Genomic DNA, 57,671 nt, shown 5'->3' on the forward strand with positions numbered 1-57,671 from the left:
TGCACCGCCGTCTGCTGGTCCCACCAGGTACCGATCCCCTCCGGTTCGGACAGCGCGGCATACACCTGCGCGATGGGCGTCCGGATCGCCAGTTGATGATGGATGCTCGCCATGGCCGTCTCCTTTTTGGTCGCAATCCAGAAGAGAGGCGAGGTTAGCGCCGGGTCTGCATGCGTGGGGTTAAAACGGAGACTCGGACTTCGTCTATCGCGCCGATTCGGGAAGATGCGGAGGGGCCGCCTAGAGTCTCGCGCTATGGGCCTTGCCCGGTTGGTTCTCAATCTAAGAACGTTAGGTTCGCGTAAATCGTCATTACGTCGAAGCGGAATTTCTTACTGTGAGGACATGGACAGCAATGACGGCTTCGATGCCGCGACAAAAATGGAAACCCCGCTCAAGGAGTATTTCGACGCTTCGACATGGGCGAGGATCCACGCGTCGCTACAGGGCTCGCTTACCAAGCGCGGGGCAGGGAATGAAGGTACCCGGCAGTTCCTGGATCTGGTGCTGCTGAAAGCCGAATCCGGAATCCCATGGTCGGACCTGCCGCTGAGCCACTCCAAAATCCACAACGTCTATGTCCGGTTCTGCCGCTGGACCGATGATGGCGTGTGGCCGCCGGTCCTGGAGGCGATGTCCGAAGCGCCGGAAGCGCAGCGTCTTCTGGAGCAATTGGTTCGCAACCATATGATCTTCAGGCGCAGCCGGAAATTTCGGTCTGAGATTCTGAAGGCGAGCTAGAAGTTCGAAGTTCTCAAACATGTCGCTGGCGGTGGGCTGAAGCCCACCGTAGGGGCGTCGCTCATCACGCTTCCGCGGTCAGCGTCCGGAAATGCCGTAGGACACCGGTGCGCCGTCCTCGAAGACGATGGGCGGCGCGGCGATCTCGAGCGTTTCGCCTTCGATGCGGAACAGGTGCAGCGAGCGGTCGCCCATGCTCTGCGCGAACAGGGTGCGGGAATCGTCGAGAAAACCGACGCCCTGCGCCCAGGCGCCGAACGGCGCTTCGGCGATGCGGTGCAGGCGCTTGCCGTCGATCTTCAACAGCACCACGCGGCTGGAGGGCGAATAGAACGGGTTTGTCCTGGGCAGCGTGCTCATGTTCTGCAGCGAGGCGGCGGCATAACGTCCATCCGGAGAGCACGCCACGCCCTCGGGCGCGGGTCCTACGCTGACCGTATCGATCACACGCGGCGTAGCGGCGCCCACGTCGAGCAGACTGATCGTGTCGATATCGCCGGTGACTTTGCCGTAGTTGCCGACCACGGCCAGCCCGCTGCGACCGCAATACGACAACGCGGTCGGGTAGATGCCGGCGCTCAACTCCCGGATCGCCGGTACGTTCAGGCGTCCGTTCTCCACCGCGAACACGCCGATCCGTCCTCGATCGGGAAAAGAGATGAGCAGTCGTTTGCCATCGGGCGCGAACGCTGCCGCGAGGGGGCCGGCGCCTTTGCCCAGCGGCAGTTTCTCCACGATCCTGGCGTGGCCGTCCGCCAGCGCCAGCACCGTTACGCTGTCATCGGCGTTGTGCACCGCGAGCGCCAGGGTGCCGGTGGAATCGATCGCGACCGAGGAAGGCGACGCGCCCAATTCGATCGTCTGCACGACGCGTACGGGCGAAGCGGAAAGATCGATCACCGTCAGTTTGTTGTTTGGTGCCAGCTCTTTCGGATTGATGGGGTCGATGCGCAGGGACGCGGTCGCCAGCGCCAACTTGCCGTCGGCGGTGATGGCGACCGAAGACGGCGGGCCTTGGAAACTCGTCGGCGCGCGTACCTGGCCGAGCCGTTTCGCCCGGGCGCCCGAGAATTCGAAGAACACGACGGAATCGGCGGGTGGCGAGTCGACGATCTGCAATTCGCCTTCCACCAGCACGGCTTTGGGGTCGAGGGCGACGCCGACGACTTGCGCCGCGGCCATCGGCGCTAGAGCCGCGAGTATTGCGACGGCCAGGAATTTCTTGCAGCGCATACGGAAGAGACCCATGGGCGGGGAACCGAAGGGTAGCCGATTCGACGAGCCACGTAGGGTGGACGTTGGCCCATCATCGCCACGTTTCAGGTTGCGCTAGCGTCGGGACAGAAAAGCGACATGCTGAAAGCCCGCCCTGCGGAATCTAAGCAGGGTTTGACCGGCATGACAGGGTCGATGTCTACAGAACGACAACGCGGGGGTGCGATGATGGAGGCCGGAGGGGAGGACTTTGATTCCTGCTCAGGAGCTCAACCATGAAACTACGACTCATCCTCGCGGCTGCGGCGCTTTCGCTGGTGGCTTGCTCGCCGCCCTCCACGACGACTCCGGCTGAGCCTGCGACTGAACCAGCGGCCGCGCCGGCAGCCCCTGCGCCCGTCAGCACCGATGTCCATCGGTTCAAGATCGGGGCACTGGACGCCATCGCTTTGAAGGACGGCGATATCACCGTCCCCAACGACGGCAAGACCGTAGGCGTCGGACAGCCGCCTGCGGCGGTCTCGGCCCTGTTGGCCGCGGCAGGGCAACCTACCGACAAGGTCGAATTCAGCATACAGCCGCTGCTGGTCCGTACCGGAAACCGCATCGTGCTGTTCGATACCGGCGCGGGCAAGGCGGACTTCGCCGTCGCCGGCCGATTGGTCGCTTCCCTGCGCGCGGCGGAGGTCGATCCCGCGGAAGTGACCGACATCTTTATTTCGCATAGCCATCCGGATCATGTGGGCGGACTGGTCGACGCCAAGGGCGCGCTGGTCTTCCCGAATGCGACGATCCATGTCTCGGCCGTCGAATGGGCATCGATGAAGAGCAACGCCGAACAAGCCTCACTGGTGCACGCGATCGCACCCAAGGTGGCGGCTTTCCAACCCGGAGAAAGCATCGCGCCTGGGGTCACGGCCGTGGCCATCTACGGCCATACGTCCGGTCACTCCGGAGCCGAGATCGTGTCGCAAGGGGAGCGACTGCTCTATATCGGCGACACGGCCCATCATTCGATCATTTCTGTGCAACGGCCGGATTGGAAGATCGCTTTCGACGAGGATGCGCCGAAAGCCCAAGCCGCCCGTCGGGCGATGCTGCAAAAAGCCGCCGATGAGGACCTGCGGGTTTACGCCGTTCATTTCCCCTTCCCGGGTCTCGGACGCGTGCGCAAGCAAGGAGCCGATTTCGTCTGGATTCCGGAGCAGCGACGCGGCGTACCGGGCTAGGTTATTCGTAGCGCCGTAAGGCGGAATCCGCCGCGCGAGCGGGCTACGCGGGTGAACCGATCAGTGCGGTCTCTACTGCCGCTGCCGCATGCAGTGCGGTGGTGTCGAACAACGGCACCGAGGCGTCGGAGGCGTCCACCAGCAGCGAGATTTCTGTGCAGCCCAGGATGATGGCCTGCGCGCCTTGGGCTACCAGGGCGGCCATGATCCCGCGGTATTCGGCGCGGGAGGCCGGCAGCACGTCGCCTAGGCACAGTTCTTCGTAGATGACGCGGTGTATCAGCTCGCGGTCGGCGGCTTCGGGGACGATGACGCGCAGGCCATGGCGTTCGCGCAGGCGTCCGCGGTAGAAGGCCTCTTCCATGGTGAAACGGGTGCCGATCAGGCCGACGACGGTATGTCCGGCGTCTTTGATGGCAGCGGCGGTCGGGTCGGCGATATGCAGCAGCGGGATCGATACGGCCGCTTCGATATGGGCGGCGACCTTGTGCATGGTGTTGGTGCACACGACCACGAAATCCGCGCCGGCCGCCTGCAAGGCGCGCGCGGCATCGGCCAGCACCGCGCCCGCGGCATCCCAGTCGCCAGCGTGCTGCAGCCGTTCGATGTCGTGGAAGTCGACGCTGTACAGGACGATGCGCGCCGAGTGCAATCCGCCCAGGCGTTGCTTGGTCAGTTCGTTGATCTGGCGGTAGTAGGGAATAGTCGATTCCCAGCTCATGCCGCCGATCAGGCCGATGGTTTTCACGTCGATCTCCGTTGGTTTGCAAAAGTCTTCACGTGGCCCGGTAGCTCGCCAAGAACGGAGAACAGCATAGGGTGGGCCATGGCCCACCGCCATGTGCAAGTCAGACGTTCTCCAAACACATGCGGTGGGCTTGAGCCCACCCTATGAAGTCTGTATCGCGCGCAAGGCTTCCCGGCGCGACAACGGCGACAGCTTGTCGGCCATGCGGTCGACGAATTCCCTGACTGCCTGCGGCTGGTGCCAGCTGTAGTCGCGCAGTGCCCAGCCTATGGCTTTGCGGATGAAGAAATCGCTTTCCGGTGCCAGGGTCGTGGCGAAGCGGAACAGGCGCGCGGCGTCGGTATCCGACTTCCATCGCAGCTGGTGCAGCATGGCGATGCGGCGTATCCACAGGTCGGGATGGATCAGCGCGGCTTCAACCAGTTCTTCCATCTCCCGCGAATGGCGCCAGCGATACAAAATGTCGCCGATCACGCCGGCCAGGCCGTCGACCGTGTCCCACCAGGATTTTTGTTGCGCCAGTTCCAGCATGGCCGGCACATGGTCCAGCTCCAGCTTGCGGGAAAATTTCGCGAGGATGTCGATGGCCGCGTACTGGAACTCGCGTTCGGGCATCGCCCACAACTGCTCGGCGGCCGTCAGCAAGACATCGGCGTCGGCCGTCTTCAGCGTCGCCAGCAGCGGTTTCAAAGCCAATCGCCGCGCTGGGGTGGCGATGCCCAAGAAGTCGTAGCGCTGCTTCATATACGCCTTCATCGCCGGCGCGCGCGCGGGATCGGCCAGCGGCAGCAAGGCCAGATTCGCCTGTCTGCAGATGTCGGGGAGGTTTTCCATCTCGAAAGTCATCGGAGAAGTAGAAGGATTGTCGCCGAATTGAGTTGTAGAGCACGTAGCCTGGGTAGAGCGTAGCGAAATCCAGGGCCTTTCAACACGATGCGGAGAGAGCCCCGGGTTTCGCCTGCGGCTCTACCCGCGCTACGTCATTTCAGAGATGCGACGAGCCGCTGCGCACAGCATCGTTCGCGCGTAGGAGCGACGTGAGTCGCGAATGTGCGGGTTCCGCCCTACGCGGGCTGGACAAGAATGTGGGGCCGCCAAAAAGCGGCCCCACATCATTTACGCCTTACTTCTTGCCACGTGCTTGTGACAATGCACTTGCGGCGGCTGACTTCGATGCCGCGGAAGTACGGCCGTCACGCATCACCTGCGACGCTGCCGTGGCTGCACGCGGTGAGGTGGTTTCCCCGCGTGTACGACTCTGAGTCAACGCGCTGCCGGCTGCAGTCTTAGAGTTGCTACCGGTGCTCGAAGAGTTCAGTACCTTTGCTGCTGCTGCGGCCGCTTTAGGGCCAGTCATCTTGTTAGGCATAAATCCTCCAAAACATGACTAGAAAGGCGGCGAGAATTACCTCGCCGCCCAAGGTCACTTACGCCGCCCACTTTGATAGTGAGGCATCGTAGATCGGCGCACCAGCTGCGCCTGCTTTGATCACATTGATAGTGCTCAGTGCATCCTGCTTGTTGTGGTAACCCTCAGAGCTGGCGATTCGCTCATGGTTTGCACTACGGATGTTGAAGTACCACTGATTGTTGACGTCGCTTTTGAAAATATAGAAATACATAAGTAAAGCCTCGCAGTTGTCTTGCAAATTGATTGACAACACGACGCCAATACGCGCCCACGTGAGCGAGTTCACAGTTCTATTGCTTGGCTAGTAACTACGCCTTGCGAGTGCTAGAATTATGGAGGCACTTAATGGGCTACGTACCTACGTCAGCTGTCGTTTGGTGTGAAACAAGGTGAGTGACTTGCGTTCCATGCGACCCTCGACTCTAGTCCAGTCGGGGGTCGCTTCGTTTTGGCCTGCGTACACGGAAGCCCGGTCACTCGGGTCGGTGGGGGTGTATGCAGGCTCATGCTCTCCTCATTTCGGTTCCTCTTTAAGCATTGCACCGCGAAGCGATGCGAACGATTCAAACCACTTTGTCTTTATTTCTTCCGGCCACGTCGGGTCGAAGTCTGGAAACTTGCCTAGCAATTGTTCGGCAGCTGTTTTTGCTGCTGGTGGGGGTGCACCAGTGCCAGCCCCGGTATTTCCACTCTCACTACCTCCGCTTCCTTTTCCACTTCCTCTCCCATTGCGTTTCGTGCGCGCCGGTCCGCTGCGCTTAGCTGCGGGAGTTTTTATGTGTCCCGAGACGCCTATGCCTGCGTCGCCTGCGGCTGCTAGAAAGAAAGACACTGCTTTCGTGATGGTGCTGCCTTTAATGCCTTGCTCACGGAACGCACTTTCCACTTGCTGTGTTGTGGCGTTGGCTAGGTCGAGCTGCGGTGATTGTAGAAACGAATATCGCGATTCCAACAGCGCCTTTATTAGCGCCCCTCGATTCGTGTCGTCCGCGGCTACAAGCTGATGCAAAGTGTCGGATGGAGCAGCGTTGTCTTTCATCAAGCCCAAGTACTTATAGGCAGCAAGCAACGCAGCTATACCTGAATTCGACTGGCCGGAGAAAACGCTCGAGTCGATACGTGCGGGAACACCTCGCTCTTTAAGTTTTATTAGCGAGTTAATGAACGTCCGATACGTAACGTACGGAGGAGTGACCACTTTCTGTTCTGTCTGGCCAGCCATGAGTTTTGCCTCTGTGCCCCATTTGCCACGCAGCATGGGGCGCCTTTTTCGGCCTGTCAAGCCTGCGCAGAATAATTTCAAAATTGATCTAGACCAACATATTTAGTTGTGCAATTACACAAATATATTGTAAGTAATTGAAACAGAAAGAAAAAAAGCACGGAATGTATTTAATAAATAGCACAAACGAAGTTTTGTTGAAAAACGTCAGCCGCAACGATGACTGCATTACTGACCGTGTCAGGTGCCGTATTTGCGCAAAACACGCGTAGTGGATTGCCGGACTTTGTTGGACGAAGTACTTGGGCCATTCAGTACTACAACTGTCTTGGACTGCCCACCCCTGATGCGAACGTCCGCTCCGCCTGCCACCGCTGCGCGACTTGCTCCCGGCTTTACCGGAAACCTACTTTCTGCGTTACAGGCGCTGACTTCCGGCACATGGTGGCCTAAGCACCCCTCCCTATGCTCGCCACAATCCGGGCCAGCTCGGGTTCCCCATTTGCTCGACAACGCGAGACGCCAATGACCGCACGATTCCCCTACGCATTGGCCTGCGCCTTGAGCCTGGCTCTCTCACTCGTCCTCGCGGGCCACGCATCGGCCTCGCCGCGCACCGATACCGACGCCGTCGCCAAGGCCATAGAAGACAACTTCTACGACGTCACCCGCGGCAAAAGCATCGCCAACGACCTGCGCGCTTCCGCCGCCAAAGGCGATTTCGATACCTACAACGACAACCGCGAACTGGCCGCCGCGCTGACCGACCGCCTGAAACCGCTGGACACGCATTTCAATGTCCAATGGTCGCCGCCGACCGCCAAGGACGATAAGAAAGAAGGCGACCGCCGGCCGCAGCGCGGACCTCCTCCGACGCAGGGCACCCAGCACGGCATTCGCCGCGTCGAAATCCTGCCCGGCAATATCGGCTATATCGACTTGCGCCAGTTCGCCGATTTCGAATTCGGAAAACCCGATCAACCCGCGCGCCAAGCTATCGAAGCCGCACTGCAGCTCATCGCCGGCACCGACGCCGTGATCGTCGACCTACGAGCCAACGGCGGCGGCTCGCCGGCGATGGTCGGCTATCTGACCAGTGCCTTCACCCCCAAAGGCGCCGACATCTACAACACCTTCCACCGACGCCAAGGCACCGATAGCGAAGCGCCTACCGACTGGTTCGCCTCGCCCAGACTGCAAGTGCCGCTGTACGTACTGGAGAGCGCACGCACAGGCTCGGCGGCCGAGGCCTTCGCCTATACCGTGAAGAACGCCAAGCGCGCCACCATCGTCGGCGAGGCTAGCGCCGGCGCCGCCAATCCGGGCGGCGAAGTGGACGCGGGCAACGGCTTCCGCGTGTTCGTTTCCAATGGCACGCCGATCAGCCCGATCACCGGCAAGAACTGGGAAGGCGACGGCGTGATCCCCGACGTGCAAGTCGCCTCGTCGCAGGCGCTGGAGACCGCGCGCGGACTGGCATTGGAAAAGATCGTAGCCGAGCGGCCGGCGAACGAAACCACCGAAGCGCGCTGGGCGCTGGATGGCTTGCGCGCCGAAGCGCAGCCACGGCAGAGCGGCAACCCCGCCGACTACGTCGGCGGTTTCGGTTCGATGACCATTGCCGAAGACAATGGCCGACTGGTGATCAAGCGCGGCCGCAGGCCTGCCGTGGTGTTGCTGCCGCTGGGCGGCGATGTCTTCACCGTCGCCGCCGATCCCACCCTGCGCCTGACTTTCGCGCGGGACGGCAAGCGCGCGGTCGACGCACTCGAAGTCGAGGGGCTGGATGGGCGTTCCAGCCGGCTTCGCCGTAATGCGAAGCCGGCAGGGCGCTGAAACCCGTAGGAAGCGGTAGATGAAAGTTGACCGCGTCGCTCGCGTGGGGCGATTGGCTTGGCGGTCGATGCGGTTCGCTCTGTTCACTGCCTCTTTACTGACCCGAAGGTGCTCCCAGGGATAAAAAAACGGATTCGGCTATCCAGCCATTCGGAGGCCTAGCTCGCAAAGAGCGGAGCCCATCTGTGACGCTAGAAGCAATGGTGATTGATCAGGATTGCTACATGCCCTAGTGTGCGGGAATGATAAAGAATCCGTTGCGACTGATCTGGCGAGCGGCCAGGAATAGAATGCTCGCCCAAATCGAACCTGTGCTTGCTGCCAAGCTACGACTGGAGCTCAGAGCAGATATCCAGCGGGAGTTGGACACTCTGAACGTGCGTGCGGGGGATCAAGGTTGGCGTGTCCCACCCACAGGACCCAGCCTACCTTCGGATGCTCCCTTTATGGAGCATTCGACTTGCGCGGCGGTGGATTTGACGCATCCGCGTTACCTCGAAATTTGCGACATGCTGCATGAAACCCCGCGATGGCATCGCAAGCAATGGGAGTGGGTGTTCATCATCCATCATCTATTAGCATCCGGATTGGTCGTGCCGGGCAGTCGCGGGCTTGGATTCGGCGTTGGCCGCGAACAGCTTCCCGCCTTGTTCGCAAGTTTCGGCGCCGAAGTCGTCGCGACTGACGCGCCCGGCGACGAGATGGGATGGAGGGAAACCAACGAACACAGCAGTTCCAGGGACCAGTTGCGTGCGCCATGGATCGTCTCGGACGAAGACTTCGATCGGCTGGTAACCCATCGTCCCGCGGACATGAACGCCATACCGTCGGATTTGACGAGGTTCGATTTCACGTGGTCGTCGTGCTGCTTCGAACACTTGGGGTCCCTGCAGGCCGGCATGGATTTCGTTGTGAATAGCGTCGAGCGCTTACGACCGGGCGGGATAGCGGTGCATACGACTGAGTACAACGTGGCATCAAATGATGAAACGCTGACTGATGGTCCCACCGTGTTGTATCGGCGCCGGGATTTCGAAGAGTTGATCGAACGCCTGCGATCACTGGGCCACCAGCCTATGCCGTTTGTAGTCAGCCCGAACACGCACCTGGTCGACCATCATGTCGATGTGCCTCCGTATGCACTACCTCACATGAAACTACTACTGGCAGGGCATATCACGACTTCGGCCGGAATCATGGTTCGTCACAGATGAGACATCCGTAAGACGGAGTAAGCTGCAGACGCACCGTATCGTTCGCGTCGTTGGGTACTGAAGCTGGTGATAGTGGGTTGATGTGGTTCGTGTTGCTCACCACGCTCCATAGTGTTGAGGACTGCGGTATCAGCCTACGCCTACGCCAAACACCATGGTGGCCTCCACCGCCCGCTTCCATCCCGCGTACAACTTCTCCCTGCGCTCGGCGCCCATCTCCGGCACGAACGTCCGCTCCACCTGCCGCTGCTGCGCGATCTGCTCCCGGCTCTCCCAGAAACCCACCGCTAGTCCCGCCAGATACGCCGCCCCCAGCGCCGTCGATTCCTTCACCTGCGGCCGCTCCACCGCGATATCCAACAGATCGGCCTGGAACTGCGCGGTGAAATCGTTGGCGATCGCGCCGCCGTCCACCCGCAACGCCTTCAGCACCAGATCCGCATCGGCCTGCATCGCCGTCAGCACATCGCGCGTCTGATAGGCCAGCGACTCCAGCACCGCGCGGATGAAATGCTCTTTGTTCGTCCCCCGCGTCAGCCCGAACATCGCCCCGCGCACATCGCTGCGCCAGTACGGCGCGCCCAGGCCCACGAACGCCGGCACGAAATACACCCCGTCGGTCGACTGCGCCCGTTCCGCATAAGCCTGCGTATCGCTGGCCTTGCCCAGCATGCGCAAGCCATCGCGCAGCCACTGGATCGCCGAACCCGCTGCGAACACGCTGCCTTCCAGCGCATATTCCACTTTGCCGTCGATGCCCCAGGCGATCGTGGTCAGCAGACCGTTGTTCGACTGCACCGCCTGGTCGCCGGTGTTCATCAGCAGAAAGCAGCCGGTGCCATAAGTGTTCTTGGCCATACCCGGCTCGAAACACGCATGCCCGAACAGCGCCGCCTGCTGATCGCCGGCCATGCCGCTGATCGGCACCCGATGCCCGAACACCGTCTGCGCCCCGGTGTGCGCGTATACCTCGCTACTGGAACGCACCTCCGGCAGCATCGCCGCCGGCACCTCCAGCATGCGCAACAGGTCCGGGCACCATTGACGCTTGTGGATGTCGTACATCAGCGTGCGCGAGGCATTGCTGTAGTCGGTGGCGTGGGTGCGGTCTTCGGAAAGATTCCACAACAGCCAGCTGTCGATGGTGCCGAACAGCAGTTCGCCGCGTTCGGCGCGTGCGCGCGCGCCGGGAACGTGGTCGAGGATCCACTTGACCTTGGTGCCGGAGAAATACGCATCGATCAGCAGACCCGTGCGTTCGCGCACCAGTTCCGCATAGCCGTCGGCTTTCAGCTGCTCGCAGATCTCTGCCGTTTGCCGCGACTGCCAGACGATGGCGTTGTGAATGGCCTGGCCGGTCTTGCGGTCCCACACCACCGTGGTCTCGCGCTGGTTGGTGATGCCGATGCCGGCGATCTCCGACGCGCTGATGTGCGCCCGCGTCATCGCTTCCACCACCGTGCTCTGCACGTTGCCGAGGATCTCGCGCGGATCGTGCTCCACCCAGCCCGGCTGCGGGAACAACTGCTCGAATTCCCGTTGCGCCATCCCCACCACCGCGCCGCTGCGGTCGAACAGCATCGCTCGGGAGCTGGTGGTGCCTTGGTCTATGGCGAGGAGATAGGGTTTGACCATGCTGGGATCTGCCGCAGACGGACTAGAGGGCAATCTTAGCGGGTCAGTGTTATTGCGATGCAGCGAGGATTTTCACCTCTCCCAGCGGGAGAGGTCGACGCGCTTGCGCGGCGGGTGAGGGGCGAACGACGAAGGTGTGTAGGAAGCGCGGCTCAGCCACCACATTCGCTAACGCGCCTGTTGTTGGATGAGGATATTTGAAGAGTGTGTCTTCGTTTGCCCCTCATCCGCCCTTCGGGCACCTTCTCCCGCCTGGAGAAGGGTTTATTCGAATCGCACTATTACATTGGAGGCCGGCATTTCGTCGTCGCGTCGCGAAGTCTGACTAGGCGCGCGCGGGAGCCAGGGCTTTGAACCCAACTCGCCGATATCCCGATAGCTACCCAGCACTTCGAACCGTTCGAATACGAACGGCACGCCTTCCGCGCCCAACGGCGAATTCGCGTCGGCGACATGGAAATGCAGATGCGGGCCGGTGGAGTCGCCGGTGAAGCCGAGCGCGGCGATGATGTTTCCACGCTTGACGCGCTGTCCCGGTTTCACCCGCAGGCTGCCGGGCTTGAGATGTTCGTAGAAGGCGTAGCGACCATCGCCCAGGTCGAGAGCGACGTAGTTGCCGGTGGCGTCGCCGATGGCGTGCTTGGGATGGGCGGCGACCGTGGTGCTTTCCGGAATATCGTCGCGCGTGGCCGCCACCACCGCGTCGGCGACCGCCAGCACCTCGGCGCCATAGCCGTAGGCGTTGCCGACCACGTCGGCATCGCCGTTCGCCGTGCGGCCGCTGTCGTCCAGCTTCACCCAGTCGATGGCGAAGCGGCCGGGGATGCGTGCGCGTCCGTCGACGGTGTAGAGGACGCGACGGTGTCCGCGTGGCCAGTCTGGCGAATGGATCGCTGCCCAGGGGCCGCCGCGCAACGGTGCGCCCAGCACCAGGGGTGCGGCCTGGTTGATCGAGACGATTCCTCCTTCGACGACGAAGGGGCCGCTGTCGGCAGTGCGGTACTTAATTCGGTGCGACAACGCCTGTGGTGGCGCGTCAGTAGGGAGCGCCAGTTCCAGATAGATCAAGCCACGCATGCCCGGCGCGATCGTGGCGCCTGCGGCTCCGCCCCCTTGGGCAAGACGCGAAGTCAGCGCCGTGCCGCTGAAGCTGGCGAGCACGCGATCTTTTTCATCAAGCACTTCGACGCTGACGGGCGATAGCGGTTCGCTAGTGAAGTTGGTCAGGTGTAGTTCGTAGCTCAACTGCCGGCTGCCTTCGATCACGACAGGTGTGGGCAAGGTAGGGATTTGCAGGTCGAATGATTCGCGTAGGGGAGTGGCCGCCTTTGCAGGGATCAGGAACGCAAAGACGAGAGCCAGTTGCAGCAGGTGCCGTCCCATTGGATTCCTTGGTGGCGAGCGGATTCGCAGGCCCCATATGTTACGGCCGCGCCAGCCTGCGCGTAGGAGCGACGTGAGTCGCGAAGGCCAACCCCATGTGCCTCTGGAGCCGGTACGCTGAAAGCGTCGTTTCGCGACTTACGCCCCGAAGGAAGTCCCCTTGGGGGACGTCGCTCCTACGCCGCCCCCAGATCGCCCACGTCGCCTATTGGAGAAGGGTCAGTCGCGCAGCTCGGCCACGTAGCAATTGGCCTGCATCTGCTCGATCACGGCCTGCGCGGCGGCGGCGGTGGAGATGCTGCGGCCGTTGTTGGCCAGGTCGGCGGTGAAGGCGTGCGAGTTCAGCGCGCCGTCGACCGAGCGCTCGATGCAGTCGGCTTCATCGAACAGGCCCAGCGAATGGCGCAGCAGCATCGCCGCGCTGAGGATGGTCGCGTAAGGATTGGCGATGCCCTTGCCGGCGATGTCCGGGGCCGAGCCGTGGATGGGTTCGTACACGCCGGCCTTGCCGTCGCCCAGCGAAGCGGACGGCAGCAGGCCCAGCGAACCGGCCAGCATCGAGGCCTCGTCGGTGAGGATGTCGCCGAACATGTTCTCGGTGACGATCACGTCGTACTCGCGCGGATGCGCCAGCAGGTGCATGGCCATCGCGTCCACCAGCACGTGCTCCAGCTTCACGTCGGGGAACTCGTCGCGGCCGATGCGCGCGGTGACGTCGCGCCACAAGCGCGAGGTCTCCAGCACATTGGCCTTGTCCACCGACACCACGTAGCTGCGGCGCTGGCGCGCCAGCTTGAACGCGCTGCGCACCACGCGTTCGATTTCCGCCGTCGAATAGGTGCACAGGTCGCTGGCGCTATCGGCGGTGCGGGTCTTCTCGCCGAAATAGATGCCGCCGGTGAGTTCGCGCACCACCATGATGTCCACCCCGGTGAGCAGGTGCGGCTTGATCGGCGAGGCGTTCAACGCGGCCGGATGCGGGCGCACCGGGCGCAGGTTGGCGTACAGGCCCATGCCTTTGCGCAGCGCCAGCAGGCCTTGTTCGGGACGCACCTTGGAGTTGGGATCGGACCACTTCGGTCCGCCCACCGCGCCCAGCAGCACCGCGTCGGCGCTCTTGCAGGCGGCCAGGGTGGAAGCGGGCAGAGGGTCGCCGTGCTTGTCGATGGCGATGCCGCCGATGTCGTGCTCGCTGAAGGTGAACTGGTGGCCGTAGCGGCGCGCCACGGTCTTCAGCACCGACAGGGCGGCGGCGGTGACTTCGGGACCGATGCCGTCGCCGGGCAGGACTACGATTTCAGCTTGCATGGAAACGTTCCTCGTACTTTGTGATCTGCGGGTCGCGCAGTAGCAGATAGCCCAGTTCGTCCACGCCTTCCATCAGGCAGGTGCGGGCGAAGGCGTCGAGCGGGAAGGGATGTACGTCGCCGGCGGGCGTGCGCAGTTCGCGCGCGGCGATGTCGACGGTGAGTTCGTCGTCGGGGCGCTGCATCAGCGACTGCACGATCTCCTCGTCCAGCACGATGGGCAGCAGGCCGTTCTTCAGCGAGTTGTTGCGGAAGATGTCGGCGATCTCGCTGCTGACGATGGCGCGCAGGCCCAGGTCGGTCAGCGCCCATGGCGCGTGCTCGCGCGAGGAGCCGCAGCCGAAGTTGGCGCCGGCCAGCAAGATGGCGCGGCCGGCGTTCTCCGGCCGGTTGAAGGCGAAGTCCGGATTGGGCGAGCCGTCGGCCTGCCAGCGCCAGTCGTTGAAGGCGTGCTTGCCCAGGCCAGCGCGCTCGGTCGTCGACAGGAACCGCGCGGGGATAATCTGGTCGGTGTCGATGTTGCTCTGGCGCAGTACCACGCTGCGCGAGGTGAGGGCGGCGAAGGCGGACATCACGCCACCTCCCGGTGTGCGAACAGTTCGCGCGGATCGGAAACCTTGCCGTTCACCGCCGCCCACGCCGCAGTCATCGGCGAAGCCAGCAGCGTGCGCGAACCCGGGCCCTGGCGGCCTTCGAAATTGCGGTTGCTGGTGCTGACCGCCAGTTGCCCGGGCGCGACCAGGTCGCCGTTCATGGCGATGCACATCGAGCAGCCCGGCTCGCGCCATTCGGCGCCGGCGGCCCGCACGATCTTGTCGATGCCTTCGGCCTCGGCCTGGCGCTTGACCAGTTCCGAGCCCGGCACCACCAGCATGCGCACACGCGGGTCGACGCGGCGGTCGCGCAGCACGGTGGCCACTTCGCGCATATCGCTGAGACGGCCGTTGGTGCAGGAGCCGACGAAGACCACATCCACCGGCGTGCCTTCCAGAGAATGGCCGGAATCGAAGTGCATGTAGTCCAGCGACTTCTGCGCGGCGGTGTCTTTCGCAGCGGGAATAGGCCGGTCCACCGCGATCGCGGTGCCCGGATGCGTGCCCCAGGTCAGGGTGGGGCGGATGTCGCGCGCATCGATGCTCACTTCCTGGTCGAAGCGCGCGCCTTCGTCGCTGCTGAACTGCGACCAGCGCGCCTTGGCCTGCTCGAATGCAGCGCCTTTGGGCGCGCGCGGCGTGTTCGCCATCCACGCGTAGGTGACCTCGTCCGGCGCGACCATGCCGGCGCGCGCGCCGGCTTCGATGGACATGTTGCACAGGGTCATGCGCTGCTCCATGTCCATCGCGCGGATGGTGGAGCCGCGGTATTCCAGCACGTGGCCGGTGCCGCCGTTGACGCCGATCACGCCGATGATGTGCAGGATCACGTCCTTGGCGCCGACGCCCGGCGCCAACGGACCGTCGACGGTGATCGCCATGGTCTTGGCCTTGCGCTGCAGCAGGCATTGCGTGGCCAGCACGTGGCCGACCTCGCTGGTGCCGATGCCGAAGGCCAGCGAACCGAACGCGCCGTGGGTGGAGGTGTGGCTGTCGCCGCAGACGATGGTCATGCCGGGCTGGGTCAGGCCCAGTTCCGGCGCGATCACGTGGACGATGCCGCGTTCGGCCGAGCGCATGTCGAACAGTTCGATGCCGTACTCGGCGCAGTTGCTGGCGAGCGTGTCGACCTGGCTCTCGGAGGCTTGGGTGTAGTAGTGGAATTTGCCCTGCGCGTCGGCAGGCGTGGTCGGCGTGGAGTGATCCATGGTCGCCTTGGTCAGGTCCGGCCGGCGCGGTGCGATGCCGCGCGCGCGCAGTTCGGTGAAGGCCTGCGGCGAGGTGACTTCGTGGATCAGGTGCAGATCGATGTACAGCACCGCGGGCGCGGCGTCGGTTTCCGGAACGACGACATGCGCGTCCCAGAGTTTGTCGAAGAGAGTGCGGGGAGTGGAGCTCATGCTTTGTTTTTCCGTTGGAGCTGCGATCGGTTGAAGTCTTGCGACGGCATCTGAAAGTATTCGTCATCCCAGCGAAAGCTGGGATCCATTTTGACTTTGCCGTTGCTGTCCTGCCTTCCAATCGAAAGCAAGATCAAGATGGATCCCAGCTTGACCAGCTTTGCTGTTGAAAGCCGCTGGGATGACATCGAAAACGTTCGGAGCGATGAACGACATCACGCCGCCGCCATTTCCGACTTGGATTTCGCCTTCGCCTTGCCGCGCGTGCGCAGCAGGCGGTTGGCCACGTCCAGCCAGGCCAGCGCACTAGCTTCGATGATGTCCTTGCTGGTACCGGTGCCGTCGTATTCCTCGCCCTCGTAGCGCACGCTCAGGTTGGCCTCACCGCGCGCATCGCGGCCCAGGCCGACGCTGTGCACCTGGTAGCTTTCCAGCACCAGGTCGACGCCGGTGGCCATGGCCAGCGCCGCGAACAGCGCGTCGACCGGGCCGTCTCCCTCGGCGGTTTCGAACACGCGATCGCCATCGGGGTCGGACAACTCAACGGTCGCGCGCGCGCGATGGCCGGCATCGCTGACGGTCATCGACGAAAGACGGTAGCCCTCGCTGTCCGCGCCGTCCTGCATCAGCGTCTGCAGGTCGTTGTCGTGGACCACGCGCTGCTTCTCGCACAAGGCCTTGAACGAGGCGAAGACCAGATCCAGTTCCGGCTCCTCCAGCAGATAGCCCAGCGCGCGCAGGCGCTGCTCCACCGCGGCGCGGCCGCTGTGGCGGCCCAGCACCATCTGCGAGGACGGCCAGCCCACGTCTTCCGGGCGCATGATTTCGTAGGTGCCGCGATGGCGCAGCATGCCGTGCTGGTGGATGCCGGCCTCGTGCGCGAACGCGTTGGCGCCGACCACGGCCTTGTTGCGCTGGACCGGCATGCCGACCAGGCGCTGCAGCAATTGCGAGGTGGGCACGATGCGGTTGGTGTCGATGCGGGTATCCGCGCTGAAGTACGCGCCGCGCACCTTCAGGCTCATCACCACTTCTTCCAGCGCGGCGTTGCCGGCGCGCTCGCCGATGCCGTTGACGCTGCACTCCACCTGCCGCGCGCCGCCTTCGATGGCCGCCAGCGAATTGGCCACGGCCAGACCCAGGTCGTTGTGGCAGTGGGTGCTGAAAATGACCTCGCGCGCGCCCGGTACGTTGGCGATCATGCGTTCGAACAGGCCGCGGATCTCGGTCGGCGTGGTGTAGCCAACGGTATCGGGCAGGTTGATGGTGCCGGCGCCGGCGGCGATCGCCGCGGCGATCGTCTCGGCCAGGAAATCCTCTTCGGTGCGCAGAGCGTCCTCGGCGGAGAACTCGACGTCGTCGACGAAGCCACGCGCCGCCGTCACGCTGCGGGTCACCGCTTCCAGCACCTGTTCGCGGCTCATGCGCAGTTTGTGTTCGCGATGCAGCGGGCTGGTGGACAGGAACAGGTGGATGCGTGGGCGCGCGGTGCCGTCCAGCGCGCGCGCCGAGGCTTCGATGTCGCCCGGCAGGCAGCGCGACAACACGCACAGGGTGGTGTCGCGCAGTTCGCGCGAGATCAGCGCCGCCGCTTCACGGTCGGATTGCGAGCTGGCGGGGAAGCCGGTCTCGATCACGTCCACGCCCAACTCGGCCAGCGCGCGCGCCATGACCAGTTTCTGCGAAGGCGACATGCTGCAGCCGGGGGACTGCTCGCCGTCGCGCAGGGTGGTGTCGAATATTCTGACCTGAGCCGGGACCTGGGCCGGGGGGGTTACGGGAATGTCGCTCACCAGGTGTACTCCTCTTCAATGACGGTGTGACGCGCTACGGGCGCGTCGACGGTAATGGGGTTGGGTAGCTCGACAACGGGGGCGAACTCGACCTTGGAATGCCCCGGTTCGACCGGATGCAGTTCCTGCGTGCGCCGGCGCGGCTTGCGCGGCGCGCGTGGACGCACGTCGGAAAGCAGGCCGGCCAGCACGGTGGCGTCGATGTTGCCGCCGGAGACCACGGCGCATTTTCGCTTGCCGGAGACGCGACGGCCAGCGGCCAGGGCCAGCGCGCCGGCGCCCTCGGCGATGATGTTCTCTTCCAGGGCCAGGCGCACCAGGGTTTCGCGCAGTTCGGCCTCGCGCACGATGACCACGTCGTCCAGCAGGCTGGCGCATAGGCGGCGGGTCAGGAAGCCGGGGACTTTGACGCGCACGCCGTCGGCCAGACTGGCCACCGGATCGATCAGCCGGCTGTCGCCCTTCAAGGCGCGCGCCATCGAATCGACGCCCTCGACCTGCGCGCCGACCACGCGCACGCCCTGCGATTTCAACGCCAGCGCCACGCCGGAAGCCAGACCGCCGCCGCCGATGGGCACGATGACCACATCCGGCGCATGCGGCGCGATCTCGATGCCGACCGTGCCCTGGCCGGCGATCACGTCCGGATCGTCGAACGCGGACAGGAAGCGGTAATCGTTCTGCGCGGCCAGTTCGCGGGCGAAGGCATAGGCCTCGTCGTAGCTGTTGCCGTGCTGGCGCACGGTGGCGCCCCAGTGGGCGACGCCGGCGATCTTGTTCTCCGGCGCGCCATGCGGCATCACCGTGATCGCCTGCACGCCCAGTCGATAGGCGGCCCAGGCCAGTCCCTGCGCATGATTGCCGGCCGAAGCGGCGATCACCGGGCGCTGGTCGCCGCGTTCGCGCGCGGCCAGCAAGGCGTTCAACGCGCCGCGCACCTTGTAGGAGCCGGTGCGCTGCAAGTTCTCCAGTTTCAGCATCACGCCGAAACGTTCGGCGTGGTGCATCGGCGTCGGCGGCAGATAACGCCGCAAACGCGCCTGCGCCGCCAGCACGTCGGCCACGGTGACGACTACGTCGCCTACGTCCGGTTCGTTGCTGGCATTGGCGCGGTTGCTGTCAGGCATCGACGCACGCGATTGGCCGAGGTTGAAGAAGACGCCTCCGAACCTGGCGATGCACGGCATGCACGGACAGACCGTTCATGACAGCGCCTCGACAGGTACAGTCGTTTCGACGGGGGTGATCTCGACCGACACGCAGTCGTACACCTTCAGCATCTGCAGGCGCAGGGTTTCGGCCGGACGCTGTCCGTCGACCACCAGTTGCAGACGCCAGCGGCCATCTTCGCTGGCCGGTTCGCCGTTGATGGAGTACGGGGTGAAACCGCGACGCTCGGCCATGCCGATCACGCGCGTCAACGCGCCTTCGGCGGGCTTCAGCACCAGGTCAAGCCGGTAGCGCATGCGAGGACTCCGTTCGCGGCTCTGTTGCATTGGATTCGGCCGCGCTCTGATCGGCCGGGTTGCTGTCCAGCATGGTGCTGTTGGCGGTGTTGGGCGGCACCAGCGGCCATACGTTGGCCTTGACGTCGATGGCCACGTGCAGCAGCGCCGGACCGGGTTGGGCCAGCAGATCGGCCAGTGCGTCTTCCACCTGGTCGCGGCGGTCGATGCGCTTGGCGGGAATGCCGAACACTTCGGCCAATGCCGCGAAGTCCGGGTTGTCGGACAGGTCGATCTCGCTATAGCGCTTGGCGAAGAACAGTTCCTGCCACTGCCGCACCATGCCCAGCGAACTGTTGTCCAGCAGCACGATCTTCACCGGCAACTTGCAGCGGGCGATGGTCACCAGTTCCTGCACGTTCATCATGAAACTGCCGTCGCCGCTGACCAGCAGCACGGTGCGGTCGGGGCAGGCGAATTGCGCGCCCATCGCCGCCGGCAGGCCGAAACCCATGGTGCCCAATGCGCCGCTGGTCAGGTGGTTGCGCGGATGGTTGAACTTGCAGTGCTGCGCCACCCACATCTGGTGCTGGCCGACATCGCAGGCGACGATGGCATCGTCCGGCGCCAGCTCGGTCATGCGCTTCAACAATGCAGGCGCATAGATGTCGGTGCCCGGCGCGTCGTAACGGAAGCCGTGCTTTTCGCCCAGCATGCGGCAGCGCTTGCGCCACTCGTCGCAGGTGCTGCGCGCGCCGACCAATGCGCGCAGGCCGGCGGCCACATCGCCGGGCAGGGCGATGTTGGCGGTGCGCAGCTTGGAGATTTCGTAGGCGTCGGCATCCAGATGGATGACGCGCGCGAACGGTGCGAATTCCGCCAGCTTGCCGGTGGCGCGGTCGTCGAAACGCGCGCCGACCACGATCAGCAGATCCGATTCCTGCACGGCCATGTTCGCCGCGCGAGTGCCGTGCATGCCCAGCATGCCCAGGTAGCTGGGATGGCCGCCGGGCAAAGCACCCAGTCCGCGCAGGGTCAGCACGGTGGGGATCTGGGTGGCTTCGACGAATTCGCGGAACACGTCCACCGCACCGGCCAGACCGATGCCGCCGCCGCCGTAGATCACCGGCTTCTCGGCGCCGGCGATCGCGGCCAATGCTTCGGCCAGCGCCGCATCCGCCGGCGCCGGCGGCGGTTCGACTGCGGCCGGCACGTGATCGGGCAGATGCGAGGCATCGGCGACCTGCACATCCTTGGGCAGATCGATCAGCACCGGACCGGGCCGGCCTTCGCGTGCGATGCGGAAGGCTTCGCGCACGATTTCCGGCAGATCGTCCACGCGCCGGACGATGTAGCTGTGCTTGACGATGGGCAGGGTCAGGCCGAATACGTCCAGTTCCTGGAACGCATCGGTGCCCATCAGATGGGTGGCGACCTGTCCGGTCAGGCACACCATCGGCACCGAATCCAGCATCGCATCCGCAATGCCGGTGACCAGATTGGAAGCGCCGGGGCCGGAGGTCGCGACACACACGCCGACCCGGCCGCTGGCGCGCGCGTAGCCGTTCGCCGCCAGCGCCGCGCCCTGTTCGTGGCGCACCAGGATATGTTTCAGTTTCGAATCCACCAGCGCGTCGTAGAACGGCATGATGGTGCCGCCGGGATAACCGAACAGCGTCTCCACGCCTTCGGCCTCCAGCGCCTGGGTCAGCCAGCGGGCGCCATTGCGTGGGGCAGCGGCGACGGTTGCGTTCATGCGGCGGCGGCCTTCTCTGTCGAAGTGGCGTCATCGGCGTCCGGCTGCGAGGCGTTGGCCGACAGCCACACCATCTTGGCGCGCAGCTTCTTGCCCACGACTTCGATCGGGTGCTCCATGTCGGCTTTCTTGAAGCGGTTGTAGTTCGGCAGGCCCGCTTCGTACTCGGCGATCCAGTTCTTGGTGAAGGTGCCGTCCTGGATGTCGGTCAGGATGTCCTTCATGCGCGCCTTGGTGGCCGCGTCGATCACCCGCGGGCCGCTGACGTAGTCGCCGTACTGCGCGGTTTCGGAGATGAATTCCAGCATGCGGGTGATGCCGCCTTCGTAGAACAGGTCGACGATCAGCTTCAGTTCGTGCAGCACTTCGTAGTAGGCGATCTCCGGCTGGTAGCCGGCTTCCACCAGGGTCTCGAAGCCGGCCTGCACCAGCGACGATGCGCCGCCGCACAGCACGGCCTGCTCGCCGAACAGATCGGTCTCGGTCTCTTCCTTGAAGGTGGTCTTGATGATGTTGGCGCGCGCGCCGCCCAGACCGGCGGCGTAGGCCAGCGCCAGCGCTTCGGCGTTGCCGCTCTTGTCCTGGTACACGGCGTAGATGCAGGGCACGCCGCGGCCGATTTCGTATTCGCGACGGACCAGCGCGCCCGGGCCCTTCGGCGCGACCAACACCACGTCGATGTCCTCGCGCGGCTTGATCAGGTCGAAGTGCACGTTCAAACCGTGCGCGAACAGCAGGCAGGCGCCCGGCTTGATGTTGTCCTTCAGCACTTCGTCGTAGAGCTTGCGCTGGACCATGTCGGGGGTCAGCACCGCGACCAGGTCGGCATCCTTCACCGCCTCGGCGGGCGTCTTCACCACGAAGCCGTCGGCTTGGGCCTTGGCTTCGGTCGGGCCGCCCGGGCGCAGGCCGACAGTGACGTCGAAACCGGATTCGCGCAGATTCAGCGCGTGCGCGCGGCCCTGGCTGCCGTAGCCGACGATGGCGATCTTGGTGTTCGGAAGGGTCTGCGTGGTCATGTCGTTTGTATCCCGGAGGTTTAGTTGAAGTTGAAAAGCGAAAGGCCGAAAGAGAATCAGACCAGGATCAGGTCGTCGCGCGACGTGGTCGTGGTGATCGAGGGAATGGTCTTGCCGTCCAGCGGGCCGGGCGCGGTGACCGCGCCTTTCGATGCCGAGCCCACGCTACGCGCGTACTTGGCCAACGCACCGGTGGTGATGCGCGGCGCCATGCGCGCGGGTTCGCGCTGCGACAGGTCGGCAGCGACGTCTATCGTGCGTCCGGCGGCGTCGATGCTGACGATGTCGCCCTCGCGCAGCTTCGCCAGCGGACCGCCCAGCGCCGCTTCCGGCGAAATGTGGCCGACCATGAAGCCGCGGGTGGCGCCGGAGAAACGTCCGTCGGTGATCAGCGCCACGTCGTCGCCCAAGCCCTGGCCGACCAGCGCGGCGGTGACCGCCAGCATTTCGCGCATGCCGGGGCCGCCGACCGGCCCTTCGAAGCGGATCACCACCACGTCACCGGCATTGATGCGGCGCGCATCGACGGCGGCGTAGCAGGCTTCTTCGGAATCGAACACGCGGGCCGGGCCGCTGAAGTGATTGCGGCCATGACCGGCCAGTTTCAGGATGCAGCCTTCCGGCGCCAGATCGCCGTACAGGATGGAATAGCCGCCTTGCGGCTTGATCGGGTTGGACAGCGGACGCACCACATCCTGCTGCGCGGGATAGGCGGCGGCATCGACCTCCTGGAAAAAGCTGCGGCCGGTGACCGTGGGGATATCCTCGATCAAACCGGCCGCTTTCAGTTCGCGCGCCACCAATGCGGTGCCGCCTTGCTCGAACATTTCCGCCGCTGTGTAGCGGCCGCCCGGTTTCAGATCGGCGATCACCGGGGTGGAGGAGGCCGCCTGGAATTCCTCCAGGTCGAAGGCCACGCCGGCTTCGTGCGCGATCGCCAGCAAATGCATCGCGGCGTTGGTGGAACCGGCGGTCGCCGACACCGCATGCGCGGCGTTGCGCAGCGCGCGCGCGGTAATGATGTCGCGCGGCAGCGGGCCGCCTTCCTGCAGGCGCTGCATCACCATTTGGCCGCACTGGAAGGCGGCTTTGTTCTTGTCGGCGTGGGTGGCGGGGATATCGTTCAATCCCAGCGGCGACACGCCCAGGAAGGTCAGCACCATGGCCATGGTATTGGCGGTGAACTGGCCGCCGCAGGCGCCGGCGCCGGGGCAGGCGGCCTTTTCGACTTCGGCCAATTCGGCATCGTCGATCTTGCCGGCCGAATGCGCGCCGACTGCTTCGAACACATCCTGGATGGTGACCGCCTTACCCTTGCACTTGCCGGGCATGATGGTGCCGCCGTACAGGATCACGCCGGGCACGTTCAAGCGCGCCAGCGCCATGGCCGCGGCCGGAATGGTCTTGTCGCAGCCGCACAGCAACACCACGCCGTCCAGGCAATGGCCGCTGACCGCCAGTTCGATGGAATCGGCGATCACTTCGCGCGAGGCCAGGGAAGCGCGCATGCCGCTGCTGCCCATGGCGATGCCGTCGGTGATGGCGATGGTGTTGAACTCGATCGGCGTGCCGCCGGAAGCGCGGATGCCCTCACCGGCATGTTGCGCCAACTCGCGCAAGGTCAGATTGCACGGCGACACGTTGGACCACGTGTGCACCACCGCAATCATCGGTTTGGCGATGGCCGCATCGTCCAAGCCAGTGGCGCGCAGCATCGCGCGCGCCGGGGCGTGGGCGACGCCGCTCTTGATGGCATCGCTATTGCGTCGCTTCGCTGGGTTGCCGTCGTCTTGCATGCGTCGCTGGATCCTGTGGCTGGGCTTCTGACCTTCTGAAAACAAAAAACCCCGCACTTTTCAGTGCGGGGTTTCGTCGAATCTGGCTTGTTTCTAGTTACGCGCCGGTTCGTCCCGCACCTTGGTGTGAGGTAATAAGCACGAGTACGAGAATCGAGGCCGCTGCGCCTCGGGGTGCGGTCAGGTCGTGATTCATGGGTGTGTGGCGCTGCAACATGGGACGCAGGAAAACATGCCTGTCTGGGGCTGTCAAGCATCAGGCGACTGTTTCGCGTGCAACTGTTTTCCTAGGTCGCGAATCGCCAGGTTCTAGGCGGCCGATGGGTATCAGAAGGTTTCATCGGCAACGAATTAAAGCCAACTGCGATTCCCATCGGCGATGGTGAGGAACATCGTTCGGCGCCGCCTACGCCGCTCGGCGGCGTCGTTCGAGCAACAGTGGCGATGCGAGCTTGCAGTCCGGATGCATACGGTTGAGACCGTGGATTGCACCGGCCAGCCCGGTCATCAGCCCTGGAGTGAAGGCGGCGCGAGTCAGGCCACCCACCATGCCGCGGTGTTCTTCGATGGAGGAAACGATCTGGGCGGTCGGTTCGTCAGGGTCGGATGCGCAGCCCTCCGGGTCCAGCGACGCAGCGCGCGCGAACAGTTCCCGCAAGGACATGTCGCCATGGCAAAGCGTGTGGCTGGATCCCCACATGCCCCGCGCGGTAGCCACCGACCTGCGCAAGGTCAACAGATGGCGCGGATGGCGCGTATGCGCATACAGGTCGCCTGCGGCAAGACCGATGCCGACGCTGCCGTGGCACCAGGTGTGGAAGCTGGCTTCCCGGTCTTCATTGCGGGCGTCGAGCCAGTTGCCCAGCGCTTCGTCGTAGAAGCGCTCCTGGAACGCGAACGCGGCGTCGGATAGCGCCTGCCAGCGCGCGCGATCGGTTTCGGCGCCGGCGCCCGATAGCACCAGCCGGGCCAGCGACCACGCCACGCCGGTGGCGCCATGCGCGAATCCGCTTGAGGGTTCATCCGAGCCCGCCGTCGGCCAGCGCGCGCCCTTCGCGTCCACGATCGCGGCCTGTTCTAGCCGCTGCGCCGCGCGCGAAGCGAGCGCTAGCCAGCGTGCGTCCCCCGTGGCTTCGGCGAGCCCGAGCAGCGGAACGATCGCGCCGCTGGCGCCGTCGACGATGTCGAATCGATCGTCGCCCTCGAAGCCTTCGCGCTCCAACGCCTCGGCGTGCCGGATCGCACAGGCCAGCATGTCCGGTTCGTGGCGCAGATCGTGCAGCGCCAGCCAGGTCCATATTTGCGAGCCGTAGCCAGAGAATCCGCCGACGGTCGCCGGTTTCTCGGCTGCCGCCATCGTCCGCAACACCCGCAATGCTCCCGCAAGCGCTTCCTCTACGCCGTCGACCGCATCGGCACGACCGCTCTCTACTTCGCTCGAATATCCGGCAAGCACGACCGCGATGCCGCCAAGGCCGAAATAGAGGTCGGGCTGCACCGGCTGGACGAGCCAGCCGCTGCGATTGATTTCCGGCGTGATCCAGGTCGTGGTGCCGTCGTCTCCTCTGATCGCCAGCCGCAGCAAGCGCGCCACCGCATCGGCGGCGAGCTTGCGACGACGCGCCTCCAACCGGTCCGCATGCGGATTGCGTGCGGCGTACAGATGCCCGCTGCGTTCTTGTTCTCGGTCGCGCATGCGCTGGTTGAGATCGGTCGCAACCAGGGAACTGCGGATGGTGAGTTCCTCCAGATCGATGCGCATGGCCCGCCAATCGGCGAAAACCGCGTCTATCCGCGCCCGGCTCAACGGCATGGCGAAGATCGGCACATCGCCATGACGCAAGTCGTCGATCTCGGCCATGATCTCGGCGGCGGCGGAGGGCGCGCCGGCGAACGCGGCGGCGTTGCGCGACAGTAGGTCGCGGGCGCGTTCGATCGCCGCCGCCTCGTCGTGCAGCGATGCCGGGTGCCAGAGCATGCGGCCGATCTCCACATAGGCCTTGGTCGCACGGCGGATCTCGCGCACGCGGCATCCCTCGAACGCGGCGAGCGAAGACGCGAGGCGATCGTCGTCGTTCAGTGCGCGCAGCCGCGCGGTGGCGTCGAGGAACCCTTCGCTGATCTGATCCCAGTACAACGAGACATCGGGGTTGGGGCCGGGATGGTTCTGCGCCATCGCGACATCCACATTCACCACCTCAAGCCGCGCTCGCATGGTGCCCTCGTCGACGATCACCGGCGCATGCACTTGCGGTTGCTGGTCGGGCAACGCGCCTGCCGCGGAAATATCCACGCCATCCAGGCCGAGCGCAGGCGTGCGAAACGGCACGATGCCCGTGCGCAGTACGGAGTTGCGGATCAGCATCAGGGCCGAGTCGTAGGCCCGGCCATGAGGCGACGGCGCCGATTCGTACGCGGCCTCGAACAGGCTTTCCACGTCGATGATCACCGGCACCGGACCGACCGCGATCAAGTTCTCCAAATGGATGTCGGTGCCGCCAAGCAGGCGCAGCACGGCGAGCCAATGGCCGAGTCCGCGATAGAAGGTTTGGAGTTCCGCTTCTCCATCGCAGTAGCGATGAGCGACGAAGGCCGCCCAACCGTAATCGCCACGGTCGATGACCGGGGGGACCCGGACCCGGTCGGGGCCATCGCCGAACACCCTGGCGAGAAACGAATCGAGCACGGTGTCGATACGCAGCGAACGAGGTTTGTACATCACCGTGCCGCCTTCGAGCGCCAGGCGCGCCACGGTCTGACCGCCGGCGTGCAGATCGCCTTGGCCGAGAGACAGCCCGATCAGGCGCCCGGCAGGGCGGCCAAGCAGGTGCTCCAACGCTTCGCGGTCGGCGACGAAGCGGGTCAGCAGCGCTTCGATCGCGCCGCGCTGCTGGTCGAGCGCCCGTCGCAGGCGTCGCAGCAGCGGTGGGTAACGCCGATCGAGGTGTTCGACGAATTCCGGACGCAGCGAGCGTTCGATGAACTGGGCGAAGCGTCCGGCATCGTCTTCGGCGGTGAGTTCGCCCGCGCGCGCGGCCGCGTGCAGCTCCAGCAGCAATACGCGGTTCAATTTGAGACGCGCGCTATGCCGTAGCGCTTCGTCGGCTACCGCCTGGGCCAGCGCCGCTTCCTCGCGGCCAAGTCCCGACAAGGATCCGGCGAGTCGGGCGCGTGCGGGAGCGGTGAAGTGGTCGATGATGCGGATGAATGCATCCGGTGCGCCGGGTTCGCTCATTCTGGGCCGTTACTTATCCAGCTTGCAGGGGCCTTCAATGCAACGGCGCGCAGCGCATTCCGGCTGCGCGTCGTTGCCGCACCGATCAGCAACAGAGGCAACCGCCGCTGTAACTGCAGGTGGTTCCACCCACGAAGGTGGCGCAACCCAGAACGGTCGCACGCATGCCGAGATCGGTCAGCGCCGCTTCGGTGGCCGCTTGGCCTTCGATATAGAGCGGTCCGGCCGGATTATCCAGGCCATCGATGCTGTCCGAACCGTTGAGCCAACCCGAAATGACGTCGTCATTCTGCTGCATAGCTACTCTCCTTGTTGATGTTGGACCCATGACTTCAGTTATGGATTTCAATCGCGGCTTCCCTCCGCTCCGCAAAGCGCCTGCTTCGTAGACCCACAAGAGCCGCTTACACACGGGGAACCGTGTCGGTAAGCCGAAATCGGAATGCGAAGGCGAGCGATGCCGCATGGCTACGCTATGCGCTTCGCATAGCCCGTTCCGTGCGCGCTGCCGCTGTTTTGCGTGTTGCGGTGCAGCATAAAACCGCATCGATGCCGCAGCGCCGTGCGGGCCTCATCCCTAGTCGGTCAATCCTCGGCCAGCACGATGATCTTGTCGTGTTCGGAGAAACCGACCCGCTGCGATTTCGTCGGGTTCACGGTGACGCCGAAGCCGCGGCCGGGATCGTCGCTATGCGCGGCCAGGCGATAGCCGATCGCGGTTTCGCCGCGCCGCGCCGCGGCCTCGATCACGGTATAGAAATCCACGGGTCTGCCCGGCAGCACATATTCGCTGGCGGGACGGATATAGATCTCCGAGCCCTCGGCGCTGAACAGCTGGCGGAAGACGCTGTCCAGATGCTTGTTCTCCGAAAGCTGCGACAGCATCAGGCTGACCAGCGAATCGCTGACGATGAAATCGTCGGCGCGTGCGACTTGGGCCAGCGCGCGATTGCGCAGGTCCATCATCTCGCTGACGATGTTGAGCGGTTTTCCGCTGGCTTCGGCGATGTTGCGCAGATGCAGCAGGCTGATCAGGGTCTGGGCGTCGGCTTCCTGGATCGGCAGCTGGTTGTAGCTCATGACGATGATGTGGTGGTACTGGGCGACCCGCACGGCGTCCAGCATGGCGCGGCTGGCGATGTCGCCTTCGATCACCTGCAGGCGCTGGCGCTGCAGTTCCGCCGCCAGTGCCTGCCAGTCCGGCTCGCCGATATCGGAGCGGCGCACGACGGTCACTTCGGAACCGGGCGCGACGTAGTTATCCAGCTCGCGTATCACCGCGGCGGTCTTGTCGTTCCAGCCCAGGATCAGGGTGCGTTCCGGGGAAGCTTCCGCTTTCTCCTTGTCGGCGATGGCGCTCGCATCCGGTTTGGGCGGGGGCGACGTTGACTGGATCAGGGTGTCGTCGTCTTCGCTGATGGCGATGATCTTGTCGTTGCGGGCCAGGATGGTGTTCATCGGCGGATTGATCAGCACCTTGCCGTGGGTGCGCATCACCCCGATCACGGCCGAATCCTCGTAGTTCGACAGCGCTTCGCGATAGGTCCTGCCGCCCAGTCCGGCCGCCTCGGTGAAATAGATCTCGGCGCCGTCGAAATCCAGCAGTTCCGTGTACACCACGCTAAGACCCGACTGCCGGCAGGTCTGCGCGGTGACGCGCGCGATCAGGTCGGAGCCCTGTACGAAAACCGCTTCGTCGCCGCCCACCAGATGGGCCGCTTCCAGGTTATGCGGTTCGCGGATTTCGGCGACGATGTGGTAGCTGCTTTCGCGCCGGTGCGGATTGTTGGTGATGGCCAGCACCGACTTGATCACGTGGATGTCGGGATTGTCGGTGGCCGGCGCCAGCACGATGATGGAGCGCGCCGCATGCGGATCGACGACGGCCAGGTCGTCCATGTCCAGCGGGTCGCCGCTGCGGCAGATGACGCGGGTATTCTTGGTGTTGGGGAACTTGGCCCGGATATCGTCCTCCATCTCCACTTTGTCGCGGTCGGCCAGGATCACGATGCGCGGGTTCTTCTGGTTCTCGTTGGCGATGATCAGTTCGCCGATGATCGAGAACACTTTGCTGGACCAACCCAGGATCAGCGTGTGGTTGGATTCGACGACGCGCGAGCGGCCCTTGCGCAGCTCGCCCAGCCGGGATTCCAAACCGGAGGTGATGGTGCCGATCAGCATGCTGACGATGAAGATGCCGCCCAGGGTCACCAGCAGCATCATGATGCGCAGGGTCCAACCCTCGTCGCCGGACATCGTGCCCGGATCCAGGGTGCGCATCAGGCTCTGCCAGCCGCCTTCGACCAGGCCCAGCCGGCTGCCGGGATCGCCTGGATCCGCGCCGACACCCAACAGCGCCAGGACGATGGCGGCCAACAGCACGATGCTCAGAGAAATAAGCGCCAGCCAACCGATGATGGCGATGGTTCCCCGGGACAACGTGTTTTCGAAGCGATAACGCAGGCGGTCGCGCCAAGTGATGCGGGTGGGTGCGGACATAGCGGAAGGCGAGTTGCCCGAGAGAGGAAGTAAGGCCGATTGTCGCCGCAGGGCAAGGTCGTTGCCTAGGCATAGGGCGGGCTCCAGCCCGCCGCATGGCTGCCGGTTTGTGGTCTAATTCGCCTCGAAGCGGGGGTATCGCCGGCCCGACGGGTGCGGCGGTTGAGACAGACCCTTCGAACCTGATCCGGTTAAGACCGGCGTAGGGAAGCTTCGCAGGACGCCCATGATCCCCGCGATCGCCTGCCGTCCATGCGCCGCCGCTTCGTCCCGCATTCCTTTGGACGAACGCCATGAACGCAGTGCCTTCCTCGCTGTTGCAGCAGACCGACCAGCTTTCCGAATCCGTGACCCGGCCTATTCCCGGGTCGCGCAAGATCTTCGTGCAGGGTTCGCGCCCGGACCTGCAGGTCGCGATGCGCGAAATCGTGCAATCGCAGACGCCGACTCTGTTCGGCGGCGAAGACAATCCGCCGATTACCGTCTACGACCCTTCCGGTCCCTACACCGATCCGGACGCGCGCATCGATCTGTCGACCGGCCTGCCCGCTTTGCGTGCGAAGTGGATCGAAGAACGCGGCGATACCGAGCTGCTGCCGCAACTGAGTTCCGAATTCGGCCGCGGCCGCGAGACCAATGCGCGCCTGGACGCGGTGCGTTTCCCCGGCCGCACGCTGCCGCGCGTGGCCAAAGCGGGCGCCAACGTCAGCCAGATGCATTACGCGCGCAAGGGCATCGTCACCCCGGAAATGGAATACGTCGCCATCCGCGAGAACCAGCGCCTGGACGCGGTGCGCGATGCGCTGCTGCTGAAACAGCACGCGGGCGAGTCGTTCGGCGCCAGCATCCAGAAGTTCATCACTCCGGAATTCGTGCGCGACGAGATCGCCCGCGGCCGCGCCATCCTGCCCAACAACATCAACCACCCCGAAAGCGAGCCGATGATCATCGGCCGCAACTTCCTGACCAAGATCAACGCGAATATCGGCAACAGCGCGGTGAGTTCGGGAATCGCCGAGGAAGTGGAGAAGCTGGTATGGTCGATCCGCTGGGGCGGCGACACGGTCATGGATCTGTCCACCGGCAAGCACATCCACGAAACCCGCGAGTGGATCATCCGCAATTCGCCGGTGCCGATCGGCACCGTGCCGATCTACCAGGCGCTGGAAAAAGTCGACGGCCGCGCCGAAGAGCTGACCTGGGAAATCTTCCGCGACACCCTGATCGAACAGGCCGAGCAGGGCGTGGACTATTTCACCATCCACGCCGGCGTGCTGCTGCGCTACGTGCCGCTGACCGCCAAGCGCGTCACCGGTATCGTCTCGCGCGGCGGGTCGATCCTGGCCAAGTGGTGCCTGGCCCACCACAAGGAGAATTTCCTCTACACGCATTTCGAGGACATCTGCGAAATCATGAAGGCCTACGACGTGGCCTTCTCGCTGGGCGACGGTCTGCGTCCGGGCTGCATCGCCGACGCCAACGACGCGGCCCAGTTCGGCGAGCTGGAAACGCTGGGCGAGCTGACCAAGATTGCCTGGAAGCACGATGTGCAGACCATGATCGAAGGCCCCGGCCATGTGCCGATGCAGATGATCAAGGAGAACATGGACAAGCAGCTGGCCGAATGCGGCGAGGCGCCGTTCTACACGTTGGGGCCGCTGACCACCGATATCGCGCCGGGCTACGACCACATCACCTCGGCGATCGGCGCGGCGATGATCGGCTGGTTCGGCACCGCGATGCTCTGCTACGTGACGCCGAAGGAGCATTTAGGCCTGCCCAATCGCCAGGACGTGCGCGACGGCATCATGGCCTACAAGATCGCCGCGCATGCGGCGGACCTGGCCAAGGGCCATCCCGGCGCGCAGGTGCGCGACAACGCGCTGAGCAAGGCGCGTTTCGAGTTCCGCTGGGAGGACCAGTTCCATCTGGGCCTGGATCCGGAGAAGGCCAAGGAATTCCACGACGAGACCCTGCCCAAGGACGCGCACAAACTGGCCCACTTCTGCTCGATGTGCGGCCCGCACTTCTGTTCGATGAAGATCACCCAGGACGTACGCGACTATGCGGCCGAACACGGGGTCGAGGAAACGGCGGCGCTGGAGGAAGGCATGGCGGAGAAGTCGGCGGAATTCCGGGCGCAAGGCGCACAGGTCTACCGCCAGGGCTGAACGCAGGGCTTAACAGAGCGGGGGAAGGGTTGCGACTCTTCCCCGGCCTCCTGCGTACCTTCACCAAGGACGAATGAACCGGTGATAGGTTCTTGTCCATCATGAAATCCAGGAGACCGGTCATGCAGTTTTCGAGACGTTTCAGCGGTTGGGTGTTGGGGATCTGCGTATTGCTGCTGGCCGGGTGCGCCACCGGGCCGCAGATCACCAGCGAGGCCGACCCCGAAGCCGACTTCGGCGGCTACCGGACCTTCGGTTTCTACGCGCCGCTGGCGCTGGAAAAGGAAGGCTACGCCACGCCTACCACCGACCGGATCAAAGCGGCGGCTCGGGCCCAGCTCGAATCGCGCGGTTATGTCTACACGCCGGAACAGCCCGATCTGTGGGTGAACCTCAACGCGTACATGCAGAAACGCACTGACGTCACTTCGTTCCCGACCGTCGACTACAACTACTACTACAGCTATCGCGCGCGCAGTTATTTCGCGGTGCCGTTCTGGCACGACGAGACCCATGTGCGCCAGTACACTGAAGGCACGCTCAATGTCGACCTGGTCGATCGCCGCAAGAACCGGCTGGTCTGGGAGGGCATCGCCGTCGGCAGGATCGCCAAGCTCAAGCCCGAACAGCGCGCCGCACGGATCGATTCGACCGTGGCCGAAATCTTCGCCCGCTACCCGTATCGCGCAGGCAGCGCCGCTGCGGCGGTGCGGCCATGAGCGGAGGCAGCACGGTCGCCAAGGCCGGGATCGGCTTCGGCACGGCGCTGGCGATCACCATTTCATGGAGCGCGAACAAGTCGCTGTTGTGGGCGGTGATTCACGGTCTGCTGTCGTGGGTCTACGTGGTGTACTACGCGCTGGTATATCACTTCAAATGAGGCGCCACTTCAAATGAAGCGCCGCGCATGACCCTGCCGTCGGCCTGGCTACGCTGGCTGGTCACCGCGCGCAGACATCCGTCCGCCTTCCTGCTGTTGGTGCAGCTCGGCGGCGTGTTGTTGTACCCGGCAATGGAGGACACCCAGGCCGGTCGCGCCTTGTTCGGCGCTTTCGGTATCCTGGTGCTGGCGCTGGCGCTGTGGGTGGTCAACCGCAGCGCGTCCATCAACTGGATCGCCTGGTGCATCGCGGTTCCGGCAGTGGTGTTGTCGCTGCTTTCGGTATGGGCGCAGATGCCGGGACTGCTGGTCTATGCGCATTTGCTGGAAGGCGCGCTGTACTTCTACACGGCCGCAAGCCTCACCGCCTACATGCTGCAGGACCACCGGGTCACCCGCGACGAGCTGTATGCGGCGGGCGCCACCTTCACCCTGCTGGCCTGGGCGTTCGCTTTCGCTTATTCGGTATGCCAACAGTGGTATCCGGGCAGCTTCATCGCCGCGATCAATCCGCAGGATCCGCGAACCTGGATGGAACTGCTGTTCCTGAGCTTCAGCGTGCTGTCCAGCGTCGGCCTCAGCGATATCGTCCCGGTGCGGCCCGAGGCGCGCGCGCTGGTGATGTTCGAATCCTTCGCCGGCGTGATGTACATCGCACTGGTGGTGTCGCGGTTGATAGGCCTGACCACCTTGCGGACGGCAAGGCGGGACGACGGTCCGCACTAATCGCGCGAAACCGCCGCCGGGGCGGATCGCACCGTATGCGTTAAATCTCCGGCAATCGCGACAATCCGCGTCAACCACAACAACAACGCGGATCAACTGCGGCTCCCTGCCTGCGTGCCATCGTACGAACACGCACACCGTGCGATTCGATCGATCAGGTAAGGGGAAACAACATGGACCGCAAACTCCTGGCCACCGCCATCTGCGCCGCATTGGCGTGGTCGCTGGCCGCCACCGCCGTACGCGCGCAGGAGGTCGCCAGTACGGAGGCCAAGGCCGACGACGACGCCACCGAACTCGATCGCGTGCTGGTCACCGGTTCGCGCATCCCGCGCGCGCAGTTGGAGACCGCCTCGCCGGTGATCACGATCACCGCCGAGGACATTCAGCGCCAGGGTTTCCGCAACGTTTCCGATGTGCTGCGCGCGCAGCCGCTGGCGACCGGCGCGGTGCAGGACAACCAGTACGCCGGCAGCTTCACTTCCAATGCCACCACGATCAGCCTGCTCGGCCTGTCGCCCAGCTTCACCCTGATCCTGATGGACGGTCGGCCGCTGGCCGACTATCCGCTGCTCTACAACGGCCAGAGCAACTTCACCGACCTGACCAGCATTCCGACCGCGATGGTCGAGCGGATCGAGATCCTGCCAGGCAACCAGTCCTCGATCTACGGTTCGGCGGCGATCGCCGGCGTGGTCAACATCATCCTGAAGAAACGACTGGACGGCATGCAGCTGGACGCGCGCGTCGGTGGCTACTCGGACGGCGGCGGCGACAACGAGCGCCTGCAGCTGACCGGCGGCAAGGCCTGGGACAACCTGGACATCACCTATGGCCTGCAGTACAGCCATCAGGATCCCATCTACATGCGACAGCGGGATTTCACCGATACCACCGACGACAATCCCAACCCCGGCCTGCGTTACGGCAGTCGCACTTTCATCATTCTCAACGGTTTCACCGGCCAGTACGACGATCCAGGCGCCGGTTGCGACAATGTGGCCGCCAATTTCGACGGCACCACCCAGCGCGATTTCCGTCCCGGCCGCGGCTTCTTCTGCGGCAGCCGCGCCCAGCCCGGCTACGCCACCCTGCTGAACGAAGAAAAGGGAATATCGGCGTACTTCAATTCCAATTACAGGATGGGCGACAACGCCAATTTCTACGCCAGCGTGCTGTACGGAAAGAACGAGGCGAAGAACGATTCCGGCTCACGCTTCTGGATCCCCAACTACAACGACGGCACCGACGGCTATATCTGGAACCAGACCGAGCAGACCCTGGAGACCTACCAGCACATCTTCTCGCCGGAAGAGCAGGGCATCACCAACTTCACCACCGATTCGACTTCCTACAACATCGCGCTCGGGGTCAACGGCACCATCGCCGACTCGAACTGGGACTACGACGTCTACTACAGCCGTTCCGGTTATGAGGTGAAGTCCGACCAGCTGTGGCCGCTGGTGGACGAAATGGACGCCTTCTTCCAGGAACAGTTCCTGGGTCCGCAACTGGGAACCTACTACGGCTATCCGGTGTACGAACCGAACAAGCCGGCGTTCTACCAATCGATCACGCCGGAACAGTTCCGCGCGTTCTCCGGCAACCTGCGCAACACCTCGTCCACCTGGACGCACAACTTCAACGTGCAGCTGACCAATCCGGACCTGTTCCAGCTGCCCGCCGGTTCGGTCGGCGTGGCCGGCGTGTTCCAATTGGGATATCAGCACTGGGACAATCCGGTCGATCCGGGGGTCAGCGGCGACGACTACTTCGGTCTCAGCGGTACCAGCGGCAGCGGCAACCGCGCCAACCGTGCGGTCGGCGTGGAGTTCAGTATTCCGTTGCTGAAGTCCCTGACCGCCAGCGTTTCCGGTCGCTACGATTCCTACAAGAACATCCGCGCCGGTTCCGACGCCAAGGCAACCTACAAGCTGGGCCTGGAGTTCCGGCCGATCGACAGCCTGCTGTTGCGCGCCAACTACGCCACCGCGTTCCGTGCCCCGGACATGGGCTATGTGTTTACCGGCGGCAACGGCTTCTTCTCCTCGCAGACCGATTACTACAAATGCGAAACCTATGGGCCGAACCCCGATTGCCCGTTCGAAGGGCTGTCGCTGGAAGGGGTGCAGGTGGCGAACCCGGACCTGAAGTCGATCACCGCCAAATCCTACGGCTTCGGCTTCGTCTGGTCGCCCAGCGATCGCTACGAACTGCGCGCGGACTATTACAACGTGCGTATCGAAGACGAAGTGCTGCCGCAGTCGTTCTCGCGCACGCTGTTCGACGAGAACGAGTGCCGCCAGGGACGGCTGGATATCAACTCGCCTACCTGCGTGGACGCGCTGTCGCGCATCCAACGCGGGCCGCTCAACGCCAATCCTCTGCTCAGCGAATCGGTGCAGCTGGTGACGATCAAGGCGATCAACATCGCCGAAGAGCAGATCAGCGGCATCACCGCCGGCGGCAGCGCGCGCTTCGACTGGGGCCGCTGGGGCGAATTCGGTTTCGGACTGGACTACAACCTGACGCTGGACCACACCACGGTGACTTTCCCGGGCGATCCGGAGACGGATCTGCTATCCCCGCAGCAGGCGCTGAGTGCGGAATTCAAGAGTGTGCTCACCGGCGACATCAGCTGGCAGAAGGGCGACTGGTCGGCGAACGTGCATGGGATCCGCTACGGCTCCACCCCCAACTATGCCGCGCAGTTCGGCGTGGACACCACGCCAGGCACCAGCCAGGGCAGGGTCGGTCCGCACATGCTCTACAACATGAGCGTGAGCTACGACTTGACCGAAAAGAGCGCGCTCAGTCTGACCGTGAACAACGTGCTGAACACCAAACCGCCGTTCGACCCCACCTACGACGGCTCGCAGGGTTTTGCGCCGCCGTTCTACAACATCTTCGCCTACAACGGTTATGGGCGGGCGTTCTGGGTCCAGTATCGGATCGACTTCGGAACGAACAACTGAGGTCAACAGGAAGGCCGCTCATGCGGCCTTCCTTCAATCCGTCGCGGCAAGGGCGCGGCACAGGGGCTGCAGCGGTTCGGCGTAACGACGCCACTCGCCCAGCGCACGCTGGTGGATCGGTGCGCGCACCTGGGCGCTGCTGAGCGTCGCCACCGGCGCACGGTTGCCTGCGATGTCCAGACACTCGGCTTCGAACGCAAGTCCGCAGAAATCGAGCACGCGCCGCGCGGTCGAAACGGTGTCCTGCACCAGCGCATCGTAAGCGACATCCAGCACGAAACCGGGTGCGACCGCATGCCAGTGCGCCATCAGCCGCCGGTACTGGCGGTAGTGATGGGCCAGCGAGTCCAGGCCGTAGCTGTAGGCGTAGGCGTCGCCAAACAGCGCTCGGTAATTGGAGAAGCAGATCTCCATCGGTTCGCGGATCATGTGCAGGATCTTCGCCTGCGGCAGAGCCTGGCGTATGAAACCCACCAGCATGAAGTTGGGCGGCAGCTTGTCCACGTAATAACGGCGACCCGCGGCGCGCCACTGGCTCTGCTGCAGATAGCGCCTGCCCAGCAGGGCCGGATCAAGCGTTCGCGTAGCCTCGAGCAAAGGCAGGTCCATCAGCGGGTGGCCGTGGCGATCGGCGGTCCAGCGCAATTGTTTCGGCAGATCGGCCAGCTCGCCGGCCGGCATGACCTGCGAGTGGTTGCCGACGATGCGTTCGAGCAGGGTCGTGCCCGAGCGCGGCATGCCTACGATGAAGATCGGTTGCGGGCCGCCGACCGGCGCATCGGGGGCTGTGTTCAGCGACTGCGGAAAGCGTTCAATCAACGCATCGAACACCGCTTCCTCGGCGGCCGTGTCGTAGCCCAGGCGCCTGTGCATGATTCCATTTCCGCGTTGCAGCGCCTCCCAGGCCTGTTCGTAGCGGCCGATGTCGTCGAACTCCTTGTGCAACGCGAATTCGACGGCGGCGTGATCTTCGCTGCCGTGCGGCACCACCGCCAAACGCCGGTGCAGCGCATCGAGGTGGTTGCTGTCCGCTGTCTGGCGGCGGATGCGGGCCAGGGTCAGTGAAGCGCGACCGAAACTGGGGCCTTTGGCCAAACAGGATTCCAGTTCGCCTTCTGCTTCGGCGATGCGCCCGTTGAATTGCAGCTGCAGCGCATGGAAATAGAGGAAATCGGCATCATTCAGGCCCGCTTCGCGCGCGCGTTCCATCAGCGCCAACGCCTGTTCATGCTGGCCTAGGCCCTGGCGTACGTGAGCCAGGGCCAGCAAGGCCGGCCCCGAGCGGCTACGCGCGATTTCCGGATGCGCCAGGCATTGAAGCGTGGCGGCCGTCTCGCCGATTTTGGCGAGCGACTGGGACACGCGGCAGATCAAGTGCATGTCCGCAGGCAACGAGGACAGCGTGGCTATCAGTTGTTCGGCCGCACCGCGGACACCGCCTTGGGCCAGCATCACCCCGGCCAGCAGCAACCGCGCCGGGGCTGCGTCGGCATGTTTGCGCAGCAGGTCCTGCAGTTGCGCGGCGGCTTGCTCCCAACGCCGTGCGGCGACATGCCGCTGCGCTTCCGCCCATGCGGCGTTATCGGAGGCGTTCACAGGTGCGCGCCCAGTGCCGGAGCGCGCGCTTTCATGCGGTTGCGCGGGATCATTTCGTCCATGGAACATTGAACCGGGCCACACTTGCAAGCCGTATTCGATACCAACGGCACATGCAGTACGGCGGTGGTGGCAAGATGCTGCGATGCAAGCGCCATGTCCGCATGAATGGGCCGAAGCCACCGTATAAAAAAATTGCGCCGACCGGCGCAATTAGAGAAGAGAGCCATCGCAGACGAGAGAGAGGGCGCCTGCGGCTCGATACAGGGGATCTTGTAGCCACAAATTTAATGGCCCGTCAGGCAATGTGTTATTCGGCGTGCCGACGCCCGCTTTGCGAAGCTTGTCCGGCTGATTGCCTGGACGTGTTTCGACCCGATCGTTGTGCACACTATTCATCCGGAATCCAAGACACCCATGCTCAATCCCCGCTCCCAGCCGATTTACCAGGAATCCGACCGCTTGCGCGTCGGCGAATTCGTGGTCGACGTGCCGCGTCGGGAAGTGGTGGCGGCCAACGGACACGAACCGACCCGGCTGACGATCAAATCCCTGCATGTGCTGCTGGCGCTGGCCGGCCAGCACGGCAAGGTGGTGAGCCGCGAGGCGTTGCTCGAATGGGTCTGGCCCGACACCCTGCCCACCGACGATGTGCTGACCCAGGCCATCGGCCAGTTGCGCAAAGCGTTCGGCGACGATCGGGAGTCGCCGCGTTATCTCGAGACCATTTCCAAGGGCGGCTATCGCCTGCTGGCGCCGGTGGAATGGCTGGACAGCGCTCCACCGCACATACCGGTCGCGGCCATGGAGGAGAACGAACAGCCCGCTCTTTCCGTACCCGTTGCGCCGCCACCGCCGTCCCGCGGCCGCAAACCGCTCTGGATGGCCGTGGCTATCGCAGTGACTCTCGTTGCCTTCGCGGTTATTTGGCAGATCACCCATCGTGCGTCGGATGCTGCGCAAGCGGCGCCCGTCGCCGATCGCGCCGCGACCGAACCCGCACTGCCTTTCGTGACCATCACCTCCAGGCCAGGGCGCGAAGTCGACGCCAATCTGTCGCCCGACGGCTCCATGGTTGCCTATGCGCAGATCGACGAGAAGGGCCACAGCACCATCGTGCTGCAGACCACGGTGCATGTGCCGCCGCGTCCGCTGACTTCGACGCCTGCCGGATACAGCGACACCATGCCGGTGTGGTCTCCGGACGGACGCACCATCGCTTTCGCCCGCTTCGATGCGAGCAGCCGCTGCCAGATCATGCTCATCGCCGCCAGCGGCGGCAACGAACGCAAGATCGCCGATTGCTTCGCGGGCAGCGCTTCGAGTTACGACTGGACGCCCGACGGCAGCGGCCTGCTGATGGGCCTGGAAACCAAATTGCCCGGCGAACGCAGCAGCCCCTTGCGCTTGCTGGATATCGCCAGCGGGCAATGGAAAGCGCTGGATTATGCGATTTCCGAAGGCGACATCGACATCGACCCGCGTTATTCGCCGGATGGGAAATGGATCGTGTTCCGTCGGGCCATCTCGCTGTCGGATCTGTGGAAGATGCCGGCCACGGGCGGTACGCCGCAACGCCTGACCCACGTGAAGAGCGACATCCGCGGCTGGGACTGGCTACCGGATGGCAGCGGCCTAGTCTTCAGTTACATTGGCAACGAAATCGGCATGTTCCGCTACGACATGGCCAGCGGAGCAGTGACTCACCTGAAAATGGAGGGCTTCGCGGTCTTTCCGGACGTGGCCCGCAATTCCCCGGTGATGGCGTTCACCGTCGATCAATCCACTTCGGGCATCTTCCGCCTGACGCTGCCTTCGACTCCCGATGGAAAAGTAGTCAAGGAACGCGTGTTTCCGTCCAGCCGCTCCGACATGCTGCCGGCGATCTCGCCCGACGGCCGCACCCTGGCCTTCATTTCCGATCGCAGTTCGCGCCTGGAACTGTGGCTGGGCGAACTGGACAAGCCCGATAGCGCGCGGCCGGTGCAAGGCATCATGCCGATTCCACGCCATGTTCCGGTCTGGTCCGAGGATGGCAGCCGGATGCTGGTGATCGCCAAGCGGGACGACCAGCAAACGCTTCACGAAGTCGAAGCGGAAAGCGGGCGCATCCATCTGTTGCCGGTGCCGGCGCCCAGCCCGATCTACGCCGCATACACGTCGGATCCGAATTTGTTGCTGGTGGGGTCGGACAGCGGCGAGGGCCGATTGCGCGTGGTCCTGTACGACCGGTCCAAGACCCCTTGGCGCGAGATATCGAGCCTGCAGGACGTGGCGTTGGTGCGTTTCGATGCTCCCAAGGACCGCATCTACTTCACCCGCGTGACCAAGCCCGGTATCTGGAGCGCAAGCCCGATGCTGGGCGATCTGCAGGTGCTGGATGCGTACCGGCCGCGCATGGCCAAGGAATACAAGCGCTGGGCGATCGGGCCGGACGGCGTGTACTACATGGATTGGAGCGAAGACTGCGCCACCGGTTGGATCAAGATGGGCGCGCCGGAGAAGCAGCCGGCGTACTGCCTGGACCATGAGGTCGAGGCCTGGGCGCTGCCGCCCACCATGGATCGCACGGGCAAGAATATTTTCCTCACCCTTGACGTCTCCAACAACGCGGACATCGGTCTGGCCGACATTTCTTCCATGACTTCCGGCACAGCGATCGCGAAACACGCGGGCGATTGATCGCGCGACTACGCTCGCGCAAGCCGTTGAAACGCAAGGGAGTTGCGGGGATTTAGAAAGATATCGGAAAAATTTCGGCGTGATTTCCTGAGATTCGGAGCCAGCTGCATCAAACCAATGGCCAATCCCCCAACAGGAAACGGCCATGAAGATGCAAACCGCGTGGATAGACCGTAATCAACTGCTAGACGCCGGCGTCGATTTCACTTCAGCTGAACTGGTGAGCGTGTTGGCCGTCAGTCGCACCGGCAGCATCGCGGTGCAGGCGCCGCTGGTGTCGTTCTGGCTGGTAGTGCGCGGCAGCGCCGACCTCGAGGCGCGAGAGGGCCGTTTCCACCTGCGCGCGGGTGAATGGGTCGTGCTGGAATCGGACTCACGCCCCACCGTGTACGCCAGCCGGTCCAGTTTGGTGCTGGGCGTTGCCATGCCCCAGGCCATGCGCCAGCGGATCCGACAGTTCACGCACCTGGACCTGCATACCGGCCGCGGTCAGCTGGACCGCGGCGAGATTCGCCAATGTCTGCGGCTCTGGCGGCAGACGGGGCTGTTCGGAAAGAGCGGTCGACCGATGGCGAGCGATGAAGTGAACCCGCTGGTGCCGTTGCTGCGCCACGTCTGCAACGTGCAGTACGACTTCAGACGCATGATCGATCACTGCCCGGGCCGCTCGATGCGGCGCAAGAGCCAGGTATTCGACCGCATGCAGCGCGCGCGGCTGTTCCTGGAAGGCAACGTGGACCGCAACGTGCGGCTGGCCGAGTTGGCCGAACTCAGCAACGTCTCCACCTGGTACTTCACCAAGATATTCCACGCCCTGTATGGCGAAGGGCCGCAGGCCATGGCTGCGCGCCTGCGCTTGGGACAGGCCGCCAGACTGCTGGGCGACACCACGCTGTCGGTCAGCGAGATCGGCGCCGTCTGCGGGTTCGAGAACAACTGCAGCTTCTCGCGCGCTTTCCGCGAGCGTTATGGCACGCCGCCCTCGCTCTATCGGCTGAAGGCACGGAGCGTAACGACAGACTCCGCACAGTTACGCGGCAGCGAGGGCAAAGCAGCCCTCGCGTTCGGTACGTAACTTCGTCGGGCGTTAACACACTCGTAACGAAACCCGGAGAACAAGAATGATCTACAGCAAGCTACGGCGCGCGTCGTTGCCGGCGGGCATCGCCCTCATCCTGGCATCGCCATTTGCGGCACAGGCCCAGGAAGCGGCACCCGCAGAAGACGCGACCACACTGGACAAGATAGTGGTCACGGGCTCGAACATTCCCCGTACCAGCACTGAAACCGCGTCGCCCGTGCAGGTGATTACCCGCCAGGAAATCGACCGCACCGGCAAGAACACGGTCGCCGAATACCTGCAAACCATCACTGCCGATGGCGCCGGTTCCATTCCCAAGAGCTTCGGCAACGGCTTCGCCGGCGGCGGCGCGGGCGTCTCGCTCCGCGGCCTGGGCGCAGGTTCCACGCTGGTGCTGTTGAACGGTCGGCGCCTGGCGCCCTTCGGCCTGGCTGATGACGGCCAGAAGGTCTTCACCGATCTGAGCACCATCCCGTTGGAAGCCGTCGAGCGCATCGACGTGCTCAAGGACGGCGCTTCGGCCATCTATGGTTCGGATGCGATCGCCGGCGTGGTCAATGTCATCCTGCGCAAGGATTTCACCGGCGTGGTGGTGAAGGGCTCTTACGGCACCTCTGGAGACAGCGACGGCAATCAGCGCAAGGGATCGATCACCGCCGGTATCGGCGATCTGGCCGAGGATGGTTACAACTTCTTCGCTAGCCTCGAAGCATCCAAGACCGATTCCATCGGTGTTAGCGACCGCCGCAACCGCAAGTGGATCGGAACCGGCGACACGCGTCCCTGGGGATACGCCGTGGGTACCAACCTGCCCGGACGAATCACCGGCGGCGGTACCGGCGCGGGCGGCGGACCGAGCGGCGCGGTCGAAAACCCCAACACCGGTCTGTTCGAGTCGCTTCCGGGTTGCGCGGCGCTTTCCGACGTGACGCCGCAGGATGCGGCAGGCGGCTGCCTCTGGGACGTGGGCAAATTCCGCGATCTATCGCCGCAGGAGGAGTACCTCAATTTCTTCTCGCGCGGCACCTTCGCTTTCAACGACAACGCCGAGCTGTACACCGAATTCAGCTATTCGAAGAAGAAAACCGTATTCCACAACACGCCGTCGGGCGTTTCCGGCGCATGGGGCTATCCCGGCGGACCGGTCAACGCCAACGATCCGGGACCCGGGGCCACCATGCTCGGCGCCGGCCATCCCGACAATCCGTTCGGTGAAGCCGTCAGACTGCGGTATACGGCGTTCGACGTTGGCCCACGTACCGTCAACAACGAGAGCGATCTGGTGCGCTTCCTGGTCGGGGTCAAGGGAACCGCAGGCGCCTGGGATTACGATGTCGGCTTGTTGCATTCGGAAACCAGCCTGACCAATAGCCGCAAAGGGTTCTTGCAGTACAGCCATGTGCTGACCGCATTGAGCGATCCGAACAGCCCGGTCGGTTACTGGCGTATCGGTGACGACTCCGGCCTGAACAGCCAAGCTCTGTACGACTACATCTCGCCGACCATCATGGCCAAGGGCGAAACCAAGCTGGATATCTTCGACGCCAAAGCTTCGCGCTCGCTGATGGATATGGCCGGCGGCGCGATGGGCCTGGCCGTGGGTCTGGAATGGCGCAAGCAATCGGTATCGCTGACGCCGCAGACCTTCACCGATGTCGGCGACATCATCGGCTTGGGCTATTCGGCTTACGCGGGCACCGAGGAAGTCGGCAGCGCCTACGCCGAATTGGTGGCGCCGGTGCTCGAGTCGCTGGAACTCAACGCCGCCGTGCGCGTGGATAGCTACAAGGGCGGCGAAACCTCTACCACGCCGAAATTCGGCGTCAAGTGGAAGCCGGCGGATTGGATCGCGTTGCGTGGTACCTATGCAGAGGGCTTCCGCGCGCCGAACCCGGCGGAAAACGGAACCGGCGGCCTGGCCGCCTTCAGTACCGCAAACGATCCTGTCCGCTGCGCCGCCCCGGGTCACGAACCGCAGGATTGCGATGCCGGCCCGATCGCGCTCATCACTTCGCCCAATCCGGACCTCAAGCCCGAGAAGTCCAAGAGCTATACCGTCGGCCTGGTGCTGGATCCTACGCCCACCACCTCGCTCACGCTCGATGCTTTCCGGATCAAGCGCACGGACGAGATTTTCGGCGGCAGCTCGGACGCGGCGATCGCCGCAGGCGGCGCCAACGTGATCCGCGGCACCAACGATATTCCGGGTACGCCCAACAGCGGCACGATCCTGGCGGTGCTGGTCGGTTACGAGAACGCCAGCTCCACCACGGTCGAGGGCTTCGATTTCGACGCGCGCCAGCGCTTCGATCTGGGCAACGCCGGGAAGCTGTCGCTTGACCTGCAATGGACCCGCATCAATTCCTTCGAGCGCGAGGACGTGGATGGCACCCGGCACGAATTCGCCGGTACCCACGGCAACTGCGACGTCACCAACTGCATCGGCACACCGAAGAACCGGGTCAATTTCGGTGCGACCTGGGACATCGGCAGCTTCAGCGTGAGCAGCGTAGTGAACTGGCGCGACAGCATCAAGAACGTCTCGGAAGAGGCCGATACAGACTGCGCCAACCACTTCGCCGATGGAACCGATGCGCCGAACGGCTGCGAGCTGAAGTCGTTCTACACGATCGACCTGTCGGCTCGCTGGAGGCCCACCGACGCTTGGGAAATCTTCGGTTCCGTCGCCAACGTGACCGATCGGATCGCACCCCTGGATCCTTTGACCTACGGCGCCATCAACTACAACCCGCTGGATTTCAGCGGTGCCATCGGCCGCTACTACACGATAGGCGCGAAGTACTCGTTCAACTGAGGCCAGCCGCGGCAAGAAGCGTAGAAGCGAATCCCCGGCCTGGCCGGGGATTCGTCTTTCCGGGGCGGAATCTACGATTCCAGAGTTTTCCGTCCGTTCGCGAGGGTCGGACGTATGGTCTAAAATCCGCAGAATGCGGCACGGCGACTGCCTGCCACCCACTCTTGCGGTGAGACCTATGAAACTCCCTTCGCCCTTCGTGCAGCTGCCGATCAGCTTCGATGCGCAGCGGCTGGCCGATGAGATATCGGCGTTGGGCGAGGTGTCCTGGCGTCCCCATCCCCAGAATTTCGCCGGCAATTCCATGCTCCCGTTGGTGGCGGTGGATGGCGATGCGGGCAACGAAAGTTTCAACGGGCCCATGCTGCCCACTCCCGAGCTCGCGCGATGCGCCTACATGCAGCAGGTGCTGGCCTCGCTCGGCGTCACCGCGGGGCGCACCCGCCTGATGCGGCTTTCCGGCGGCGCGGAGGTCACCCGGCATGTCGACCAGGGCTATTACTGGACCGACCGCGTGCGGGTGCATGTACCCATCGTCACCCAGCCGGGGGTCCGCTTCGAGTGCGGAGACTCTGCGGTGAACATGGCGGCGGGCGAATGCTGGATATTCGATACCTGGCGCCTGCACCGGGTGCTCAACGAAGACGATCGTTCGCGCATCCATCTGGTCTGCGACACCGTGGGCGGAGAAGCGTTCTGGAATATGGTGGCGGCCGGTCGGCCCGTGGGCGGCGAGGCGGAGCCCGCCGGCTGGCAGCCGAAGCGGTTCGACTTCCAGGAAGGCGCGACGCCTGAGATTCGTTTCGAGGCGTACAACGTACCGCCGATCATGTCGCCCTGGGAATTGAAGCATCGCCTCGACTTCCTGGTGGGCGAGATGAAGCCATCGCCCGCCGTGGCGACGATCGGTCGGCAGATCGATGCGCTGTTCCGGGCATGGCGAGCGGTCTGGGCGCAGTATGCGGACGCTAGCGAGGCCAAGCCCGAGTATCAACGTCTCATGAAGAATTTCCTGATCAAGGTCCAGCCGTTGGCGAGCGTGGCGATCCTGCGCAACGACCTGCCGATGTGGGACGCGCTCACCGTGATGATCGCCAGCGCTGCGGTAGTGGACAACGACCAGGCTGCCGGGCCCGGCAACAGCCTGGCGCGCAGGCCGCAGTCCGCGCAGGGCACTGCCGGCGTATTGTTTCCGGGTTACATGGGATGATGCAGCAATCGTCGGACGGTCAGGCGGGCGCCGTGGTCCGGCGAGATCCTGTTTTCGATCGGCCTGTATTCATAATCTCCCCGCCGCGATCCGGTTCCACCCTGCTGTTCGAAACGCTGACGCGGGCTCCGGCCGTCTACACGATCGGCGGCGAGAGCCACCAGATGATCGAGCAGGTCCGCGGACTGAGTCCGCGCGATCGCGGTTTCGATTCCAACGCGCTCGACGCAACGGATGCGTCGCCCGCGTGCGTGCAGCAGTTGCGCAGCCATTTCCAGGTCGCATTGCGGGATCGCGATGGGCGGCCGCCGCGAACGATGCCGGTGCGCATGCTGGAGAAAACGCCGAAGAACGCCCTGCGCGTGAAATTCCTCAACGCGGTATTTCCCGAAGGACGTTTCGTTTTCCTCCATCGCGACGCGCGCGAAACGATCGGAAGCATGATCGATGCCTGGCAGTCGGGACGCTTCCGCACCTATCCCGGATTGCCGGAATGGCGGCAAATTCCCTGGTCGCTGCTGCTGGTCCCCGGCTGGCGGGAGCTTGCCGAAAAACCGCTGCACGAAGTGGTCGCAGCGCAGTGGCAGACCACGACGGAATGCCTGCTCGATGCGTTGGAATCGTTGCGGCCGGAACAATGGTGCGCGATGGATTACGCGGCGCTTCTGGACCAGCCGAAGCGGGAACTAGGGGCGCTTTGCGCGGCGTTGGACATCGCGGCGGACGAGCAGTTCGGCGATACGTTGCCGTTGTCGCGCTATACCCTCACCCAGCCCGCACCGGATAAATGGCGGAAGCACGCGGCGGTCATCGAGCCGATGCTGCCGCAGCTAGCGCCGACCATGGAGCGCGCGCGACGCGCGCTCGCCCAGGGCCTGCTCCAGCGCCGAACCGTGTGAATGGGGTTCTTCAGAACTTGGGCTTTTCCGCGCTCGCTTCATAGCGGGTCATCGACTCGCGCAGGATTTGCTTGGCTTCTTCCGCGCCGCCCCAGCCGTCAAGCTTGACCCACTTGCCCTTCTCCAAATCCTTGTAGTGCTCGAAGAAGTGGCCGATGCGCTCCAGCCAATGCGGCGAGACCTGGCCGATGTCTTCGATGTGGGCGTAACCGTTGAACACCTTGGTGGCGGGCACGGCCAGGATCTTCTCGTCGCTGCCGGCTTCGTCGGTCATGCGCAGCACGCCGACCGGACGGCAGCGGATCACCGACCCGGGGATCAGCGACAGCGGCAGCACCACCAGCACGTCGGCCGGATCGCCGTCGCCGCACAGGGTATGGGGCACATAGCCGTAGTTGCAGGGGTAGCGCATGGGCGTGGAGAGGATGCGGTCGACGAAGATCGCGCCGCTTTCCTTGTCCACTTCGTACTTCACCGGCTCGGAATCCTTGGGGATTTCGATGACGACGTTGATTTCGTCGGGTGGGTTCTTGCCGGTGGAAACGTGGTCCAGGCCCATGCCTTGCTCCAACTTGCGAATACGGGGGCGGGCATTCTAACCGCTTGCGTGTTGCGCCGCAGCAGGGCTTGGGGCAACGAAAAAGGCGGCCTGAGCCGCCTTTTTCGATTTCGAAGCCTGGAGTAAAGGCTTATTCGACCCGAATTTCGACCCTTCGCGCCTCGTCCGGATTGCCGTCGCCGGTAGTCAGCACCGGCTTATCCAGCACGATGCGGTCCTGCGCGATGCCATTGGCCAGCAGCAGTTCCTGTACGGTCAGGGCCCGGGCCTTGGCGATTTCCTCATTGGTAGCCGCGCCGCCGGTGGCGTCGTGGTAGCCCGAGATCCTGGCCTTGGTGCCCGGATCGGCCTGCAACGTGGCGATTACGCGCCCAAGGGTGGCTTCGGTGTTCGAGGGGCTGGTGGCGCCGACGTCGAAATACAGTTTGGCCAGATGCGCGTCGTCGGCGACGGCGCTGATCGACGCGGCGTGCGCTCCGTTCGTGTCCAAACCGCCCAGCCAGCCATTGACGGGCAACACCGGCACCAGCAGCAAGGCCACGATGTTGATGATCTTGATCAGCGGGTTGATGGCCGGGCCGGCGGTGTCCTTGTACGGATCGCCCACGGTGTCGCCGGTGACCGCGGCCTTGTGCGCCTCGGAACCCTTGCCGCCGTGATGACCGTCCTCGATGTACTTCTTGGCATTGTCCCAGGCGCCGCCGCCGGTGGTCATGGAGATGGCCACGAACAGGCCGGTGACGATGGTGCCGATCAGCAATCCGCCCAAAGCTTGCGGGCCCAGCAGCAAGCCCACCACCACCGGTACGGCGACCGGCAGCAAGGACGGCACCACCATTTCCTTGATCGCCGACTTGGTCAGCATGTCCACCGCCTTGCTGTAGTCGGGCTTGCCGGTGCCTTCCATGATTCCCGGAATCTCGCGGAATTGGCGGCGCACTTCTTCCACCACCGAACCGGCCGCGCGGCCCACCGCTTCCATCGCCATCGCGCCGAACAGGAACGGGATCAATCCACCGATCAACAAACCGATGATCACCATGTGATTGGAAAGATCGAAGGTCGTGGCGGTATAGGGCATCCCTGCGGCGGCGGCCTTGGCGGCGCCGATCGTGTCCAGGTTATGGGTGTAGTCGGCGAACAGCACCAGTGCGGCCAGCGCCGCCGAACCGATCGCGTAGCCCTTGGTCACCGCCTTGGTGGTATTGCCCACCGCGTCCAGCGGATCGGTGATGTTGCGGATCTCCGGCGGCAGTTCGGCCATTTCGGCGATGCCGCCGGCGTTGTCGGTGATCGGGCCGTAGGCGTCCAGCGCGACGATCATGCCGGCCATCGACAGCATCGCGGTGGCGGCGATGGCGATGCCGTACAGCCCGCCCAGCGCGTGCGCGCCCCAGATCGCCACGCACACCACCAGCACCGGCAGCGCGGTCGACTTCATGGAAATGCCGAGGCCCGCGATGATGTTGGTGCCGTGGCCGGTGGTCGAGGCCGCAGCGATGTGCTGCACCGGCTTGAACTGGGTGCCGGTGTAGTACTCGGTGATCCACACGATCAGGCCGGTCAACACCAGCCCGATCAGCGCGCAGCCGTACAGGCTCATCGCGCCATAGCTGTTGTCGGCCATCAGTTGCGTGGTGATGGGGTAGAACGCGATCGCCGACAACACCGCCGATACGATCACGCCCTTGTACAGCGCGCCCATGATCGAGCCGCCCAGCTTTCCATCAGTTTGTTTCACCTTGACGAAGAACGCGCCGATGATGGACGCGACGATCGAAGCTCCGCCCAGCACCAGCGGATACAGCACCGCGTTGCGGCCCACCTGATCGACCATCAGGCCGCCCAGCAACATGGTGGCGATGATGGTGACCGCATAGGTTTCGAACAGGTCGGCGGCCATGCCGGCGCAATCGCCCACGTTGTCGCCCACGTTGTCGGCGATCACCGCCGGATTGCGGGGATCGTCCTCGGGAATGCCGGCTTCCACCTTGCCCACCAGGTCGGCGCCCACGTCGGCGCCCTTGGTGAAGATGCCGCCGCCCAGACGGGCGAAGATCGAGATCAGCGACGAACCGAAGGCCAGGCCGACCAGCGCGTGCAGCGCGGGTTCACCGGTGATGCCCATGCGTCCCAGCACTACGTAATAGCCGGCCACGCCCAGCAGGCCCAGGCCCACCACCAGCATGCCGGTGATCGCGCCGCCGCGGAAGGCGACGTCCATGGCCGCGCCGATGCCTTTGCGCGCCGCTTCGGCGGTACGCACGTTGGCGCGCACCGAGACGTTCATGCCGATATAGCCGGCGGCGCCCGACAGCACCGCACCGATCAGGAAACCGATCGCCGCAGGCCAGCTAAGGAAGAATCCGATCAGCACGAACAGCACCACGCCGGCGATGGCGATAGTGGTGTACTGCCGGTTGAGATAAGCGCTGGCGCCTTCCTGGATCGCCGCGGCGATCTCCTGCATGCGTGCGTTGCCAGCAGGTTGTTTCAGGATCCAGCGTGCGGAAATGATGCCGTAGAGAATCGCAATCGCGGCGCAGACCAGCGCCAACGTCAAACCCCAAGCTTCCAGAAAACCATGTTGTTCCAGCATGACCCCTCCCAAGGTTGGTGGATGCAATCCAGCGAACCGCTTGAGGAACGTCAACGCAACAACGGGGCAAGTCACTCGAACTAGGCAGCGGACTTGGCGACTGCCGAAACGATTCAGTGTTCTGGCAGCCCGTGTCGCGGTGTGTTCAGCAATCCCTGGAGCCCCCCGAGTATGACCGGATGGCCCCGCAGCCGCCAGACGCCCGGGCCAGGTTCAGCCGCCACATGGCAGCCTGCGCTCTTTGTAGAGCGTGGAGAACCCGCATGCGATTGATTCCGACCCTGCTGGCCGCTGGCTTTGTCGTGGCCTCTTCGTCCGTCTTCGCGGCCGATCCGGCACCCGAGATCCAGCGTCCGCTCGGCACCGCGCAGGCGGTGGGCGCGGCGCATACGCTGCGCACCATTCCCGAGGCCTGCGCGCGTTTGGAAGGCATGTTCACCGCCGATGCGGCGCAGCCGTACAAATACGCGGTCGTGCGCACCAGCCCGCAATGCCAGCCGCGCGCGCGCTTCGTCGACTTCGCCAAGGCCAGGCCTTCGTCGGCGGGCGGTTGGAAATTGAACGATGTGATCCGCGTACCCAACGCCGCCTGCTCCTCGCAGCAGGCCGTGGTGCGCGTCTGGCGGCTGCCTGCCGACAACACGCCCAAGCTGGACGGGCAGGGCAGCGCGCGGGTGTACCTGCAGGAATCCAAGGAAACCGCCGCTGCTGGGAAATTGCCGCCAATAACGATGTATGCGGCGGAGATGAAGGTGGAAGGGAAGGGCTGCAACTGAGCAAGAAAAAAAGGCCGCGAATGCGGCCTTTTTTCTACCAGACGCCAGGGTTGTTTTTATTCCAGCGCTTTGGCGGGTTTGAGTTTTTCAGCCATGCCGTCGAATACGGCCTGGTCCGAAGGCGACAGATTGGGGTGGCCGGCGAACAGGCCCATGGTGACGCCACCGATCACGTAGTAGGTCTCGCCTGCTTCCACTTCCATGTTCAGGATGTCCTTGGCTTCGGAATGCACGGTGTATTCGTGCGCGCCAGGATCCGTGGCATGCACGAAGTACGTGCCGCTGCTCAACTTGCCCAGTTCCGCTTCGCCTTCGCGCACTTTGTAGCGGATTGCGGAGCCAGCGAACTTCTTCTCGCGGAAGAAAACGATCTGTCCCTTGCCTGCCGGTGGCGGCGCGATCTTGCCCTGAGTTGCGGCGACCGCTTCGCTGGCTTCCTGCGCGGGTGTCGCCGTGTCTGCGGGGGCGGTGGAATCCGCGGGAGCGGGCTCGGCAGCCGTCTGCGCCTGCGCGAAAGCCGGGCAGGCCAGTGCCAGGCACAACAGGGAACGATGCAACATTGGACGCATAGTGTTACTCCTCATCGGTTTGGTTGGATCCGTGTGTCGGCGCCGCCGCCGCTGTATTCGCGGAGACGCCTCGTTGCGTGGTGGTTATGGAGGGCTGCGGGGCTGGGGGCATGTCCTCGATAGCCGGTGGCGGCGCGGGAATCGCCTGCTCGGCGATTGCCGCAGGCGGCGTAGGCGGCTCTACGGCAGCGGGTATGAGATCCATGTCTTGAGCGATCTTGGCTTGCGCCAACGTGCCCGCTGGGATGAAGATCTCGTCGCCCTGTACGAAGAACGCGAAGACGCCCACCGCGACGCTCAGGCCGACCGCCAGTGCCGACTTGTCCTGGCCGTGTCCGCCCAGTTTCATTCCGCGCAAGCGAATCTGGATAGCTTCGTCCCGCTGCAGGTATCGTGCCGCGATAAGCAACTCGCCGGCTTTGCCGCCGCCACGCGATTTTGCGGCATGGACGATTTCTCCCTGCCCTTCGATGCCCGAGGGCAGGACGATTTTTCCTTCCACCGATACTGGTTCGGCGAGGCGGATGCGGAACTTGTCGCCCCGCTTGACCAAGCCGGAAGCCAACGGATCGAGGATCTCCAGCACTACGGCGGTGCCATCGGCGATGCGGCAGCAGGGAATCGCGGTCGAAGATTCCGGCCGCAGCGTCGCGACGGTGGTGTTGTCGGGCATGGACGGCGCAATGTCCTGCGCAACGCAGCATGGCGACGCGGCCAACACGAGCAGCAAGCCCCCCGACTTGAACATAGAACGCATCCCTGCCATTTCCCCTGGATGCGAGGCTAACCGAATCTAGACATGGTTCCAATAGGCGTGTGACGAGGGGCGCGGTTTGTGAGTTGATTGACGACGGTCGCGGGCTATGCCGAGCCCATTGCGCCGACAAGGCTGCCGGTTAGCACGGATCGCCGATCTTGTCGTAGCGTCGCTGCATTTCCTCCGGCGTGACTTCCTCGATGCTGTGCCCGATATTCCAGCGGTGCCCGAACGGATCGCGGATCACGCCCGAGCGCTCTCCGTAGAACGCGTCGGTGGCGGGACGCAGCAGGGTGGATCCGGCGGCCAATCCGCGTTCTATGACTTCATCGGCGTTGTCGACGTGTATATGCAAGCTGACGCTGGTGCCCGCCGCCGAATCGGGACGGACGATGCCGTGCTCCGGATACTCGTCGCAGAGCATCAGCGTGGTGCCGCCGAAATCCAGTTCGGCATGGCCGATGCGGCCGCCGGGCTCATCCAGGCGAAACAGTTCGGTGGCGCCGAAGACCTCACGATAGAAATCGATCGCCTTGGCGGTATCGCTTACGCAGAGATAGGGAAACAGTTCGTGCACGGCCATGATTCGCTCCTGATGGGAGCGGCCATGATCGACGGCGCAATGCGCGCCGTCTTGTAAAAAAATGCAGGCTGGTTTTTCTAAGGTCTGTCATCCCGAGTGCAGCGAGGGATCTGCTTCTGCCGCCGGCAAGCAGATCCCTCGCTGCGCTCGGGATGACAACGGTGTGAGACCGGGACCCTACTGGATTTCTGCGATCAGCCTTCCCACTTCGGCAGCTTCTTCTTCACCGCCACATTCTTCAACGACACGTACGCCGGCAGGCCATCGCGCCCGTACGGCGGGTAGGCTTCGCCGCGGATCAGCGGCTCCAGGTAAGCGCGCGCGGTGGAGGTGATGCCGTAACCGTCCTTGCGCAGGAAGTTGTTTGGCATCTTCTTCTCGTGGTTGGCCACCTTGGTCAGCGGCGCCGCTTCGATCTTCCACTTGTACGGCGAATCCGAAGTGCGCACGATCACCGGCATCACCGCGTTCTGGCCTTTCAAGGCGAACTGCACCGCCGCCTTGCCCGCGGCCTGGGCCTGATCCCAGTCGCTCTTGCTGGCGATGTGGCGCGCGGAGCGCTGCAGGTAATCGGGCAGGGTCCAGTGCACCTTCATGCCCAGTTCGTTCTTCACCCGGCCGGCGAGATACGAAGCCACCCCGCCGAGCTGCGTGTGGCCGAAGGAATCCTTGCCGCCACCCGCGTCGGCCACGAAGCGGCCGTCGGCATACTGGATGCCTTCGCTGGCCACCACCACGCACCAGCCGACCTTGGCGACCACTTTCTTGACCTGGGCCAGGAACGCGGCCTCGTCATAGGCCCGCTCCGGGAACAGGATGATCTGCGGCGCATCGTCCGGATTTTTTCCCGCCAAGCCCGCGGCTGCAGCCAGCCAGCCCGCATGCCGGCCCATGGCTTCGTAGACGAACACCTTGGTCGAGGTCTCGGCCATCGCGGCCACGTCCAGCGCCGCCTCGCGTATCGATACGGCGGTGTATTTGGCCGCCGAGCCGAAGCCGGGGCAGGTGTCGGTGACCGCCAAGTCGTTGTCGATGGTCTTGGGCACGCCGATGCAGGTCAGCGGATAGTCGTAGGCCTTGGCCAGCTGCGAAACCTTCAGGGCGGTGTCGGCCGAGTCGTTGCCGCCGTTGTAGAGGAAGTAGCGCACGTCGTGGGCCTTGAATACTTCCAGCAGTCGTTCGTACTTGGCGCTGTCGGCTTCCAGCGATTTGAGCTTGTAGCGGCAGGAACCGAACGCTCCGCCCGGGGTATGGGCCAGGGCGCGGATCGCGGCGGCGGACTCCTTGCTGGTGTCGATCAGGTCCTCGCGCAGGGCGCCCAGGATGCCGTTGCGGGCGGCCAGAACCTTGACCTTGCGGGCGCGGGCTTCGCTGATGACGGCCGAAGCGGAGGCGTTGATGACGGCGGTGACGCCGCCGGACTGAGCGTAAAGGAGGGTGCCTGCAACCATGGTCGGGTTCGTTCCGGATTGGTGGGATGCGGTAAGCTTGGCCCATAGCGCGGTGCCGCGCTGGCGCAGGCAAAGTCTAGCGCCGCCGCCCGCCATCCGGTCATTTTTGGTTTGGAGTCAGCAATGCGATTGGTTCTACTGGGCCCGCCCGGGTCGGGCAAGGGCACGCAAGCGGCGCGCCTCAAGGAATATCTGCAGGTCCCCCATATCTCCACCGGCGACCTGCTGCGGGCCGAAGTAGCCGCCGGTAGCGCACTGGGCCTTCAGGCCAAAGAAGTCATGGCCCGGGGCGATCTGGTCAGCGACGACATCCTGCTGGGCATGCTGGAATCGCGCTTCAGCCGTGCCGACACCGCCAACGGCTTCATCCTGGACGGCTATCCGCGCAACCAGGCCCAGGCAGATGCGCTGGGCATGCTGTTGCAGAAGATGGGCAAGCCCATGGACTACGCCGTGCAGCTGGAAGTGCCTACCGAACTGCTGGTGGAACGCATCGCCGGCCGCGCCGCGGCCGAGGGACGCGCCGACGACACTCCGGAATCGGTGCGTACGCGCCTCAAGGTTTACGACAACCAGACCGCGCCGGTGATCGATTACTACCGCCAGCACGGTCAGCTGACCGTGGTGAACGGCGTGGGCTCGCTGGACGACGTGTTCAGCCGCCTGATCGAGGCGTTGTCGCCGGCCAAAGAAGTCGGCTGATCATCGCGTAACCCTTCTCCCGTATGCGGGAGAAGGTGCCCGAAGAGCCTGCCCCGTACTTGATACGGGGGCGGATGAGGGGTTTTTCGCGCCGGGCCGACGAACCGACGAGCGCTCCGGACCAACTTCAAGAACGTTTCGCGCTGACGCGCGAGTCACTTTTCTTTGCTTGTGCAAAGAAAAGTAACCACTGCGCTGCGTAGCGGCGCGAACGGCGAAGCCGGCCCGAAGGGCGTAGGGCAGAATGCCCGGAGTAAAAGAAAGCACACCCCGGCGGCAGGCCCCACGCTTCGCGCGGGGTCCGCAGTCGCCATGGGAATTTTCGGAAGCAGCATCCATGCTGCTCCGAAAACGGCGCACATACCTGTGCGCCGCCCTGCGGGTTTGCCCACGGCGACTGCCCTGCCTTAGGGGCCCCATGAAGCAAACGCAAAAAGCAGCCGCAAATCAGGGACAATTGCCCTATGAGCAAACTCCATATCCTCGGCATCGCCGGCACTTTCATGGGCGGCGTGGCCGCATTGGCGCGAGAGCTGGGCCATTCGGTGGAGGGCAGCGACCAAGCCATCTATCCGCCCATGTCCACTCAGTTGGAAACGCTGGGGATTCCCTTCTCGCAAGGTTACTTGCCGCAGAACATTTCTCTGGATTGCGACGAGATCGTGGTCGGCAACGCGCTTTCGCGCGGCAATGCGGCGGTCGAAGCGGTACTCGACGAAGGTCGCAAGTACACCTCCGGCGCGCAATGGCTGGCCGAGAACGTGCTGCCGGGGCGCGACACCCTGGCGGTGGCGGGAACGCACGGCAAGACCACCACCACCACCATCCTCAGCTATCTGCTTGAAGCCGCAGGTCGTAACCCTGGCTTCTTGATCGGCGGCGTGGCCGAGGATTTCGGCGTTTCCGCGCGCGCCGGCAGCGGGCGCGAATTCGTGGTCGAAGCCGACGAATACGACACCGCCTTCTTCGATAAGCGCAGCAAGTTCGTGCACTACCGGCCGCTGGTGGCGATCCTCAACAACCTGGAATACGACCACGCCGACATCTTTCCGGACATCGCTTCGATCCAGCGCCAGTTCCACCACCTGGTGCGTACGGTGCCGGCGCGCGGACGCCTGATCGTCAACGGCGAGGACCCGCGCCTGGCCGAAGTGCTGGCGATGGGGTACTGGACGCCGGTAGAACGGTTTGGGCTTGAAGACAGCGTGGACGATGCATCGCTGGAATGGAGCGCGCGCCTGATCGACGAAGACGGCAGCGCATTCGCCGTGCTCCACAACGGTACCGAGATCGGTGTGGTGCGCTGGCCGATGCTGGGCCGGCACAATGTCTTGAACGGACTGGCGGCGCTGGCGGCGGTGAACGCGGTGGGCGTCGATATCGCAAGCGTAATCCCGGCCCTGGCGGATTTCCGCAGCGTCAAGCGTCGCCTGGAAGTCATCGGACAGGCCGACGGAATCACCATCTACGACGATTTCGCCCATCACCCCACCGCCATCCAGACCACGCTGCAGGGCTTGCGCGCGAAAGTCGGCGGCGCGCGGAGGATTATTGTTGCGATGGAACCGCGCAGCAATTCCATGCGCCTGGGCGCGCATTCCGATGCGCTGGCGCCCTCGCTGGCCGGGGCCGATGCGGTGGTCTTCCTGCACCGCCCCGAGCTGGCTTGGGATGCGGGCAAGGTAGTGGCGGCGATCCGCGGCGACGCGCGCACGGTGCCGGACGTGGAGGCGCTGATCGGCGCGCTGAGATCGGTCGCGCGCGCGGGCGACCATGTGGTGTTCATGTCCAACGGCGGCTTCGACGGCGCGCCGCGCCGTTTCCTGGCGGCACTGAACGGCTGAGTATCCCGATCGCATGCCCACTGGCGCGCCGCTCGCACTGTTTCCGCTGCATACCGTGCTCTTGCCCGGCGCGTCATTGGGCTTGCGTCTGTTCGAACGGCGTTACCTGGACATGGTGCGCGATTGCGGCCGCAACGGTCACGGCTTCGGTGTGTGCATGATCCTGGACGGCAACGAGGCGGGCCTGCCCGCCACGCCCGCCGCCTTCGGCACCGAGGCGCTGATCGAGGATTTCGGCACCGGCGACGACGGATTGCTGACCTTGCAGGTGCGCGGCGCGCGGCGTTTCCACGTGAATCGCACCCGCGTGCGCGACAACGGCCTGATCATGGGCGAAGTGGAATGGCGCGAAGCCGACCTGGACGATTCCCTGCGCCCGGAGCATGCGCTGCTGGCCACGGTGCTGCAGCACTTCCTGGAAAAGATCGGCGGCGAACACAGCAAGGTCAGCAACGCGCGTTTCGACGATGCGGCGTGGGTGGGGTGGCGGCTGGCCGAATTCCTGCCGCTCGACGATGCGCAGCGATTGTCGGTGCTGCAGGAAGACGATCCGCATGAACGCTTGGAAATGCTGCTGCGGTTGATGCCTTGAGTGTTTGCGCAACGCGACAGCGACTTATTGATTTCGGAGTTAGGCCGGTCAGATTAGTGAACCCTTCCCCTGCTTGCGGGGGAAGGTGCCGAAGGCGGATGGGGGGCTCTTGGCGCGATTCATCCGATCAAAGCAAGAGCGTTTCGCGCTACGCGCGAGTCACTTTTCTTTGAACGGCAAAGAAAAGTAACCAAAAGAAAGCCGCCCTAACGGCGCGCCTGCGCTTTGCGCAGGTTCGCAAGCAGGCCGGGAATTTCCGGAAGGCGCCTCCTGCGCCTCCGGAAACGGCGCACATCCGTGTGCGCCGCCCCTGCGGGGTTTATCCCGTCCTGCTTGCCGCGCCTCACGGGGTTTGATGGCAACAGCAACAGCAACAGCAAAATCCTAAGCAAGGCGATCTGAAAGATGCCCGCCTTCTGAAGGCCCATCAGAAATACCGCAAATACTTCTACTTCGCAGGACGATCCGTCCGGATCCGCAACACAGGCACCTGCGACTCCGGATGCAAGGCGACCCGATGCTCCAGCGCTTCGGTCGCTTCGGTCAACGCCTCCAGCGACGAGCCGGCTTCGCGCAACGGCCGCCACATGCCGACGAATTCGAAGGCGCGCTGGTGCTGCAGCGTCTGCACGCTACCGATCCACAGCGGCACATCGCCGGGCTGCAGGCGGACCGGCGCGGCCCATAGCCGCAATGCGAGCATCTCGCCGGGCTGCGGTCCGTCGCG

The 57,671-nt window shown here is 64.2% G+C and carries 46 protein-coding genes, 1 pseudogene and 1 riboswitch (2 of these 48 only partly in view); of the genes and pseudogenes, 18 read left to right on the forward strand and 29 right to left on the reverse strand.

The window, feature by feature from the left end; genetic code table 11:
* On the reverse strand, window positions 1-113 hold the 5' end (the start) of the coding sequence (locus J2W94_RS15575) for an SRPBCC family protein (protein ID WP_310095400.1). Its footprint begins 367 nt before the window's first position; the window shows 113 of its 480 coding nt (coding positions 1-113); the start codon lies at window positions 111-113; its stop codon lies beyond the left edge, outside the window.
* A gap of 232 nt (window positions 114-345) precedes the next feature.
* Between J2W94_RS15575 and J2W94_RS15580 the strand changes: the two genes are divergently transcribed.
* Complete coding sequence (locus J2W94_RS15580; RefSeq protein ID WP_310095402.1) at window positions 346-741, forward strand: transposase; 396 nt, start codon at window positions 346-348, stop codon at window positions 739-741.
* A gap of 78 nt (window positions 742-819) precedes the next feature.
* Here J2W94_RS15580 and J2W94_RS15585 read toward each other — a convergent pair whose 3' ends face one another.
* Window positions 820-1,989: a hypothetical protein gene (locus J2W94_RS15585; RefSeq protein ID WP_310095405.1), complete on the reverse strand. Its 1,170-nt coding sequence runs from the start codon at window positions 1,987-1,989 to the stop codon at window positions 820-822.
* 242 nt (window positions 1,990-2,231) lie between these two features.
* Between J2W94_RS15585 and J2W94_RS15590 the strand changes: the two genes are divergently transcribed.
* On the forward strand, window positions 2,232-3,185 hold the full coding sequence (locus tag J2W94_RS15590) for an MBL fold metallo-hydrolase (RefSeq protein WP_310095407.1): 954 nt from the start codon (window positions 2,232-2,234) through the stop codon (window positions 3,183-3,185).
* A 43-nt stretch (window positions 3,186-3,228) separates the two neighbouring features.
* On the opposite strand, the gene J2W94_RS15595 is transcribed toward J2W94_RS15590, so the two are convergent.
* The 4 genes from J2W94_RS15595 to J2W94_RS15610 form a co-directional block, all read right to left on the reverse strand.
* The gene (locus J2W94_RS15595; RefSeq protein ID WP_310095410.1) at window positions 3,229-3,933 is read right to left on the reverse strand and encodes an aspartate/glutamate racemase family protein; all 705 of its coding nucleotides are present in this window, start codon (window positions 3,931-3,933) and stop codon (window positions 3,229-3,231) included.
* 141 nt (window positions 3,934-4,074) lie between these two features.
* Window positions 4,075-4,767, reverse strand: coding sequence for a DNA alkylation repair protein (locus tag J2W94_RS15600; RefSeq protein WP_310095413.1), 693 nt, complete (start codon window positions 4,765-4,767; stop codon window positions 4,075-4,077).
* A gap of 593 nt (window positions 4,768-5,360) precedes the next feature.
* On the reverse strand, window positions 5,361-5,630 hold the full coding sequence (locus J2W94_RS15605; RefSeq protein ID WP_310095416.1) for a YegP family protein: 270 nt from the start codon (window positions 5,628-5,630) through the stop codon (window positions 5,361-5,363).
* A 228-nt stretch (window positions 5,631-5,858) separates the two neighbouring features.
* Complete coding sequence (locus J2W94_RS15610; RefSeq protein WP_310095419.1) at window positions 5,859-6,602, reverse strand: hypothetical protein; 744 nt, start codon at window positions 6,600-6,602, stop codon at window positions 5,859-5,861.
* 489 nt (window positions 6,603-7,091) lie between these two features.
* Here J2W94_RS15610 and J2W94_RS15615 point away from each other — a divergent pair, with 489 nt between their 5' ends.
* Together J2W94_RS15615 and J2W94_RS15620 are read left to right on the forward strand one after the other, a co-directional pair.
* On the forward strand, window positions 7,092-8,402 hold the full coding sequence (locus J2W94_RS15615; RefSeq protein WP_310095421.1) for a S41 family peptidase: 1,311 nt from the start codon (window positions 7,092-7,094) through the stop codon (window positions 8,400-8,402).
* 290 nt (window positions 8,403-8,692) lie between these two features.
* On the forward strand, window positions 8,693-9,616 hold the full coding sequence (locus J2W94_RS15620) for a methyltransferase domain-containing protein (RefSeq protein WP_310095423.1): 924 nt from the start codon (window positions 8,693-8,695) through the stop codon (window positions 9,614-9,616).
* A 129-nt stretch (window positions 9,617-9,745) separates the two neighbouring features.
* Here the strand turns inward: J2W94_RS15620 and glpK are convergent, their stop codons facing one another.
* The 14 genes from glpK to J2W94_RS15690 all read right to left on the reverse strand — a co-directional run bounded on the left by glpK (window position 9,746) and on the right by J2W94_RS15690 (window position 29,477).
* Window positions 9,746-11,251, reverse strand: coding sequence for a glycerol kinase GlpK (gene glpK, locus J2W94_RS15625; RefSeq protein ID WP_310095425.1), 1,506 nt, complete (start codon window positions 11,249-11,251; stop codon window positions 9,746-9,748).
* A gap of 264 nt (window positions 11,252-11,515) precedes the next feature.
* Window positions 11,516-12,532: a M23 family metallopeptidase gene (locus tag J2W94_RS15630; protein ID WP_310095428.1), complete on the reverse strand. Its 1,017-nt coding sequence runs from the start codon at window positions 12,530-12,532 to the stop codon at window positions 11,516-11,518.
* Between the two features lie 321 nt (window positions 12,533-12,853).
* The gene (gene leuB, locus J2W94_RS15635) at window positions 12,854-13,942 is read right to left on the reverse strand and encodes a 3-isopropylmalate dehydrogenase (RefSeq protein WP_310095430.1); all 1,089 of its coding nucleotides are present in this window, start codon (window positions 13,940-13,942) and stop codon (window positions 12,854-12,856) included.
* The gene (gene leuD, locus J2W94_RS15640; RefSeq protein ID WP_310095433.1) at window positions 13,932-14,513 is read right to left on the reverse strand and encodes a 3-isopropylmalate dehydratase small subunit; all 582 of its coding nucleotides are present in this window, start codon (window positions 14,511-14,513) and stop codon (window positions 13,932-13,934) included. Before leuD ends, leuB begins: the two co-directional genes overlap by 11 nt.
* Window positions 14,513-15,934: a 3-isopropylmalate dehydratase large subunit gene (gene leuC / locus J2W94_RS15645; protein ID WP_310095436.1), complete on the reverse strand. Its 1,422-nt coding sequence runs from the start codon at window positions 15,932-15,934 to the stop codon at window positions 14,513-14,515. The genes leuD and leuC overlap by 1 nt, the downstream gene beginning before the upstream one ends.
* Before the next feature lie 215 nt (window positions 15,935-16,149).
* The gene (locus J2W94_RS15650; protein ID WP_310095640.1) at window positions 16,150-17,718 is read right to left on the reverse strand and encodes a 2-isopropylmalate synthase; all 1,569 of its coding nucleotides are present in this window, start codon (window positions 17,716-17,718) and stop codon (window positions 16,150-16,152) included.
* A 5-nt stretch (window positions 17,719-17,723) separates the two neighbouring features.
* Window positions 17,724-18,854, reverse strand: coding sequence for a threonine dehydratase (locus tag J2W94_RS15655; RefSeq protein WP_310095439.1), 1,131 nt, complete (start codon window positions 18,852-18,854; stop codon window positions 17,724-17,726).
* Window positions 18,855-18,929: 75 nt separating this feature from the next.
* Entirely contained in the window at window positions 18,930-19,193 is a 264-nt protein-coding gene (locus J2W94_RS15660; RefSeq protein ID WP_310095442.1) for an ACT domain-containing protein, read from the reverse strand.
* Complete coding sequence (ilvG, locus tag J2W94_RS15665) at window positions 19,177-20,928, reverse strand: acetolactate synthase 2 catalytic subunit (RefSeq protein ID WP_310095445.1); 1,752 nt, start codon at window positions 20,926-20,928, stop codon at window positions 19,177-19,179. The genes J2W94_RS15660 and ilvG overlap by 17 nt, the downstream gene beginning before the upstream one ends.
* A complete protein-coding gene (gene ilvC, locus J2W94_RS15670) occupies window positions 20,925-21,947 on the reverse strand; it encodes a ketol-acid reductoisomerase (RefSeq protein ID WP_310095447.1) in 1,023 nt (340 codons plus the stop codon). Before ilvC ends, ilvG begins: the two co-directional genes overlap by 4 nt.
* A gap of 56 nt (window positions 21,948-22,003) precedes the next feature.
* Entirely contained in the window at window positions 22,004-23,743 is a 1,740-nt protein-coding gene (locus tag J2W94_RS15675; protein WP_310095450.1) for a dihydroxy-acid dehydratase, read from the reverse strand.
* Window positions 23,744-24,149: 406 nt separating this feature from the next.
* On the reverse strand, window positions 24,150-26,978 hold the full coding sequence (locus tag J2W94_RS15680) for a type 2 lanthipeptide synthetase LanM family protein (RefSeq protein WP_310095453.1): 2,829 nt from the start codon (window positions 26,976-26,978) through the stop codon (window positions 24,150-24,152).
* An 85-nt stretch (window positions 26,979-27,063) separates the two neighbouring features.
* Entirely contained in the window at window positions 27,064-27,276 is a 213-nt protein-coding gene (locus J2W94_RS15685) for a DUF6229 family protein (protein WP_310095455.1), read from the reverse strand.
* A gap of 287 nt (window positions 27,277-27,563) precedes the next feature.
* On the reverse strand, window positions 27,564-29,477 hold the full coding sequence (locus J2W94_RS15690) for a CASTOR/POLLUX-related putative ion channel (protein WP_310095458.1): 1,914 nt from the start codon (window positions 29,475-29,477) through the stop codon (window positions 27,564-27,566).
* 121 nt (window positions 29,478-29,598) lie between these two features.
* Window positions 29,599-29,704: riboswitch (TPP riboswitch) on the forward strand.
* Window positions 29,705-29,770: 66 nt separating this feature from the next.
* Between J2W94_RS15690 and thiC the strand changes: the two genes are divergently transcribed.
* From thiC to J2W94_RS15715, 5 genes are all read left to right on the forward strand, one after another.
* Window positions 29,771-31,648, forward strand: a complete 1,878-nt coding sequence (gene thiC, locus J2W94_RS15695; protein WP_310095461.1) for a phosphomethylpyrimidine synthase ThiC — start codon at window positions 29,771-29,773, stop codon at window positions 31,646-31,648.
* Window positions 31,649-31,770: 122 nt separating this feature from the next.
* Window positions 31,771-32,367, forward strand: coding sequence for a DUF4136 domain-containing protein (locus tag J2W94_RS15700; RefSeq protein WP_310095464.1), 597 nt, complete (start codon window positions 31,771-31,773; stop codon window positions 32,365-32,367).
* A complete protein-coding gene (locus J2W94_RS15705; protein ID WP_310095467.1) occupies window positions 32,364-32,528 on the forward strand; it encodes a hypothetical protein in 165 nt (54 codons plus the stop codon). The genes J2W94_RS15700 and J2W94_RS15705 overlap by 4 nt, the downstream gene beginning before the upstream one ends.
* A gap of 27 nt (window positions 32,529-32,555) precedes the next feature.
* On the forward strand, window positions 32,556-33,254 hold the full coding sequence (locus tag J2W94_RS15710) for an ion channel (protein ID WP_310095470.1): 699 nt from the start codon (window positions 32,556-32,558) through the stop codon (window positions 33,252-33,254).
* 173 nt (window positions 33,255-33,427) lie between these two features.
* Window positions 33,428-36,229 carry a TonB-dependent receptor plug domain-containing protein gene (locus J2W94_RS15715; protein WP_310095472.1) on the forward strand — a complete coding sequence of 934 codons (2,802 nt, stop codon included), beginning with the start codon at window positions 33,428-33,430 and terminating at the stop codon, window positions 36,227-36,229.
* A gap of 33 nt (window positions 36,230-36,262) precedes the next feature.
* Here the strand turns inward: J2W94_RS15715 and J2W94_RS15720 are convergent, their stop codons facing one another.
* Window positions 36,263-37,825: a tetratricopeptide repeat-containing sulfotransferase family protein gene (locus tag J2W94_RS15720; RefSeq protein WP_310095474.1), complete on the reverse strand. Its 1,563-nt coding sequence runs from the start codon at window positions 37,823-37,825 to the stop codon at window positions 36,263-36,265.
* 417 nt (window positions 37,826-38,242) lie between these two features.
* On the opposite strand from J2W94_RS15720, the gene J2W94_RS15725 reads away from it, so the two are divergent.
* The 5 genes from J2W94_RS15725 to J2W94_RS15745 all read left to right on the forward strand — a co-directional run bounded on the left by J2W94_RS15725 (window position 38,243) and on the right by J2W94_RS15745 (window position 46,512).
* On the forward strand, window positions 38,243-40,507 hold the full coding sequence (locus J2W94_RS15725; protein WP_310095476.1) for a winged helix-turn-helix domain-containing protein: 2,265 nt from the start codon (window positions 38,243-38,245) through the stop codon (window positions 40,505-40,507).
* A 145-nt stretch (window positions 40,508-40,652) separates the two neighbouring features.
* Window positions 40,653-41,582 (forward strand): helix-turn-helix domain-containing protein, encoded by a 930-nt coding sequence (locus J2W94_RS15730; protein ID WP_310095479.1) that lies wholly within the window; start codon window positions 40,653-40,655, stop codon window positions 41,580-41,582.
* 46 nt (window positions 41,583-41,628) lie between these two features.
* On the forward strand, window positions 41,629-44,403 hold the full coding sequence (locus J2W94_RS15735) for a TonB-dependent receptor (protein WP_310095480.1): 2,775 nt from the start codon (window positions 41,629-41,631) through the stop codon (window positions 44,401-44,403).
* A gap of 178 nt (window positions 44,404-44,581) precedes the next feature.
* A complete protein-coding gene (locus J2W94_RS15740; protein WP_310095483.1) occupies window positions 44,582-45,613 on the forward strand; it encodes an aspartyl/asparaginyl beta-hydroxylase domain-containing protein in 1,032 nt (343 codons plus the stop codon).
* Window positions 45,610-46,512, forward strand: a complete 903-nt coding sequence (locus tag J2W94_RS15745) for a sulfotransferase family protein (RefSeq protein WP_310095486.1) — start codon at window positions 45,610-45,612, stop codon at window positions 46,510-46,512. Before J2W94_RS15740 ends, J2W94_RS15745 begins: the two co-directional genes overlap by 4 nt.
* Before the next feature lie 10 nt (window positions 46,513-46,522).
* On the opposite strand, the gene ppa is transcribed toward J2W94_RS15745, so the two are convergent.
* The 3 genes and pseudogenes from ppa to J2W94_RS15760 all read right to left on the reverse strand — a co-directional run.
* Entirely contained in the window at window positions 46,523-47,071 is a 549-nt protein-coding gene (ppa, locus tag J2W94_RS15750) for an inorganic diphosphatase (protein ID WP_310095488.1), read from the reverse strand.
* A gap of 130 nt (window positions 47,072-47,201) precedes the next feature.
* A complete protein-coding gene (locus J2W94_RS15755; RefSeq protein WP_310095642.1) occupies window positions 47,202-47,612 on the reverse strand; it encodes an OmpA family protein in 411 nt (136 codons plus the stop codon).
* Window positions 47,586-49,670, reverse strand: a pseudogene (locus J2W94_RS15760) (sodium-translocating pyrophosphatase); the annotation flags it as partial. The gene J2W94_RS15755 and the pseudogene J2W94_RS15760, both read right to left, overlap by 27 nt.
* Before the next feature lie 263 nt (window positions 49,671-49,933).
* Here J2W94_RS15760 and J2W94_RS15765 point away from each other — a divergent pair.
* Window positions 49,934-50,446: a hypothetical protein gene (locus J2W94_RS15765; RefSeq protein ID WP_310095490.1), complete on the forward strand. Its 513-nt coding sequence runs from the start codon at window positions 49,934-49,936 to the stop codon at window positions 50,444-50,446.
* 56 nt (window positions 50,447-50,502) lie between these two features.
* On the opposite strand, the gene J2W94_RS15770 is transcribed toward J2W94_RS15765, so the two are convergent.
* The 4 genes from J2W94_RS15770 to J2W94_RS15785 all read right to left on the reverse strand — a co-directional run bounded on the left by J2W94_RS15770 (window position 50,503) and on the right by J2W94_RS15785 (window position 53,806).
* Entirely contained in the window at window positions 50,503-51,015 is a 513-nt protein-coding gene (locus J2W94_RS15770) for a DUF2846 domain-containing protein (RefSeq protein WP_310095493.1), read from the reverse strand.
* A 4-nt stretch (window positions 51,016-51,019) separates the two neighbouring features.
* Window positions 51,020-51,688, reverse strand: a complete 669-nt coding sequence (locus J2W94_RS15775; RefSeq protein ID WP_310095495.1) for a hypothetical protein — start codon at window positions 51,686-51,688, stop codon at window positions 51,020-51,022.
* A 223-nt stretch (window positions 51,689-51,911) separates the two neighbouring features.
* Entirely contained in the window at window positions 51,912-52,355 is a 444-nt protein-coding gene (locus J2W94_RS15780; protein ID WP_310095498.1) for a VOC family protein, read from the reverse strand.
* Window positions 52,356-52,549: 194 nt separating this feature from the next.
* A complete protein-coding gene (locus J2W94_RS15785) occupies window positions 52,550-53,806 on the reverse strand; it encodes a 6-phosphofructokinase (protein WP_310095501.1) in 1,257 nt (418 codons plus the stop codon).
* Between the two features lie 123 nt (window positions 53,807-53,929).
* Here J2W94_RS15785 and J2W94_RS15790 point away from each other — a divergent pair, with 123 nt between their 5' ends.
* The 3 genes from J2W94_RS15790 (at window position 53,930) to J2W94_RS15800 (ending at window position 56,944) form a co-directional block, all read left to right on the forward strand.
* A complete protein-coding gene (locus tag J2W94_RS15790; protein ID WP_310095503.1) occupies window positions 53,930-54,508 on the forward strand; it encodes an adenylate kinase in 579 nt (192 codons plus the stop codon).
* Window positions 54,509-54,972: 464 nt separating this feature from the next.
* A complete protein-coding gene (mpl, locus tag J2W94_RS15795; RefSeq protein ID WP_310095506.1) occupies window positions 54,973-56,352 on the forward strand; it encodes a UDP-N-acetylmuramate:L-alanyl-gamma-D-glutamyl-meso-diaminopimelate ligase in 1,380 nt (459 codons plus the stop codon).
* Between the two features lie 13 nt (window positions 56,353-56,365).
* Window positions 56,366-56,944, forward strand: coding sequence for an LON peptidase substrate-binding domain-containing protein (locus tag J2W94_RS15800; RefSeq protein WP_310095508.1), 579 nt, complete (start codon window positions 56,366-56,368; stop codon window positions 56,942-56,944).
* A 448-nt stretch (window positions 56,945-57,392) separates the two neighbouring features.
* On the opposite strand, the gene J2W94_RS15805 is transcribed toward J2W94_RS15800, so the two are convergent.
* Window positions 57,393-57,671, reverse strand: the 3' portion of a protein-coding gene (locus J2W94_RS15805) for a bifunctional DedA family/phosphatase PAP2 family protein (RefSeq protein WP_310095509.1). It continues 1,722 nt past the right edge of the window; the window shows 279 of its 2,001 coding nt (coding positions 1,723-2,001); its start codon lies beyond the right edge, outside the window; its stop codon occupies window positions 57,393-57,395.

Origin of the sequence: Pseudoxanthomonas sacheonensis (genome assembly GCF_031455975.1) — a bacterium.
Taxonomy (GTDB): domain Bacteria; phylum Pseudomonadota; class Gammaproteobacteria; order Xanthomonadales; family Xanthomonadaceae; genus Pseudoxanthomonas_A; species Pseudoxanthomonas_A sacheonensis_A.

Excerpts from the sequence above, each read along its gene's own strand:
- J2W94_RS15580 (WP_310095402.1), top strand. The coding sequence starts at position 346 with ATGGACAGCAATGACGGCTTCGATGCCGCGACAAAAATGGAAACCCCG.
- J2W94_RS15585 (WP_310095405.1), bottom strand. The coding sequence starts at position 1,989 with ATGGGTCTCTTCCGTATGCGCTGCAAGAAATTCCTGGCCGTCGCAATA.
- J2W94_RS15590 (WP_310095407.1), top strand. The coding sequence starts at position 2,232 with ATGAAACTACGACTCATCCTCGCGGCTGCGGCGCTTTCGCTGGTGGCT.
- J2W94_RS15600 (WP_310095413.1), bottom strand. The coding sequence starts at position 4,767 with ATGGAAAACCTCCCCGACATCTGCAGACAGGCGAATCTGGCCTTGCTG.
- J2W94_RS15610 (WP_310095419.1), bottom strand. The coding sequence starts at position 6,602 with ATGCTGCGTGGCAAATGGGGCACAGAGGCAAAACTCATGGCTGGCCAG.
- J2W94_RS15615 (WP_310095421.1), top strand. The coding sequence starts at position 7,092 with ATGACCGCACGATTCCCCTACGCATTGGCCTGCGCCTTGAGCCTGGCT.
- J2W94_RS15620 (WP_310095423.1), top strand. The coding sequence starts at position 8,693 with ATGCTCGCCCAAATCGAACCTGTGCTTGCTGCCAAGCTACGACTGGAG.
- glpK (WP_310095425.1), bottom strand. The coding sequence starts at position 11,251 with ATGGTCAAACCCTATCTCCTCGCCATAGACCAAGGCACCACCAGCTCC.
- leuB (WP_310095430.1), bottom strand. The coding sequence starts at position 13,942 with ATGCAAGCTGAAATCGTAGTCCTGCCCGGCGACGGCATCGGTCCCGAA.
- leuD (WP_310095433.1), bottom strand. The coding sequence starts at position 14,513 with ATGTCCGCCTTCGCCGCCCTCACCTCGCGCAGCGTGGTACTGCGCCAG.
- leuC (WP_310095436.1), bottom strand. The coding sequence starts at position 15,934 with ATGAGCTCCACTCCCCGCACTCTCTTCGACAAACTCTGGGACGCGCAT.
- J2W94_RS15655 (WP_310095439.1), bottom strand. The coding sequence starts at position 18,854 with ATGCCTGACAGCAACCGCGCCAATGCCAGCAACGAACCGGACGTAGGC.
- J2W94_RS15660 (WP_310095442.1), bottom strand. The coding sequence starts at position 19,193 with ATGCGCTACCGGCTTGACCTGGTGCTGAAGCCCGCCGAAGGCGCGTTG.
- ilvG (WP_310095445.1), bottom strand. The coding sequence starts at position 20,928 with ATGAACGCAACCGTCGCCGCTGCCCCACGCAATGGCGCCCGCTGGCTG.
- ilvC (WP_310095447.1), bottom strand. The coding sequence starts at position 21,947 with ATGACCACGCAGACCCTTCCGAACACCAAGATCGCCATCGTCGGCTAC.
- J2W94_RS15675 (WP_310095450.1), bottom strand. The coding sequence starts at position 23,743 with ATGCAAGACGACGGCAACCCAGCGAAGCGACGCAATAGCGATGCCATC.
- J2W94_RS15680 (WP_310095453.1), bottom strand. The coding sequence starts at position 26,978 with ATGAGCGAACCCGGCGCACCGGATGCATTCATCCGCATCATCGACCAC.
- J2W94_RS15685 (WP_310095455.1), bottom strand. The coding sequence starts at position 27,276 with ATGCAGCAGAATGACGACGTCATTTCGGGTTGGCTCAACGGTTCGGAC.
- J2W94_RS15690 (WP_310095458.1), bottom strand. The coding sequence starts at position 29,477 with ATGTCCGCACCCACCCGCATCACTTGGCGCGACCGCCTGCGTTATCGC.
- thiC (WP_310095461.1), top strand. The coding sequence starts at position 29,771 with ATGAACGCAGTGCCTTCCTCGCTGTTGCAGCAGACCGACCAGCTTTCC.
- J2W94_RS15700 (WP_310095464.1), top strand. The coding sequence starts at position 31,771 with ATGCAGTTTTCGAGACGTTTCAGCGGTTGGGTGTTGGGGATCTGCGTA.
- J2W94_RS15705 (WP_310095467.1), top strand. The coding sequence starts at position 32,364 with ATGAGCGGAGGCAGCACGGTCGCCAAGGCCGGGATCGGCTTCGGCACG.
- J2W94_RS15710 (WP_310095470.1), top strand. The coding sequence starts at position 32,556 with ATGACCCTGCCGTCGGCCTGGCTACGCTGGCTGGTCACCGCGCGCAGA.
- J2W94_RS15715 (WP_310095472.1), top strand. The coding sequence starts at position 33,428 with ATGGACCGCAAACTCCTGGCCACCGCCATCTGCGCCGCATTGGCGTGG.
- J2W94_RS15725 (WP_310095476.1), top strand. The coding sequence starts at position 38,243 with ATGCTCAATCCCCGCTCCCAGCCGATTTACCAGGAATCCGACCGCTTG.
- J2W94_RS15730 (WP_310095479.1), top strand. The coding sequence starts at position 40,653 with ATGAAGATGCAAACCGCGTGGATAGACCGTAATCAACTGCTAGACGCC.
- J2W94_RS15735 (WP_310095480.1), top strand. The coding sequence starts at position 41,629 with ATGATCTACAGCAAGCTACGGCGCGCGTCGTTGCCGGCGGGCATCGCC.
- J2W94_RS15740 (WP_310095483.1), top strand. The coding sequence starts at position 44,582 with ATGAAACTCCCTTCGCCCTTCGTGCAGCTGCCGATCAGCTTCGATGCG.
- J2W94_RS15745 (WP_310095486.1), top strand. The coding sequence starts at position 45,610 with ATGATGCAGCAATCGTCGGACGGTCAGGCGGGCGCCGTGGTCCGGCGA.
- ppa (WP_310095488.1), bottom strand. The coding sequence starts at position 47,071 with ATGGGCCTGGACCACGTTTCCACCGGCAAGAACCCACCCGACGAAATC.
- J2W94_RS15765 (WP_310095490.1), top strand. The coding sequence starts at position 49,934 with ATGCGATTGATTCCGACCCTGCTGGCCGCTGGCTTTGTCGTGGCCTCT.
- J2W94_RS15770 (WP_310095493.1), bottom strand. The coding sequence starts at position 51,015 with ATGCGTCCAATGTTGCATCGTTCCCTGTTGTGCCTGGCACTGGCCTGC.
- J2W94_RS15775 (WP_310095495.1), bottom strand. The coding sequence starts at position 51,688 with ATGCCCGACAACACCACCGTCGCGACGCTGCGGCCGGAATCTTCGACC.
- J2W94_RS15780 (WP_310095498.1), bottom strand. The coding sequence starts at position 52,355 with ATGGCCGTGCACGAACTGTTTCCCTATCTCTGCGTAAGCGATACCGCC.
- J2W94_RS15785 (WP_310095501.1), bottom strand. The coding sequence starts at position 53,806 with ATGGTTGCAGGCACCCTCCTTTACGCTCAGTCCGGCGGCGTCACCGCC.
- J2W94_RS15790 (WP_310095503.1), top strand. The coding sequence starts at position 53,930 with ATGCGATTGGTTCTACTGGGCCCGCCCGGGTCGGGCAAGGGCACGCAA.
- mpl (WP_310095506.1), top strand. The coding sequence starts at position 54,973 with ATGAGCAAACTCCATATCCTCGGCATCGCCGGCACTTTCATGGGCGGC.
- J2W94_RS15800 (WP_310095508.1), top strand. The coding sequence starts at position 56,366 with ATGCCCACTGGCGCGCCGCTCGCACTGTTTCCGCTGCATACCGTGCTC.